Origin of the sequence: Halarcobacter mediterraneus (genome assembly GCF_004116625.1) — a bacterium.
GTDB classification, from domain to species: Bacteria; Campylobacterota; Campylobacteria; order Campylobacterales; family Arcobacteraceae; genus Halarcobacter; species Halarcobacter mediterraneus.
The window spans coordinates 634,385-689,006 of the sequence record NZ_NXIE01000002.1 but is presented as its reverse complement, the minus strand read 5'-3'; the positions used below and the strand labels follow the sequence as shown (position 1 = coordinate 689,006).

The 54,622-nt window shown below is 26.8% G+C and carries 47 protein-coding genes (1 of these 47 only partly in view); 22 read left to right on the top strand and 25 right to left on the bottom strand.

The genetic code is table 11. The features are described from left to right. Positions 1-115 precede the first annotated feature (115 nt). Positions 116-4,207, bottom strand: a complete 4,092-nt coding sequence (locus CP965_RS07470; protein ID WP_129061451.1) for a two-partner secretion domain-containing protein — start codon at positions 4,205-4,207, stop codon at positions 116-118. A gap of 65 nt (positions 4,208-4,272) precedes the next feature. Next, positions 4,273-6,135: a 7TM diverse intracellular signaling domain-containing protein gene (locus CP965_RS07465; RefSeq protein ID WP_164971003.1), complete on the bottom strand. Its 1,863-nt coding sequence runs from the start codon at positions 6,133-6,135 to the stop codon at positions 4,273-4,275. 52 nt (positions 6,136-6,187) lie between these two features. Here CP965_RS07465 and CP965_RS07460 point away from each other — a divergent pair, with 52 nt between their 5' ends. Beyond that, positions 6,188-6,877, top strand: coding sequence for a response regulator (locus CP965_RS07460; protein ID WP_129061449.1), 690 nt, complete (start codon positions 6,188-6,190; stop codon positions 6,875-6,877). Between the two features lie 24 nt (positions 6,878-6,901). On the opposite strand, the gene CP965_RS07455 is transcribed toward CP965_RS07460, so the two are convergent. From CP965_RS07455 to CP965_RS07435, 5 genes are all read right to left on the bottom strand, one after another. Then, positions 6,902-7,591: an AMIN domain-containing protein gene (locus CP965_RS07455; protein WP_129061448.1), complete on the bottom strand. Its 690-nt coding sequence runs from the start codon at positions 7,589-7,591 to the stop codon at positions 6,902-6,904. Further along, the gene (locus CP965_RS07450; protein WP_129061447.1) at positions 7,588-7,830 is read right to left on the bottom strand and encodes a septum formation initiator; all 243 of its coding nucleotides are present in this window, start codon (positions 7,828-7,830) and stop codon (positions 7,588-7,590) included. Before CP965_RS07450 ends, CP965_RS07455 begins: the two co-directional genes overlap by 4 nt. Before the next feature lie 3 nt (positions 7,831-7,833). Further along, the gene (gene eno / locus CP965_RS07445; RefSeq protein ID WP_129061446.1) at positions 7,834-9,108 is read right to left on the bottom strand and encodes a phosphopyruvate hydratase; all 1,275 of its coding nucleotides are present in this window, start codon (positions 9,106-9,108) and stop codon (positions 7,834-7,836) included. Between the two features lie 90 nt (positions 9,109-9,198). Beyond that, positions 9,199-10,230: a recombinase RecA gene (gene recA, locus CP965_RS07440; protein WP_129061445.1), complete on the bottom strand. Its 1,032-nt coding sequence runs from the start codon at positions 10,228-10,230 to the stop codon at positions 9,199-9,201. A gap of 95 nt (positions 10,231-10,325) precedes the next feature. Beyond that, a complete protein-coding gene (locus CP965_RS07435) occupies positions 10,326-10,529 on the bottom strand; it encodes a hypothetical protein (protein ID WP_129061444.1) in 204 nt (67 codons plus the stop codon). A gap of 124 nt (positions 10,530-10,653) precedes the next feature. On the opposite strand from CP965_RS07435, the gene pseB reads away from it, so the two are divergent. The 15 genes from pseB to CP965_RS07360 are packed head-to-tail and all read left to right on the top strand — an operon-like array spanning position 10,654 to position 24,956. Further along, a complete protein-coding gene (pseB, locus tag CP965_RS07430; RefSeq protein ID WP_129061443.1) occupies positions 10,654-11,646 on the top strand; it encodes a UDP-N-acetylglucosamine 4,6-dehydratase (inverting) in 993 nt (330 codons plus the stop codon). Further along, positions 11,646-12,773: a UDP-4-amino-4,6-dideoxy-N-acetyl-beta-L-altrosamine transaminase gene (gene pseC / locus CP965_RS07425; RefSeq protein ID WP_129061442.1), complete on the top strand. Its 1,128-nt coding sequence runs from the start codon at positions 11,646-11,648 to the stop codon at positions 12,771-12,773. Before pseB ends, pseC begins: the two co-directional genes overlap by 1 nt. Beyond that, positions 12,766-13,476 carry a pseudaminic acid cytidylyltransferase gene (gene pseF, locus CP965_RS07420; RefSeq protein ID WP_129061441.1) on the top strand — a complete coding sequence of 237 codons (711 nt, stop codon included), beginning with the start codon at positions 12,766-12,768 and terminating at the stop codon, positions 13,474-13,476. Before pseC ends, pseF begins: the two co-directional genes overlap by 8 nt. Continuing rightward, positions 13,473-14,507 (top strand): pseudaminic acid synthase, encoded by a 1,035-nt coding sequence (pseI, locus tag CP965_RS07415; RefSeq protein WP_129061440.1) that lies wholly within the window; start codon positions 13,473-13,475, stop codon positions 14,505-14,507. Before pseF ends, pseI begins: the two co-directional genes overlap by 4 nt. Further along, entirely contained in the window at positions 14,488-15,387 is a 900-nt protein-coding gene (pseG, locus tag CP965_RS07410; protein WP_228712688.1) for a UDP-2,4-diacetamido-2,4,6-trideoxy-beta-L-altropyranose hydrolase, read from the top strand. The genes pseI and pseG overlap by 20 nt, the downstream gene beginning before the upstream one ends. Continuing rightward, the gene (locus CP965_RS07405) at positions 15,371-15,868 is read left to right on the top strand and encodes a hypothetical protein (RefSeq protein WP_129061438.1); all 498 of its coding nucleotides are present in this window, start codon (positions 15,371-15,373) and stop codon (positions 15,866-15,868) included. Before pseG ends, CP965_RS07405 begins: the two co-directional genes overlap by 17 nt. Next, on the top strand, positions 15,865-16,236 hold the full coding sequence (locus tag CP965_RS07400) for a VOC family protein (RefSeq protein WP_129061437.1): 372 nt from the start codon (positions 15,865-15,867) through the stop codon (positions 16,234-16,236). The genes CP965_RS07405 and CP965_RS07400 overlap by 4 nt, the downstream gene beginning before the upstream one ends. Then, positions 16,226-17,737 carry an HAD-IIIC family phosphatase gene (locus CP965_RS07395; RefSeq protein WP_129061436.1) on the top strand — a complete coding sequence of 504 codons (1,512 nt, stop codon included), beginning with the start codon at positions 16,226-16,228 and terminating at the stop codon, positions 17,735-17,737. Before CP965_RS07400 ends, CP965_RS07395 begins: the two co-directional genes overlap by 11 nt. Then, positions 17,737-17,952 (top strand): acyl carrier protein, encoded by a 216-nt coding sequence (locus CP965_RS07390; protein WP_129061435.1) that lies wholly within the window; start codon positions 17,737-17,739, stop codon positions 17,950-17,952. Before CP965_RS07395 ends, CP965_RS07390 begins: the two co-directional genes overlap by 1 nt. A 34-nt stretch (positions 17,953-17,986) precedes the next feature. Further along, on the top strand, positions 17,987-18,955 hold the full coding sequence (locus CP965_RS07385; protein ID WP_129061434.1) for a glycosyltransferase family 2 protein: 969 nt from the start codon (positions 17,987-17,989) through the stop codon (positions 18,953-18,955). Continuing rightward, positions 18,955-20,097, top strand: a complete 1,143-nt coding sequence (gene glf, locus CP965_RS07380) for a UDP-galactopyranose mutase (protein ID WP_129061433.1) — start codon at positions 18,955-18,957, stop codon at positions 20,095-20,097. Before CP965_RS07385 ends, glf begins: the two co-directional genes overlap by 1 nt. Beyond that, complete coding sequence (gene galE / locus CP965_RS07375; protein WP_129061432.1) at positions 20,094-21,107, top strand: UDP-glucose 4-epimerase GalE; 1,014 nt, start codon at positions 20,094-20,096, stop codon at positions 21,105-21,107. Before glf ends, galE begins: the two co-directional genes overlap by 4 nt. Continuing rightward, positions 21,104-22,456, top strand: a complete 1,353-nt coding sequence (locus CP965_RS07370) for a glycosyltransferase family 2 protein (RefSeq protein ID WP_129061431.1) — start codon at positions 21,104-21,106, stop codon at positions 22,454-22,456. Before galE ends, CP965_RS07370 begins: the two co-directional genes overlap by 4 nt. Beyond that, positions 22,456-23,787 carry a hypothetical protein gene (locus CP965_RS07365; protein WP_129061430.1) on the top strand — a complete coding sequence of 444 codons (1,332 nt, stop codon included), beginning with the start codon at positions 22,456-22,458 and terminating at the stop codon, positions 23,785-23,787. The genes CP965_RS07370 and CP965_RS07365 overlap by 1 nt, the downstream gene beginning before the upstream one ends. Positions 23,788-23,816: 29 nt before the next feature. Next, the gene (locus CP965_RS07360; protein ID WP_129061429.1) at positions 23,817-24,956 is read left to right on the top strand and encodes a class I SAM-dependent methyltransferase; all 1,140 of its coding nucleotides are present in this window, start codon (positions 23,817-23,819) and stop codon (positions 24,954-24,956) included. On the opposite strand, the gene CP965_RS07355 is transcribed toward CP965_RS07360, so the two are convergent. From CP965_RS07355 to trmA, 18 genes are all read right to left on the bottom strand, one after another. Beyond that, positions 24,957-26,141: a glycosyltransferase family protein gene (locus CP965_RS07355; protein WP_206732272.1), complete on the bottom strand. Its 1,185-nt coding sequence runs from the start codon at positions 26,139-26,141 to the stop codon at positions 24,957-24,959. Continuing rightward, a complete protein-coding gene (gene rfbB, locus CP965_RS07350) occupies positions 26,138-27,175 on the bottom strand; it encodes a dTDP-glucose 4,6-dehydratase (protein WP_129061428.1) in 1,038 nt (345 codons plus the stop codon). Before rfbB ends, CP965_RS07355 begins: the two co-directional genes overlap by 4 nt. Then, the gene (gene rfbA / locus CP965_RS07345) at positions 27,176-28,048 is read right to left on the bottom strand and encodes a glucose-1-phosphate thymidylyltransferase RfbA (protein WP_129061427.1); all 873 of its coding nucleotides are present in this window, start codon (positions 28,046-28,048) and stop codon (positions 27,176-27,178) included. It abuts the gene before it with no gap. 10 nt (positions 28,049-28,058) lie between these two features. Further along, complete coding sequence (locus CP965_RS07340; protein ID WP_129061426.1) at positions 28,059-29,072, bottom strand: class I SAM-dependent methyltransferase; 1,014 nt, start codon at positions 29,070-29,072, stop codon at positions 28,059-28,061. A 24-nt stretch (positions 29,073-29,096) separates the two neighbouring features. Then, on the bottom strand, positions 29,097-30,749 hold the full coding sequence (locus tag CP965_RS07335) for an asparagine synthase-related protein (protein ID WP_129061425.1): 1,653 nt from the start codon (positions 30,747-30,749) through the stop codon (positions 29,097-29,099). Between the two features lie 11 nt (positions 30,750-30,760). Continuing rightward, the gene (gene rffA, locus CP965_RS07330) at positions 30,761-31,927 is read right to left on the bottom strand and encodes a dTDP-4-amino-4,6-dideoxygalactose transaminase (protein ID WP_129061424.1); all 1,167 of its coding nucleotides are present in this window, start codon (positions 31,925-31,927) and stop codon (positions 30,761-30,763) included. Continuing rightward, the gene (locus tag CP965_RS07325; protein ID WP_129061423.1) at positions 31,921-32,574 is read right to left on the bottom strand and encodes an RraA family protein; all 654 of its coding nucleotides are present in this window, start codon (positions 32,572-32,574) and stop codon (positions 31,921-31,923) included. Before CP965_RS07325 ends, rffA begins: the two co-directional genes overlap by 7 nt. Then, positions 32,546-33,235, bottom strand: a complete 690-nt coding sequence (locus tag CP965_RS07320; RefSeq protein ID WP_129061422.1) for a class I SAM-dependent methyltransferase — start codon at positions 33,233-33,235, stop codon at positions 32,546-32,548. The genes CP965_RS07325 and CP965_RS07320 overlap by 29 nt, the downstream gene beginning before the upstream one ends. Further along, positions 33,232-34,425, bottom strand: coding sequence for an ATP-grasp domain-containing protein (locus tag CP965_RS07315; protein WP_129061421.1), 1,194 nt, complete (start codon positions 34,423-34,425; stop codon positions 33,232-33,234). Before CP965_RS07315 ends, CP965_RS07320 begins: the two co-directional genes overlap by 4 nt. 1 nt (position 34,426) lies before the next feature. Continuing rightward, positions 34,427-35,701: a sulfotransferase domain-containing protein gene (locus tag CP965_RS07310; RefSeq protein WP_129061420.1), complete on the bottom strand. Its 1,275-nt coding sequence runs from the start codon at positions 35,699-35,701 to the stop codon at positions 34,427-34,429. Beyond that, the gene (locus tag CP965_RS07305) at positions 35,698-36,402 is read right to left on the bottom strand and encodes an acylneuraminate cytidylyltransferase family protein (RefSeq protein ID WP_129061419.1); all 705 of its coding nucleotides are present in this window, start codon (positions 36,400-36,402) and stop codon (positions 35,698-35,700) included. The genes CP965_RS07310 and CP965_RS07305 overlap by 4 nt, the downstream gene beginning before the upstream one ends. Next, a complete protein-coding gene (locus tag CP965_RS07300; RefSeq protein ID WP_129061418.1) occupies positions 36,392-37,072 on the bottom strand; it encodes an FkbM family methyltransferase in 681 nt (226 codons plus the stop codon). The genes CP965_RS07305 and CP965_RS07300 overlap by 11 nt, the downstream gene beginning before the upstream one ends. A gap of 27 nt (positions 37,073-37,099) precedes the next feature. Continuing rightward, positions 37,100-38,134 carry a beta/alpha barrel domain-containing protein gene (locus CP965_RS07295; RefSeq protein ID WP_129061417.1) on the bottom strand — a complete coding sequence of 345 codons (1,035 nt, stop codon included), beginning with the start codon at positions 38,132-38,134 and terminating at the stop codon, positions 37,100-37,102. Between the two features lie 54 nt (positions 38,135-38,188). Next, complete coding sequence (locus CP965_RS07290) at positions 38,189-39,187, bottom strand: TDP-N-acetylfucosamine:lipid II N-acetylfucosaminyltransferase (protein ID WP_129061416.1); 999 nt, start codon at positions 39,185-39,187, stop codon at positions 38,189-38,191. Beyond that, positions 39,188-42,826, bottom strand: a complete 3,639-nt coding sequence (locus CP965_RS07285; RefSeq protein WP_129061415.1) for a motility associated factor glycosyltransferase family protein — start codon at positions 42,824-42,826, stop codon at positions 39,188-39,190. Between the two features lie 216 nt (positions 42,827-43,042). After that, positions 43,043-44,512, bottom strand: a complete 1,470-nt coding sequence (locus CP965_RS14325) for a flagellin N-terminal helical domain-containing protein (protein WP_129061414.1) — start codon at positions 44,510-44,512, stop codon at positions 43,043-43,045. Positions 44,513-44,707: 195 nt separating this feature from the next. Further along, positions 44,708-46,168, bottom strand: a complete 1,461-nt coding sequence (locus CP965_RS14320) for a flagellin N-terminal helical domain-containing protein (protein ID WP_129061413.1) — start codon at positions 46,166-46,168, stop codon at positions 44,708-44,710. A 50-nt stretch (positions 46,169-46,218) separates the two neighbouring features. Beyond that, the gene (trmA, locus tag CP965_RS07270; RefSeq protein WP_129061412.1) at positions 46,219-47,340 is read right to left on the bottom strand and encodes a tRNA (uridine(54)-C5)-methyltransferase TrmA; all 1,122 of its coding nucleotides are present in this window, start codon (positions 47,338-47,340) and stop codon (positions 46,219-46,221) included. Between the two features lie 57 nt (positions 47,341-47,397). Between trmA and CP965_RS07265 the strand changes: the two genes are divergently transcribed. The 6 genes in view from CP965_RS07265 to CP965_RS07240 are tightly spaced (at most 55 nt apart) and all read left to right on the top strand, a layout consistent with a single transcriptional unit that may run on beyond the window. Continuing rightward, positions 47,398-48,924, top strand: a complete 1,527-nt coding sequence (locus CP965_RS07265) for a helicase-related protein (protein ID WP_129061411.1) — start codon at positions 47,398-47,400, stop codon at positions 48,922-48,924. Between the two features lie 55 nt (positions 48,925-48,979). Beyond that, positions 48,980-50,920, top strand: a complete 1,941-nt coding sequence (locus tag CP965_RS07260) for an ankyrin repeat domain-containing protein (protein ID WP_206732271.1) — start codon at positions 48,980-48,982, stop codon at positions 50,918-50,920. 6 nt (positions 50,921-50,926) lie between these two features. Next, positions 50,927-52,222 (top strand): bifunctional UDP-N-acetylglucosamine diphosphorylase/glucosamine-1-phosphate N-acetyltransferase GlmU, encoded by a 1,296-nt coding sequence (gene glmU, locus CP965_RS07255; protein WP_129061410.1) that lies wholly within the window; start codon positions 50,927-50,929, stop codon positions 52,220-52,222. A gap of 3 nt (positions 52,223-52,225) precedes the next feature. Continuing rightward, positions 52,226-53,446, top strand: coding sequence for a bifunctional phosphopantothenoylcysteine decarboxylase/phosphopantothenate--cysteine ligase CoaBC (coaBC, locus tag CP965_RS07250; RefSeq protein ID WP_129061409.1), 1,221 nt, complete (start codon positions 52,226-52,228; stop codon positions 53,444-53,446). 34 nt (positions 53,447-53,480) lie between these two features. Further along, a complete protein-coding gene (locus CP965_RS07245) occupies positions 53,481-54,134 on the top strand; it encodes a di-trans,poly-cis-decaprenylcistransferase (RefSeq protein ID WP_267285281.1) in 654 nt (217 codons plus the stop codon). Further along, a protein-coding gene (locus CP965_RS07240) for a prepilin peptidase (RefSeq protein WP_129061408.1) crosses the window boundary here: on the top strand, positions 54,121-54,622 show its 5' portion. The gene runs 257 nt beyond the window's last position; the window shows 502 of its 759 coding nt (coding positions 1-502); its start codon is at positions 54,121-54,123; the stop codon falls past the right edge of the window. Before CP965_RS07245 ends, CP965_RS07240 begins: the two co-directional genes overlap by 14 nt.

The following is a 54,622-nucleotide window of genomic DNA, read 5'->3' as shown; positions in this document are numbered from 1 at the left end:
GGTGTTACCTCTTTTAATACATCACCTATAGTTGGAATATCTACTCCGTATAAATTAATACATGTAAATAAAGATAGAATTAATAAACTTTTTATTTTTAAACTTATATTTTTCATTATATTTCATCCTCTTTTTTATCTTCTTCTTCCTCTAAAATAAGTTGCCTTTGTGTACCATAAGGCATATTAATCCCACCATCTAATACTTTCATTAGCACTCCTGGAATGATAGAGATTTCATTGATATTGAGCTGTTGTAAAATACTTTGTATATCTACTCTACTTTTTAGTAAAGTTTTTATATCTTGATTTGTCAATACAGATTTATTGACAATAGCTGTGATAATTTTATCTATATTAGTTGGTGTTGGCTCTGGTTCTGGCTCTGGCTCTGGTGTTGGGACAACTACTTTTTTAATGATCTCTACACTATTTTCTTCAGAGTGAGCCAAAAGTGATGGAAGTTCATAGTTACTAGCTAGTCCACCATTTTCTCCATCTTGTAGAGTTATCTCTTTTATAAAGTTATCTGCTATTGGATTGCTCGAATTAGCTTTTGCTCCTGTATAGTCTAGTGTCTCAGCTCCTACAAGATTTCCAAAGCTTACAAAGCCTGTGAGATCATCTGTTCCATCATAATCTTTTGAAGCTTCTAAAGTTAAAGCTCTTTTATTTATATCTAAACTACCATCAACAAAAGTGATGTTGTAGTTTTCATCTGTACCACTTAGGTTTGTATTATAAGTTCCTGCATTTTTACCGCTTACACTATCTCCTGTCACTCCATCAAGTACAGCAATAGTTTCTCCACCTACTAAACCATTTGCAGTAAATCCACTAGTGTTTTGTACAGTTCCATCATAAGTGGTAGTATTTGAGTTTGCAGTTACTGTGATATCTTTTTTGTTGGTAGTTAAAGTTCCTGTATCATAGTTTATAATATACCCTTGTTGTGAAGAGTATAAACCATCTACACCTATAGTAGCAGTTCCTGCATTTTTTAAATCACCACTTGAAGTATAAGCTAGAGTACCATTTACTAAAGAGCTATCATAAGTTGGGCTTGAGTAAGTTACGCCTGCGTTTCCTACTACATAATTAGTACCATCATAAGTTCTTGTAGCATCATTTGCTTTTACAGTAAGGTCTGTCATAAAAGTTCTTAAAAGTGGTCTTGTCTGACCTTCATAGATTATCCAATCATTGGTAAAGTCAAAGCCTGTGTAAGTATCTTTACTAAAAGCATTTGTGCTATCTATTTCTGTTATTTCTGTAGAACTTCCACTACCAAGTGCAGTTGTGACACCAGTAGTATCTTTATCCCAATATAAATTTGACAATGTAACCTCAGATGCTTTTATTCCAATTAATGCTCCACTATGGATATTCCCTTCCACTCTTCCTTTTGCATAAGAGTTTGCTATATTATTAGGCATTGAAGATGAAGAGTCAAAATAAATACCTCCAAATAAACCACCTACATAACTATTTCCTTTTACATATACATCTGTATAAGTGTTTTTTATAGGATAATTATCTCCTAATTTAGTTGCCTGACCAATAAGACCACCTACATAATTATTTCCTTGTATTTTTCCTGTAGCAAAAGAGTTTTCTAAAAAAGTGCTAAATTTAACATCTCCTATAAAAGAACCTACATTATTTTGTCCTATGATATCTACATCAACAAGTCCAAGATTAAAGATACTAGGTGTATAAGAAGTAAAACCATAGTGTGTTATACCAAATAAGCCTACATTGTCTTGCAAGGGTCTATTGATATACAAGTCATTTATAGTATGTCCTACTCCATCAAAAATGCCATTAAACTCTCCTATAGGTATAAACCCCATAGCTTCATCAGCAGTACCTGCATTATTATCATGATCTCCTACATTCCAGTTACTTGTATCACTTGCGTCAATATCATTTGCTAAGTTATACACAGATTTTTGAGTATGTGTATCATAGTTTATATTTTGTAGTTGATTTACATTTGTTATGATATAAGGGCTTGCTTTACTTCCAAAGCCACTTTCAAAAAGAGTTGATGCTATCTCTTTATGCTCCTCTTTTGTGACATTTTTAAGATAAGGTCTATAAAAACCATAACCTTGAACTGAACTATCTACTGTAGGAATTTGCCAAATGCTACTATCCCATGAAGAAAAGTTTGATTGAATTGCAAACTCTTCTGTACTAAGACCTTTTGTGTTTGTTTTTGTACCTGAATAATACATCCCTGATATAGATGTTTGTCCTGTTGTGTCTATATCCCAATAAGAATTTGAAATACTTCCTAAGTGATTATCAGCTCCTATGAGTCCCCCACTTCTGTCAGCAGAAACCTTGGCAAAAGAGTAGGAGTTATTAATTGAAGCATGATTCCTATTAAATCCAACTAATCCACCAGCTCTTCCATAAGTATCAGTTGACGTAACTGTTCCTTGGCTATAGGAGTTTGAAATAGTTCCACCATTAGTTCCAACTAGACCTCCACTATCTCCATATCCTATAACCTTTCCTTGAAAATAAGAGTTTGAGATAGTTCCACCGTTTGCACCTACTAATCCTCCTGACTTATCTTCTCCTGTAATATTACCTTGAACATAAGAGTTTGAGATAGTTCCACTGTTTACACCTACTAATCCTCCTGTAAAATTGCCACTAGAACTTATAGAAGTGTTAATTAAGCCTATATTTTGAATGGTTCCTGTTATATAAGAAAAAGGTGCAATATAAGGGCTAGAACTACTATTTATATATAAACCATCTATATCATGCCCTTTACCATCAAGAATTCCTGTAAAAGGTATACTATCCATAAGACTTCCAATAGGAGCAAATCCAGCTCCAGCGTTCCAATTTCTTGTATCACTTGCGTCGATATTTGAACCTAATGCATATCTACCATTTAAAGCTTGACTTATCCATTGGAGTTGATTGATATTATTTATAATAACTTTTCCTGTTGTTGGGTCAAACTTTATTGCTGCATTTCTATTAACTGCATTAAAGTAAACTCCACCATTAGTAGCATTGGTATTTTCTATTATTGCATTGACATAGATTTCATCACCTGCAGTTAATGTAAGCTTTGTAGCATCACCCCAAGTAATATTTTCATTGACAGTGATATCTTCATCCGCTTGAAGTTCTACATCAGCAGAAGAAAGAGCATTTTGTATAGCAGTAGCACTTACACTAGCACCTGTTATATCACTTCCACCTGTTGATTCTATAGTCATATTTACAGGGTCTAGTAGCCATTTAGAAGCTTCTACTAAAGTTGTAGAAGTTACACTTAGCTCTTTTCCTGAAGTCTCTACAAATCCACCTTTTGCTTTTATATTTCCATCTATATTTGCAGTTCCTCCATGGGCATAAAGTTCCACATGACCTGAAATACCATCTAGTGAATTTGCTTCTATGATTCCAGTATTATTAACAACTCCTCTTAAAAGTTCATTTACTGCATTGGTTGTTAAAAAGATTTCTCCACCATTTGCTAGTATAGTTCCAGAGTTTTCAACTAAGGCATCTAATATACCTTTATCTACAACTAAATCAACTATAGAATTACCATTTAAATTTATAGTATATTCATTAGCTCCTGTTAGTTGTACTCTTCCTTTTACAGCTTCTATAGTTCCACTATTTTTAGCTTCATTTGAAGCAAAGATTACATAAGCATTATTTTTAACTTTTATAGTACCTTGGTTGATAACAGATTCTGTAGAATCTCCACTAAAACTATAGTTTCCATTTTGAAAGTTAGTATCTGAGATATCTTTAGTAGTTGCTAAAATACCACTTGTATTTATACTTGCATCTTTGCCAAACAGTACACCATTTGAATTTAATATCCAAACTTGACCATTTGCATTAAGTGCACCATCTATAATACTTCTTTCATTTCCTATAACTCTGTTTAGAGTTATACTATTTACATTTGGTTGATTGAAGTTTACTGTTTCATGGGAAGCTATATTAAACTTATTCCAGTTTATAATAGCTTTGGAAGTGGATTGGTTTATATTGGTTGTATTTCCACTTTGATTAATCAAGGCAGTTCCTGAAGTTACCACCCCTGAACTTGGTGCTGCAAAGCTTAGAATTGCTGAACCAAGTAAAGCAGATATGATTAAACTTATCTTTCCACCTTTTAAAATTCGGAATCTATTTGAATAGTTGTGATTAGTTTTCATGCTATACCCCTTTTCACATTATTAGGTATATTATAAAAGGGGTGCGTTATGTCTTGCGTTATGTTTTAGTATTTTGATTTTGGAAAAACTATTTCTATTTTTGTACCATTTTCAATATAGGTATTAATTGTACCATTTAATTGTTCCTTTGCAAGTATTTCTATCATCGTTTGTCCAAAACCATTTGAGGAGTTGTTTTGTATACCGATACCACTATCCTTGACTTTTAGATATTTAAACTTCTCATCTTCTGTTAAAGTAATTTCAATGTCACCTTTATTTTTAGGAAAAGCATATTTCATTGCATTTGTTACAAGTTCATTTACTATAAGACCACAGTATATTGCTTCTTCAATTTCAAGTTTTGCATCGATATTAAATGTAAAACTTACATCATATAAATCAAAACTATTTTTTATGGTTTCAATGATTTTTTTTAAATAAACTGTGGCATCAATAGATTTGATATTTTTTTCTTTATATAACATTTGATGAAATTGACTCATTGCAAAAATTTTTCTTTCTATATCACGAAGTTTCTCTTGAATATTTTTTTCATTTGCATTTTCTAGTTTTAAAGAATATAAGGTAGTAATAAATTGCATATTATTTTTTACTCTATGGTTTAATTCTTGAAGTAAAAATCTATTTTTTTCTAATTCATTATTTAAATTTGAAGTTTTCTCTTTTACTTTTTTTTCTAATAGTATATTTTCATTTTCTTTTTGAGTAATTAATTCTTGTGATAAAAGTTCTTTTTCTTTGTTTAATTCTTTTATATATTGAGATATGGCATATGAGAAGAAAAATACCTCAATAGTGATTAGTGTTTCAGTTATATAAAAAAACTCATATTTAACACTCCAAATATTTAAACCATGAAGTAGGGCAAATACCCAAGCAAGTAAACCTAAACTCCATCCAAGGATAAAATAAGGGGCATTTTTGTTTTTCTTATATAAAGCATAAAACCCAATACAGAAATAAAAGATAATAAGTATTAAATATAAAGGTGCAATATCTTGATAACTTAAAAAAGATGGACTTGTTATAAAAGAGTGAAGTACAATAATTATTATAATAAAGTTTAATAACCTGTGTAGTTTAGGATAGCGTTTTGTTTGTAAAAAATGTTGAGTAAATAAAGCCATAGTAAGGACTGTAAAGTTTGTATAATAAACAATTAAACTAATCTCTTTTTCAACTGCAATTGGGTCATGCATAGGAAAAATATGTAGCCATATTAGATAATGAACTTTCCTTGAGGCTAAGATTCCTAATATATATAATGAATAATAAAAGTATAATGAGTTTGTTGTTAAAAGGTATAAAAAGAAATTGTAGATTAAGATAGTTATTAAAATACCAATAAATATTCCCCAGATTAAGTGGTACTTTATATCTTTATATATAAAGTCTTCATATGTTGTAATCAAAGCTTTAAATGCTAAAGCATAGCTAGGAGAGAAGACTTTTAAGTAGAATGTCTTCTTTTCACTAGGAAGAAGTTGTACATTAAAATGTGGCATAAGTATGCCATTAAACTTTTTACGATGAAAGGAACCACTTTTTTGTAAATTGATTACTTTATTGTCTTTTACTGTAAAAAGTTTTATATGCTCAAGTCTTAGTTCATCTATACTTATAGTTTTTTGTATGGTTTTTGAAGAAATATTGTGAAGGGTAAATTTAACCCAAATTGGAGATTTGTTTTTTAGACCATAGTTAATAAACTCTTTTTTAAAAGGATGGAAAAGTTCAGGTTTTTCAATAAGAGTATTGATATTTTCTTCATTTTTTTCATCATAGTAGATTTCACTTTTATTTAATAATATAATCTCTTTACTAGAGTCATCAATTTTGATATCTGCATGTAAAGAATTTATAAAAAGTAATAAAAAAATAGTAATATAAGTAAAAATATTCATCTTCATAATTAATAGTACAATAAATAATATCAGTTAAAAATAAAAGTAGAAAATGATATACTTATCTATTATGAATGATTTTAATATATTAATTATAGAAGATGAATCTCTTATTGCGTATAAAATAAAAAAAATTTTAGAGTGTGAAAATTATAATATTGTTGGCATTGCAAAAGATAGTAGTAAGGCTATTCATTTAATACAAGAAAATGATGTAAATCTTATTATTGCAGATATTACGATTCTTGGTTTTTTAAATGGAATAGAAACAGTAAAATTGATTCAAGAAGGTTTTAGTATACCTGTTATATTTTTAACTGCTCACCAAGAAGAAAAGTTTTTGAAAGAAGCTTCTCAAGTAAATTACTTAGGATATCTTGTTAAGCCATTTATTGAAGAAGATCTTATTAGAGAAGTGAAACTTGCCTATTATCATATAAAAAATAAAAGTGAAAAAAGTATAATTCAACTAAGTGATGACTATAATTATTGTATAGGAACAAGTGTATTAAAAAATAAAAGTGAAGTAATAGTATTAGGAAAAAAAGAAAAATGTTTTTTTAATATTTTAGTTTTAAATAAAAATAACTTAGTTTCAAATGAATTAGTAGATTTATTGTTGTGGAATGATGAAATAATCGATGATGCAACAAGACGACAAGTACTTTTTAGACTAAGAAAAAAAGTACCTGAGTTAGATATTGAAACAATAAAAGGGGAAGGGTATATTTTAAGAGTGTGAATAAAAAACTTCTTTTGAAGTTTTTTATTCATTTGAGTAAAGTTTTATGATACTTACTTTATCATCATCATATGTAACTTCATAATTATCAGGAAGTTGTGATAACTCTACAACAACTCTAAAAAAGTTATCTTTTTTATGATTTCCTGCTGTTATTTTTAAGAAGTTTGTAGATTCTAATTTTTCTCTTACTGTATAAAAATTTTCTCTTGCAGTAAAATCTAAAATGATTTTTTTCTCATTTGGCAAAGTAAGTTTTTTTGAAACTTTATATTTAGAAAAAATATCTATTTTATCATTGTCGTAAGAAACTTTAACAAAAGGTAAAATCTCTTTTTCATATGATACATCAAGTCTTGGTTTTACAAATACAACTTGCTCTATTTCTTTTGGTTTCTCTTCAACTGCTTTTTTTACAATTGCTTTTGTTTTCTTCTCTGTTTCTTTTGTAGCTTTTTCAATTAATTTCTTTACTTTATCTTCTGTTAAAGCAGGCTTTTTAGGCTTTTCTTCTTTTGGATTATTCATTTTTTCATACATGTCATTTACATAGTGTTGTTCTTTTTGAAATTCTATTGCATAATCTTCTTCAACCTCTTGCATTTCAATCATTCTTGCGGCTTCTTCTTCATAAGCTATTGTAGGTTCAAAAGGATTTTCTCTAGCTATTAAGCTAACTTGTAAAATCATTAACAATGTAAATAAAGTTTTCATTCTTCAGGCTCCAAATTTTTAAGTTCAAAATACTCTTTTTGTAAACGAGCATTTTCAAGTTGTAATCTTTTAATTTCACTTTGAAGATACTCTTTTTTATTTTTTAAAGAAGTATAAACTTCTAAAGAGTTATCTCCAAAAAGAATATTTGCAACATGATAAGAAAGAAGCATCGTAATAGCAATAGAACCTATTACTATTAACGAAAACTTCTTTAGTTCATGAAAATTTTCTCTCATAAATTATTTAGAGAAAGGTTGTTTCCCTAAGTATTCAGCATAGCCAATCTCTGCACCAATTTCTAATAATCTATTATATTTAGCGATTCTATCCGATCTAGCTGTAGAACCAGTTTTGATTTGTCCACAATTTAATGCAACAGCAAAATCAGCAATAAATGCATCTTCTGATTCTCCTGATCTATGAGACATTACACAATTATAATTGTTTCTTTGTGCTAATCTAATAGTTAGCATTGTTTCAGAAACACTTCCAATTTGATTTGGTTTGATTAAAATTGAGTTTGCGATACCTTTTTGGATACCTTCTGCTAGAATATTTGCATTTGTAACAAATAGGTCATCTCCAACTAATTGAACTTTATTTCCAATTCTTTCTGTTAAGATTTTCCATCCATCCCAATCATCTTCTGATAAACCATCTTCTATAGAAATAATTGGATATTTATTACATAAGTCTTCGTAGTAAGAAACAAGTTCTTCTGATGATAATTCTCTATTCTCACCTTTAAGAACATATTTTCCTTCATCATTTATAAGTTCTGAAGCTGCAACATCAAGTGCGATAGCAATTTGCTCACCAGCTTTATAACCAGCTTTTTCAACTGCTTCTAAAATAACTTGAATTGGTTCTTCATTTGATTTTAAATTTGGAGCGAATCCACCTTCGTCACCAACGGCAGTTGATTCTCCCATTCCATCAATTACTTTTTTTAAGTTTTGATAGATTTCAGCAACAGCTCTTAGTCCTTCATTGAAGTTTTCAAAACCTACAGGCATTACCATATATTCTTGAAAGTCAACTGAGTTATTTGCATGTTCTCCACCATTGATAATGTTGAACATTGGAACAGGCATAGTCATTGCATTTGCTCCACCTAAATATCTATATAAAGGAATATCAAGTGATGCTGCAGCTGCTCTTGCCACTGCCATAGAAACACCAAGTACAGCATTTGCTCCTAAGTTTGAGTAGTTATCTGTACCATCAATGTCTTTCATTGTTGCATCAACTTCTGCTTGATTATAAGGACTTAATCCCATTAATTCATCAGCAATAACAGTGTTTACATTTTCAACAGCTTTAAGAACACCTTTTCCTAAAAATCTATCATCACCATCTCTTAGTTCTAAAGCTTCTCTTTTTCCAGTGCTTGCTCCACTTGGAACTATTGCACTTTCCTTTGTACCATCACTTAAAACAACTGTTGCTCTAACAGTTGGATTTCCTCTTGAATCTAAAACTTCATCTGCATAAATATTATCAATAAATACCATTTAGGTCTCCTAAATTTATTAAATCAAATTATTATACAAAAAGTTTTATTTTGTGTCGCTTTGATAATTGCTATTGAAATAAAATTGTAATTATTCTTCGTCTGTTTCAGGTTCTCCTTGAATTAATTCATCATTAATTCCCATTGCTGTTAAAATTTTATCTTCGATTTCTTTTGCAATCTCTGGATTATCTTTTAAGAATACTTTTGCGTTTTCTTTCCCTTGCCCAATTTTTGTATTATCATAAGAGAACCAAGCTCCAGCTTTATCTACAATATCAAGTTTTACTCCATAATCAATAAGTTCACCTGTTTTAGAAATACCTTCACCAAACATAATATCAAACTCTGCAAGTTTAAATGGTGCTGCAACTTTGTTTTTTACAACTTTTACTTTAACTCTATTTCCTATTGAGTTTTCAGCTTGTTTTAGTGTAGCAATTCTTCTAATATCAAGTCTTACAGATGAATAGAATTTAAGTGCATTTCCACCTGTCGTTGTTTCTGGGCTTCCATATCCTGTCATACCAATTTTCATTCTAATTTGATTAATAAAAATAACAGTACAATGCATTTTATTTAAAAGACCAGTAACTTTTCTAAGTGCTTTACTCATTAGTCTAGCTTGTACACCCACTTGTTGATCATCCATATCTCCGTCAATTTCTACTTTTGGAGTTAATGCTGCAACTGAATCAATAACTACTAAATCAACGGCTCCACTTCTAATAACAGTTTCTAAAATTTCTAAAGCTTGCTCCCCATAATCTGGTTGTGATACAAGTAAGTTGTCAATATCAACACCAAGGTTTTTTGCATAAACAGTATCTAAAGCATGTTCTGCATCAATAAAAGCACAAACTCCTCCAGCTTTTTGACATTCTGCAATTGCATGAAGTGTAAGTGTTGTTTTCCCTGATGACTCAGGACCATAAATTTCTATAACTCTACCTTGAGGAAGTCCTCCAACTCCTAAAGCTAAATCAAGTCCTAATGAACCTGTAGAAATAGCTTCTGTTGGTACAACTTCTTTATCTCCTAATCTAATTAATGTACCTTTTCCAAAAGTTTTATCGATTTGTTTAATTGCTAAATCAAGTGATTTTTTTTGATTTTCATCCATTTTTATATTTCCTATTTGTGGGTATGTTTTTTATTTATGTTAGAATTTTAACACAATATTTTTTAAGTAATAAGTTTTATTGCAAAATGCAATATTTATTCTCCTTTCTTCGTCTCTTTTGTAAAACTCTCTATTGTTTCAATGGTTTTTATATGAGAAGATACTCTATTCTTCATATTATTACTTTTAATATGTTTTGCAAGAATTTTTGTATATTTTTTGTAGTTTCTACTACCTTTTTCAAAGGAAGCAAGTTTTTTTTGAATTTTTAATATATCTTCAGGAATGCTATTTGCCATTTTTCACCTATGTTTTAATGTACTAATATAAATTATTGCATATATACTCTTAAAAATTAAAGATAAATATTAATTTAGATATTATTTGAGTACAAAATTCTCTTATAAAAATCAAAGGTCTTAAATGTTTAATGACAAAACCATTCTTATTACTGGTGGAACAGGAAGTTTTGGTAAAAAGTACACTGAAATACTATTAGAAAAGTATAAACCAAATAAAATAATAATATATTCAAGAGATGAATTAAAGCAATATGAAATGGCTCAAGAATATAATGATAAATGTATGAGATATTTTATAGGAGATGTAAGAGATTTTCAAAGACTTAAAAAAGCTATGAAAGATGTTGATTATGTAATCCATGCTGCAGCTTTAAAGCATGTTCCTATTGCGGAATATAATCCTATGGAATGTATAAAGACAAATATTGATGGTGCACAAAATGTAATTGATGCAGCAATTGAGAATAAAGTTACTAAAGTAATTGCTCTTTCAACAGATAAAGCAGCAAATCCAGTAAATCTTTATGGGGCTACAAAATTAGCTAGTGATAAACTTTTTGTTGCTGCAAATAACCTTGTAGGAAAACAAGATACATTTTTTTCAGTAGTAAGATATGGAAATGTAATTGGAAGTCGTGGTTCTGTTATTCCTTTTTTTAAAAAACTTATAGATGAAGGTAAACAAAGTTTACCTATAACAGATACTAAAATGACAAGGTTTATGATTACTTTAGAACAAGGTGTAGAGTTTGTTTTAAAAAACTTTGAGAGAATGAAAGGTGGAGAGATTTTTGTTCCAAAAATTCCATCTATGAAAATAACTGAGTTAGCACTTGCTTTGGCTCCTAACCTTTCCCATGAAATTATAGGAATAAGACCTGGGGAAAAATTACATGAAATAATGTGCCCTAGTGATGATTCCCATTTAACATATGAATTTGAAGACCATTTTGTAATAGCCCCTACTATAAAGTTCACTTCAATTAGAGATTATAGTGAGAATAGTATAAGAGAAAAAGGAATAAGAGTAGAGCAAGGTTTTGAATATAATTCTGGGAAAAATGATGTTTGGTTAAGCCATAAAGAATTATTGGATTTAATAAAAGAATATTAATGAATTTTATTCCTTACGGTAAACAAACAATATCTCAAGATGATATAGATTCTGTTTTAGAGGTTTTAAAATCAGACTTTTTAACAATAGGTCCCAAAGTAAAAGAGTTTGAAGAAAAACTTTGTAAAGTATCAGGGGCAAAATATTGTGTTGTAGTATCAAATGGAACAGCTGCTTTACATCTAGCTTCTTTATGTCTTTTAAATAAAAATGATAAAGTTTTAACAACTCCAAACTCTTTTTTAGCAACTTCGAACTCAATTCTTTATGTAGGTGCAAAACCAATTTTTGTAGATATTAAAGAAGATGGAAATATAGATTTAGAAGCTTGTGAAGAGATTTTAAAAGAAGACTCTTCTATAAAAGCAATATATATAGTTCACTTTTCAGGAAAACCTGTAAATCAAGAAAAACTAAAATACCTAAAAGAAAAATATAAGATAGAGATTCTTGAAGATTGTGCACATAGTCTTGGTGCAAAATTTAATGGAATAAAAGCAGGTTCTTGTAAAAATAGTGACTGTTCAATTTTTTCTTTTCATCCTGTAAAACATATAACAACAGGTGAGGGTGGAGCAATTACAACTAACTCAAAAGATATTTATGAAAAGTTATTAATCTTACGAAATCATGGCATGTTAAAAACTTCTTCTATGAAATCTTGGGAATATGAAATGCAGGAATTAGGCTTTAATTATAGAATTACAGATATCTCTTGTGCTTTGGGTTTATCTCAATTAAAAAAGTTAGATAATTTTGTAAATAAAAGAAAAGAACTTGCAAAGTATTATGATAAAGCTTTTTTAAATACAAAAGTTAAACCTTTATACTCTTTTGATGAAAACTCTTCTTATCATTTGTATGTAGTAAGAATAGATTTTGAAAGTTTAAATATATCAAAAGAAGAACTGTTTTATAAAATGAGAGAAAAAAATATTGGATTACAATATCACTATATACCTATAAATAAGCAGCCTTTTTATAGACAATTGGGATATGGAGATGAAATAACACCTATTATGGATAAGTATTATAAAGAAGCTTTTTCTCTTCCTTTATATCCAAATTTGAGTAATGAAGAACAAGAATATGTTATAAAAACTTTATTGGAAATAATTAATGAATAAAGCAATAGCAATAATTCCAGCCCGTGGGGGAAGTAAAAGAATACCTAGAAAAAATATTAAACCTTTTTATGGAAAGCCGTTAATTGCATATAGTATTGAAGTGGCTTTAAAATCAAAACTATTTGATAAAGTAATTATAAGTACTGATGATGAAGAAATAGCAAATATTGCAAAAGAGTATGGAGCGGAAGTTCCATTTATAAGACCAAAAGAGTTAAGTGATGATTTTACTGGTACAGGTGCTGTGGTTTCCCATGCTTTAGATTTTTTAAAATCTCAAAATGAAGAGTATGATTATTGTTGTACTATTTATGCAACAGCTCCTTTACTTCAAGAAAAATATTTGATTGAAGCCTTTAAAAAACTAAAAAATAGTGATGCAAAAATAGCTTTCTCTTGTACTTCAATGCCTTTTCCAATTCAAAGAACTTTTAAAATTACACAAGATAATAGATGTGAAATGTTTTGGCCTGAAAACTTTTCAAAAAGAAGCCAAGATTTAGAAGAAGCTTATCAAGATGCAGGACAATTTTATTTTGATGATTTGAAAAAAACTTCAAGTGAAATAGTTTTTGGGAAAAATAGTATTCCTATTATTTTACCGAGATATTTAGTTCAAGATATTGATACTTTAGAGGATTGGGATAGAGCTCAGTTTTTATATGAAGCTATTAATAACAGTATGAAAAAGGAGACTACTTGAAAATAGGTGATTTTGATTTTTCATTAGGTAATGTATATGTAATTGCAGAATTAAGTGCAAACCATAATGGTTCTTTAGAAATTGCAAAGAAAAGCATAAAAGCAGCCAAAGAGTGTGGAGCAAATGCAATAAAACTTCAAACATATACAGCAGATACAATAACATTAAACTGTAAAAATGATGACTTTATGGTTGATGGTGGAACACTTTGGGATGGAAAAAATCTTTATGAACTTTATGAGTGGGCAAGTACTCCTTGGCAGTGGCATGAAGAACTATTTGCTTATGCAAGAGAAATTGGAATAGATATTTTTTCTTCACCTTTTGATAAGACGGCAGTTGATTTTTTAGAGCAGTTTAATCCTAGTGCTTACAAAATTGCTTCATTTGAAATAACTGATTATGAATTAATAAGATATGTAGCAAGTAAAAGAAAACCTATAATTATAAGTACAGGTATTGCAACTTTAGAAGAAATTGAAGATGTAATTGATATATGTAAAAAAGAAGGGAATGAAGATATTATTCTTTTAAAGTGTACTAGCTCATACCCAGCACCACTTGAAGATGCAAATTTAAATACAATTGCTGATATGAAAAAAAGATTTGGGGTAGAAGTTGGTTTTTCTGATCATACTTTAGGAAGTACAGCTCCTATTATGGCAGTTACATTGGGTGCAAAAGTTATTGAAAAACATTTTATACTTGATAAGAGTATTGGTGGTCCTGATGCAGAGTTTTCTATGGAAAAAGATGATTTAGCTTTTATGATAAAATCAATAAGAGAAGCTCAAAAGCTTCAAGGAACTATTGATTATGAAATGAATGATAAAAGAAAGAAAAATAGAAAGTATTCAAGAAGCCTTTATGTTTGTAAAGATATCAAAGAAGGTGAAGAGTTTACAAATGAGAATATAAAATCAGTAAGACCAGGATTTGGATTGCATCCAAAATATTTAAATGAAATTTTAGGTAAAAAAGCAAAGAAAGATTATAAGTTTGGAGATAGACTTGAAAAAGATTCTTTTTAGAGTAAACTCTTCTTCAAATATAGGTCTTGGACATCTTATGAGAAGTTTGACTCTTGCTAAAAAATACAAAAACTCTAAAATATACTTTGCATGTGAAAACTTAAGTGGTAACTTTAATAAAAAAGTAATTGAAGAAGGCTATACCCTTAAAGTTTTAAAAAGCAATAATAAAAAAGAATTTTTGGAGTTAATAACAAAACTTAAAATAGATTTTATTGTAATAGATAATTATGATATAGATTATAGTTTTGAAAAATATATAAAGCAAAACTCAAAAATAAAACTTCTTTGTTTTGATGATATCTATAAGAAACATTATTGCGATATAGTTTTAAATCATAATATTTATGCAAAAGAGGAAAAATATAAGAAATTAGTTCCTAGTTTTTGTGAACTTAGATGTGGTAAAAAACATACTCTAATAAGAGATGAATTTAAAAAGCAAAAAAAAGTCAAAAAGAAAAATGAGATTTTTGTTGCAATGGGTGGAGTTGACCACTTAGGTTTAAATCCTAAGATTATAGATGTTTTAGTAAAATATTTTAAAAAATATAGAGTTAATATTATTACAAGTTCTTCAAATAAAAATTTGAAAGCTTTAAAGAAAAAGTGTAGTAAATACCAAAATATTAATTTATATATTGACTCAAAAAAAATAGCAAAATTGATGGCAAGAAGTAGCTTTGCAATAGTTACTCCTAGTGTAACTGTTCATGAAGTTATTTATATGAACTTAGACTTTATTGCTATTAAAACTGCAGATAATCAAAAATATATGTATAAATACTTAAAAAAGAAAAAGTATAAAGTACTGGAAACATTTTCAAATAAAAAATTAGTAAAGTTAATAAATGGGATAAAAAGTGAATCTAAAAGATAAGTTTACTCTAGAAACATACACCTTTAAACACTATTGTAGTTTGACATATGATGAAAAGTGTTTAGTTTTAGAATCTAGAAATAAAAATAAAAAGTGGATGCTTCAACAAGATGAAATAACATTAGAAAGTCATTTAAAATGGATTGATAGCTTAAAAAATGACGATACTAAGTTAAATTATTTAGTTTATAAAGATAATATACCATTTATTGCTATTTCATATCATGATATTGATGAAAAAGAAGCCTATTGGGGCTATTTTTTGATTAATGAAAACTATAAGAGTGAAGTGCTAAAAATAGAAAAAATTATAATAGAACTTGCTTTTGAGCACTTATCTTTGGATAGATTATTATGTATAAATGATAGTAAAAACCATGTGATAAAAATACATGAATTTTTTGGCTTTAAAATTTTGAGAAAAGAGATACACAATAATCAAGAATATACAGTAATGTCGTTAGAAAAAGAGAAAAAATGAAATTCCATCATATAGGTATTGCAACAAAAAGTTTAAAAACTTCTTTAGACTTTGTGAACAAAAACTTTGAAGTAATTAATATAAGTGAAGAAATTTTTGACGAAAATCAAGATGCAACACTTCAAATGATAGAAACAAAAGATTTGAATATAGAATTAGTGACTGGAAATGTAGTAGACAAACTGATAAAAGCAAAAACTACCTACTATCATATTTGTTATGAAGTTGAGGATATAAATGAAGCTATAGATAATTTTAAAGGAGCTATAGTTATATCAGAACCAAAGCCTGCTGTTTTATTTGATAATAGAGAAGTGGCTTTTTTAATGACACCTTTAGGACTAGTGGAGCTTCTAAATGCAAATTGAAATAATAAGTAACATAAATATGGATAGTCTAAAGTATTATCTAAAAGAGTTTAAAGTTAAAAATAGTTGTTCTTATGGAAATTATTTTATAGATTTATTAGATAAAAACTCAAAACTATACTCACAGGAAACTGATTGTATTTTATGTTTTTTAGATATAGATACATTAAATGAAAATCTTGATGAGGTCTTAGCCTCTTTAAAAGAATTAAAACAAAGAGGTAAAATAATTATAATTAATACTCTTTGTTTTTATCCATACTATCTTGATACTTATACAAATGAATCCTTGCTAATGGAATTAAAACTTAACCAAAAAGTTTTAAACTATTCTAAAAATAATGATTTTCTTGTTTTAGATTTTAACTCGATAATTAAGAGGCTAGGTATTAAAAGTTCATATGCAGAAAAGTTTTGGTATCTAGGTAAAATAAAATTTACAAAAGATGTTTTTGAAGAATTAGCAAAAGACATAAAAGCTCTTTTAAATGCATATAAATCATCTTGTAAAAAATGTTTAGTGTTAGATTTAGATAATACTCTTTGGGGTGGTGTAATAGGAGAAGGTGAAATAGAATTATCCAATGAGGGTAAAGGTGCTATATATCAAGAATTCCAAAAAAATATAAAGAAATTAAAAGATTTTGGAATAATATTAGCAATTAATTCTAAGAATAATTATGCCGATGCCCTTAAGGGATTAGACCATAACTCTTCAATTTTAAAAAAAGATGACTTTATTATTATAAAAGCAAATTGGAATAATAAGAATGAAAACCTTTTAGAGATAGCACAAGAACTTAATATAGCAGATGATAGCCTAGTTTTTATTGATGATAACCCTGTAGAAAGAGATTTAGTAAAAACAACTACAAAAGTTTGTGTTCCAAATTTTCCTGAAGATATATATGAACTTAATTCCTGGTTTAAAAAAGAAGTGGTATATAAATATTTTTATAAGCTGAAAATAAATGATGAAGACAAACAAAAACAGAAGCAATATAAAGCAAAAATAAAAAGGGATGAAGTATCTAAAACAATGAATTATGAAGAGTTTCTAAAAAGTTTAGAAATAGAATTAACTTTTTATATTGATGATATTAGATACGCACAAAGGTATTCTCAACTTACTCAAAAAACAAATCAATTTAATTTAACTACTAGAAGATATACTCAACAAGATATAGAAAAGTTTATTGAGAGTAATGATTATAGAGTAATTGCAGTTGATTATAAAGATAAATATGCAAATGAAGGGATAATAGGACTTTGTATAATAAAAGTCGAAAAAGATATTTATATTGATACCTTTTTATTAAGTTGTAGAGTTTTAAAAAGAGATGTTGAGAAGTTATTAATAGAAAAAATTACGGAAGTAGTTCCTAATAAAAAAATTATAGCAGAATATATAAAAACAGATAAAAATGAGATTGCAAAAGATATGTATTGTAATTTAGGCTTTAAAAAAATAGATGAAACAAGGTATAAAAAGGATATTTAATGGAAGAAAAAGTTATTCAAATAGCAAGTGATGTTTTCAATTGTCAAATAAAAAGTGATTCTAAAATAGGTAATCCTGAAGAATGGGACTCTTTAGGTCAACTAAACTTGTTTATGGCTATTGAATCTGAGCTAGGAATAAAGTGTTCTGCAGATGAAATAATAGAAAATAATAGTATTAGCAGTATTGTGAAACTACTTGAAAGTAAAAAATAGTTAAAATAATCTAACTTTAAGAAAAGAATAAAAATTGAGAATATGCACAGTAGTAGTAACTTTTAACAGATATCAACTTCTAACAGAATGTTTAGATGCACTATTAGAACAAACATTAAAAACAGACATTTTAGTTGTGGATAATGCATCAACAGATGGAACACCAAATAAAATAGAAGAAGATGGATATTTAAACTCAGAATATATTATATACAAAAGATTAGAGAAAAATCTTGGTGGAGCAGGTGGCTTTCATTATGGAGTAAAGTATGCATTAGAAAATAATTATGATTATGTATGGCTAATGGATGATGATGCAGAGCCAGAGACTAATTGTCTTGAAGTATTGCTAAAAAACACAGATAGTCAATATAGTGGATATGCTCCAAAAACTTTAATTGGAACAAAAGAAAAAAATGAAATTTCTCTTTCAGGCTATGGACATAGAGGTTTCTTTGACTATGAAAACTGTTTACCTTCTTTTTCTAGACCTATGCCTAAAGAAAGTTATGAAAAAGAAACATGCGAAATCGAAATGGCATCTTTTGTAGGGATATTAGTACCAATGTCTTCTGTTAAGAAAATAGGGCTACCTGAAAACAAATTTTTTATTCATCATGATGATATGGAATATAGTCTGAGATTAATGACATTAGGCAAAATATTAATGGTAAATAGTGTAAGTATATATCATAAAGAAAAAAGAGCAGAAGAAAAATGTGAAAAAAGTTTTTTAATCTTTAAGAAAAATAGAATAAGGTTTGATAAGCTTTGGCTAAAGTATTTTGGACTTAGAAATTCTATTTATATAGCTTTTAAATATGGGAAAGGTTTAAAGAAATACTTTTCGGCAGTTAATATATATCTAACATTGATAAAAGATATTATTTTATATGATGATAATAAATGGATTAGAATAAAGTTTGCTTCAAACTCTTTTTTTGATGGAGTAAGAGGACATTTTGATAATGACAAACCAGCAAAGATATTAAAAGGTGAATAATGATTGATTATATAATTGTAGGAGCAGGATTAGCAGGCTGTGTTATTGCAGAGAGAATTGCCAATACTCTTGATAAAAAAGTATTAATAATTGAAAAAAGAAATCATATTGCAGGAAATTGTTTTGATGAAAAAGATGAAAACAACATATTAATTCATAAGTATGGACCACATCTTTTTCATACAAATAATAAAGAAGTCATAGATTATTTATCGAAATTTACAAATTGGGATATATATAATCATGAAGTACTATGTTTTATTGATGGACAAAAAGTTTCAATACCTTTTAATTTTAACACTATATCTGATATTTTTCCTGAATCCAAAGCTAAACTTTTAGAAAAAAAACTTTTAGAAAAATATGAGTTTAACTCTAAAATACCTATTCTTGAACTGAAAAAATCAGAAGATGAAGACTTGTCTTTTTTAGCAGAATATATTTATGAAAAAGTATTTGTAAATTATACTGCAAAACAATGGAATATGAAGCCTGAAGATATGGATGGTGCAGTTACTGCAAGAGTTCCAGTTTTTGTTGGAAGTGATAATAGATATTTTAATGATAAATATCAAATGCTACCAAAATATGGCTACACTAAAATGATTAATAATATGTTAAGTCATAAAAATATAAAAATTATGTTAAATTCAGATTTTAAAGAAGTTTGTTCTATAAAAGAGAAAGATTTTTATTTATTTGGAAAAAAGTTTGATGGACAAGTTATTTATACTGGGCAAATAGATGAACTATTTGATTATAAGTTTGGAGAACTTCCATATAGAAGTGTTGATATGAAATTCGAAACTATTGAAAAAGAGTATTATCAAGAGAAAGCAACTATAAATTATCCAAATAACTATGACTTTACTAGAATAACAGAGTTTAAGCATATTCATCCAGTAAATAGTGAGAAGACAACTATTTTAAAAGAATATCCACAAGAGTATAAGATAGGACAAAATACTCCTTACTATCCAATATTCACTGAAGAAAATCAAGAAAACTATAATAAATATTTAGAGTATTCAAAAGAGTTTAAAAACTTAGTATTAGTTGGAAGATTAGCTGAGTATAAATATTATGATATGGATGATATTGTAAAAAGAGCTTTAGATGTTTTTGGGGATAAAATTAAATGAAAATATTAATAACTGGCGGGGCAGGGTATATAGGAAGCCATGTTGTTAAACAACTTTTAGAATTAAGTAGTTGTGAAGTTACAGTTTTAGATAACCTGTCAACAGGAAATAAAGCTACGATAAATACTTTAGAAAAAATTAGAGATTTTAATTTTTTACAGTTAGATTTAAAAGAGTTTGATAAGATAAATCAATTTTTAACAGAAGAAAAATTTGATGCAATTATTCATTTTGCAGCTTATAGTATTGTTTCAGAATCTATGCAAAACCCCTTAAAGTATTATTTAAATAATACAGTGAATACAACAAATCTAATAGAATGTGCAATTAAATCAGGTGTAAAGAAATTTATTTTTTCAAGTACTGCAGCTGTATATGGTGATGTTCAAGAAAATGTAAATATAAAAGAAACATTTGCAACTAATCCTATAAACCCCTATGGTATGAGTAAATTAATGAGTGAAAAAATACTTCAAGATGCAAGTAAAAATTTTCCTGATTTTAAATATGTAATCTTTAGATATTTTAATGTATCTGGAGCAGATATGTATTTTGATAAAGATAATTTGTGTCCAAGAATAGGTGAAAATCATAACCCTGAAACACATCTAATACCATTAGTAGTAAAAACTGCATTAGGAAAAAGAGATTTACTTAATATATATGGCGATGATTTTAAGACACCTGATGGAAGCTGTATACGAGACTATATTCATGTTGAAGATTTAGCTAATGCACATATAGAAGCAATTAATTATTTAGAAGAAAATAAAAGTGATATATTTAATCTAGGATATTCAAAAGGATATAGTGTTAAACAAATTGTAAATGCTGTCAAAGATGTAATAAAAATTGACTTTAAGACAACTATAGTTGATAGAAGAGCAGGTGACACAGCTTTTTTAGTTGCTGATAATAGTAAAGTAGTAAGTACAATGAAGTGGAAACCTAAATTTGACAATTTAGAGTTAATTTGTAAAAGTGCTTATGAGTGGGAGAAGACTATATGAAAGATATAGGTATTGTAATTTGTAATTTTAATAAAATAGATTATTTGAAAGGCTGTCTTAAAACTTTATTCGAATCAAGTTTTAAGAACTATTCATATGATGTAATAGTTGTAGATAATGCATCAGAAGATGGTAGTCCTGAATTTATAAAAGAAAAGTATCCAGAGATAACTCTTTTAGAAAATGAGATAAATACAGGTGGCTCAGGAGGCTTTGATAGAGGAATTAGATATTGTATTGATAAAAAGTATGAATATGTTTGTTTATTAGATAACGATATTTTATTAGAAAGAAATACTATTATTAATTTAGTTGAGTATATCAAATTAAACCCTAATGTAGGTGTTGTAGGCTCAAAAATATGCACAATGGATAATCCAGAGATATTACAAGAAATGGGTTCATTTATAGATTTTGAAAATAAATTTAATGTAGTAACTCCATTAAAATCTCATCGAGATGATGATAGTTTACCTGATATTGTAGTTTGTGATTATGTACCTGCTTGTTGCTTAGTTACCACTAATGAAGTTTTAAATAAAGTAGGTAGTTTTAATACGGAGCACTTTATTTATTGGGATGATATGGATTGGTGTACAAGAATAAAAAGAGCTGGCTATGAAGTTCATGCAATAAATAACTCTCGAGTTTTTCATAAAATGGGAGCAGCTAATCATTCAAATACTTTTGGTCTCTATTATTTTGAAAGAAATAGAATATTGTTTTTTTTAAAATATCTTAATGATGAAAAACTTAATAAGTTTTCAGATGGAATAAGTGATTGGTTAGTTTCTTTAACCTTCTTTTCTAATTTAAAAGGTAATTATGCTACTCCAAAATCTTTTCTTTGTGCGATAGATGATTTATTATTAGGTAATCTAGGTAGACAAGATAGTAGTATTTTTGTCAAAGAACAAGAAGAAAGTATTTTTAAAAAGTATAATTTAGAAAAAGATAATAAAATAGCTATTTATATGCAAAATGATATGTTTTCAAATAGAAGAGTTTATGAATATATAAAAGAATCTTATCAAGAAATTACAATTTGTTGTGATGAATTAAACTTAGAGTTAATAGAGTCTAATTTTGAAGAGGAAATAATTTTATTTGAGAAATCAGTGGAAATAGATTATGAGAGACTATTTTTTGTTCAAAAACATATTTTAGATGATTATAATGAATTATATATTGATCCTCGTTGTATTTTTATTGACCAATATATAAATACTTCAAGCTTTAAAGATATAGAGAATCTAAAGACGGCTTTTGAAAACTTTAAGGCTATAAGTGAAAACATATACAAACCTGTATTAAAAAGAAAATTAAAATTAATAAAAGAAAATAAATAATGAGAGCTTTAATTGTTCATGACTTTATAGTTTCTAATTACTATTATGGAGAATATAGTTTTTTAGAGTTAATATTAAAGAGACTTTTAAAAAATGTTACCTATGCTAATCCTAATAATTTCAACTTTTCAAGAGCTAAGTTATTTAACTTAATGGGAAAAGTTTCTTCAAAAGAAAAATATATTGAGGTAAATATTGAGGATTTAAATAAAGAGTCCTTAAACTACATAAAGAGTTATATTGAAGGTTTTGATATTCTAATTACTTTTGAATTGTCAAGTACAAGTAAAAAAATATTTGAAAGTTTAAATATTAAATACTTAGATATATGGGTGTCCCCTATCCGCTTTCATAAGGATATTATGTTTAGTTTTTATTCAAATAAAAAATCTATTCAAGAAAAATTAGATAAATTCCAAATATCTGAGAAAAAACTTTTTAAAAGAGCTAATAAATTATCTAATTATATTAAAAACTTTAGTCCATTAGAAATAAATCTCACTGAGAATTCGGCATTAATTATTGGACAATTGAAGTATGATAAGTCAGTTATGAAGAATGGAAAGTTTTTAACGCTATTAGATTTTAAAAATACCTTGAATAAAATATCAAAAAATTATAAAAAATTATATTTCTTAAAGCATCCATTAATGAAGGAAAATGAATATAAAGAGTTATTTAATGAGTTAAAAAGCAATGGAAGTATAGAGTTTTTAAATGATATTAATATTTATAAACTTTTGACTTCAAAAGAAATAAATGAAGTTATTGGTATTTCTTCATCAGTTTTAACTGAAGCCAAGTATTTTAATAAAAAAGTAAGGTTTTTATACAAACCAGTTATTCCTCAAAAATATAAATTGATATATAAGAAAATATATAAAAGTGAATTCTGGAAAACTATTTTAGACTTGAATAGTGAAGAAAAATTTGATTATTTAGTTCATGATAATTATTTAAGGTATTCTTCAAATGTTTATTATGGATATAAGGAATTTTTGAATGATAATCATATATTTAAGACATACCAGGAGTTTATTGATTATATTAAGTTTATTGAGTCTTTAGATAATGGAAATAATTATATTTTATATGGATTTGGAACATTAGGAAAACTTATTCTTTCTCTTTTAGATAAAGTAGTTTATGGAGTTATTGATAAGAATCTAAATGATAATTATATTTTATATAGAAATAATAAAATTCCAAAAGTTAATATTGATGATTTGAAAAGAAATGATAATCTAATAGTTTCACCTTTTTTATATAATAAAGAGATTAAAAATGAATTAAAAGATATAAAATGCAATATCATTTATTATAAAAATTAAAAATAGTTGAAAGATAACAAAGGGAATATATGAAAAAAGAATTAAATGTTTATGTTGGTTGTGGTGAAGATATAAGAGAAGGTTTTATTCATATTGATATAAAAAATTTTGATCATATTGATTATGTTTGTAAGGCTTGGGAAGTTTCTTCTAAGATGATGGAAATAAACCATATTTATTCAGAACATATGTTAGAGTTTCTTACAAATTATGAATCAGATAGGGCTTTGAGAGATTGGTTTAAGGCTTTAAAAACAGATGGAACAATAAAAGTGTTAGTTCCAAATATGGACTTTTATGCAAAACAATGGTTAGAAGCAGAATGGAATGAAGATACCTTAAAAAATAAAACTTCACATGCACAAAATAGTTTTAGGGGCTTTTGGGGGATTCAACAAGAGTGTGATCCTTGGAGTGAAAACTATAATGATAGTTATTTGTCTGTACAAAAATCAGGATATAATAAAAAAAGAATACGACTACTGCTGGAAAGAATAGGTTTTGTAGATGTGGAAACTGAAATAAAAGATGATATTCATTTGATAGCAAAAGCTAGAAAACCAAAATATTCAGGAGAGAGGCAGGTAGGAGAGGATTTAGATAATATTAGACTTGACCATAAAAATAGATATATCTTTGCAAGTCAGGTTATTAATAAGAAATATTCAAAAGTCATTGATGCAGCTTGTGGAGTAGGGTATGGGTCGTTTATCTTATCTCAAAATGAGAATGTAAATTCTATTATAAGTTTAGATATTTCACAAGATGCTTTATCTCATGCAAAAAAGTATTATAATAATGAGAAAATTACTTATCATTTACAAAATTTAGAAAAAGATGAATTTACAACAGATAGTCCAGATTATTTTATTTCTTTTGAGACAATAGAACATTTACCTAATCCCGAAAAGTTTATACAGAAAGTTTCTAATCAATTAAAAAAAGGTTCTGTCTTTATTGGGTCTACACCTAATGAAGATATTATGCCTTTTATTCAACAAAACTTTTTATTTCATACAAGACATTTTACAATGGAGCAGCTTGACTCAATGCTCAAAAAATATGACTTTACAGATATTGAGTATTTTCAGCAAGATAATGATGCCAAATCATTAATTGAAAAGAAAGATGATGGTCAATTCATAATCTTTGTTGCTAAAAAGATTTAGTTAAAGAATATCTAAAGATATAATTCTATCTTTGGGTATTTTATATTGCTTGGTTAAAGTTTCATAGATTTCATAAAATCTTCCAAATGGTGTTATAATAATTTTATGATTTGTGGTTTCTAAAAAAGATAGATTTTTCACTTCAATATTATAAATTTCTTTATTAGAAAGATTATTATCAACTATAAAAGTTATATTTTCTTTTAAAATACCTAATGTTAATAAACATCCTGTTCCTGCACCATAAAGAATATATTTTTCTTTTGTATTTTTTAATTCGTTAAGTTTTTTATATATTAGGTTTAAGCTTTTTGAGAATTGTAAGTTCTTATCATCTTTTTTTATCAAAAATCTTTTGATTCTTTCAAGTGCAAGTTTATTTTCATTAAAGTTCTTAGTCATTCTTATTTCAGAACTATTATTTAGCTTAGATGAATAGTTGTTTCTAAATCCAGTATTTGTCCCTGTACCATCAAATCCTATATTTTTAGTAAATGATTGAGTTGGATTAAGACATAAACCTTTATTATTGAAAATGGTTGCATACCAAAAAATAGCCCATGTATTCATTTCTCTTGAACTATTCTTTAAAACTTGTTCCCAAAAACCTGCATTATTAATATCTAAATCAAATTTATTAATATCTTTCTTTGAGTAGGTGTTAATTAGTTTTTTAGGTTCTTTCTCAAAATATTTCCATCTATCTTCCCAAGTAGCCCAACCCCAACAGTTCATCATTCTCCAAAGAAATGTATCCTCTAAGTATTCGTTTGATATAGGATAGTTCCAACCACTTATATGCCATACCTTTTTTTCTTCTTTATAATCATTTAATGCTTTATTCATAAAAGTTAAGAAATATCTACTTGTTACAATATCATCTTCTACAACAATAGTTGTTCCATGATGATTTATAACTTCTGTAACTCCACTAATAATTGAATTTGCTAGACCTTTATTCTTGTTTTGTTCAATAATGCTGATATCTAGAAAACCTTTAATAGTTTTTAGGTATTTTCTAAGCTCTAATACTTGTGTTTTATCTTCTTCATTTTTATATCCATCAGAATAAATATATAAATGACTTTGTTCCGCTAGTAAATTCTTTTTTAATGCATTAATAGTTTTTTTTGTATGTTCTAATCTATTATAAACAAAAAGGACTATTGGAGATAGATTACTCATGTATTATTTCTCTCCTTGTTTTTAGTTAAATACCATTTTATCGTTAGAGTGATACCTGTCTCAAAACTTTCATCTACATTCCATCCAAGTTCATTTTCTAATTTACTTGTATCAATTGCATATCTTCTATCATGTCCTGCTCTATCTTCTACAAAATTAATAAGTTTCTTATATGAGTGAACTGTTTTAGGAGGTATTTCCTTATCAAGGATAGAACAAATTTTTTCTACCACTTGAAGGTTAGTTCTTTCATTATTCCCTCCAATATTAAAGGTCTCTCCATTTTTAGCTTTATGATAAATTAAATCAATTCCTTTACAATGATCTAATACAAATAACCAATCTCTAACATTCCCCCCATCTCCATAAATTGGTATAGGTTTATTTTCTAGAATCCTTTTTATAATTGTTGGGATTAATTTTTCATTATGTTGTTTTGGTCCATAGTTATTTGAGCAGTTACTTATTACCGTATTTATTCCATATGTTTTATTATATGCTTTTACTATAAAGTCTGAAGAAGCTTTACTGGCTGAATATGGAGAATTAGGAGCATATGGAGTCTTCTCTGTAAATAACTCTTTGGAGTCGTCAGGTAGTGTTCCATAAACTTCATCTGTTGAGATATGATGAAATCTACAATTTCTATAAGTAGTCTTATATTTAAAAGGCTCTTTCATCCAATATCTATATGCAACATCAATTAATGTAAATGTACCATTTACATTTGTCTGTATAAATATTCCTGGATCTTTAATAGAATTATCAACATGTGATTCTGCTGCAAAATGTATAACACCTTTTATATCATATTCTTCAAATATAAACTCAACTAACTCTCTATTACATATATCACCTTTTATAAACTTATATCTAGAATGGTTTTCTATTTCTTTTAAGTTTTCTAAATTTCCAGCATAAGATAATAAATCTAGATTTATTATTTGATATTGGTTATATTTTTTTAGAAAATATGGTATAAAATTACTACCTATAAATCCTGCACCTCCAGTTATTAAAATACTTTTATTCAATTATTCCTCTTCCTTAACTAATTCAATTAAATATCTACCATATGAATTTTTAGATAAAGGTTTTGCAATTTCAAGAACTTTTTCTTTACTTATCCAATTATTATTATAAGCAATTTCTTCTAAACAAGCTATCTTGTAGCCTTGTCTATGCTCAATAGTTTGTACAAACTGAGAAGCCTCAATTAGACTGTCATGTGTTCCTGTATCAAGCCATGCAAAACCACGACCTAGTAGTTCAACTTTTAGATTTCCTTTTTCAAGATATTTTTCATTAATTGAAGTTATCTCTAATTCACCTCTCATACTAGGTTTTACTTTTTTTGCAATTTCAATAACATCATTATCATAGAAGTATAAACCTGTAATTGCATAATTTGATTTAGGAGTCTTAGGCTTCTCTTCAATACTTAATGCATTATAATTTTTATCAAACTCAACTACACCAAATCTACTAGGATTTTTAACTTGATATGCAAAAATAGTGGCTCCTTTTTTACTTTGAGCTACTCTTTGAACAAATCTACTAAGCCCATTACCATAAAATATATTATCACCAAGAATTAAACAAACACTATCTTCCCCTATAAACTTTTCACCTATTATAAATGCTTGTGCTAATCCTTTTGGTTTTGGTTGTATTTTATATTGTAACATTATACCCCAATTTGATCCATCCCCTAATAACTCTTTAAAGTTATCTATATCTTCAGGAGTTGTTATTATTAATATTTCCTGTATTTTGGAAAGCATTAATATTGATAAAGGATAATATATCATAGGTTTATCATAAACTGGTAATAATTGTTTACTAATTGATTTTGTTACAGGGTAAAGTCTAGTTCCTGAGCCACCTGCAAGAATTATTCCTTTCATTTTTTATTCCTTATAATGTTATAATTATTTGATTCGGAACATTATTTTTATGTAGAATTCTTTTAATTGATTCTTCATGACCTAACACACTAATTATAATTTTATCATAATCTATGGAATTGATTTCATCTATAGAGAAAACATCTTGATTATTTATTATATGAGCATTTTGGTCTATAAACCCTACAATATTATTCTCTAATATAGATGCGATGATTTTACCTAATGAACCATTACCATAAATGAGGATCCTGCCCATTTTATTATTTTTGAATTGAGCAATTTTTTTATATATTTTTTCTATGGATCTTGCCATATATAAACTATTGTTATGCTCATAAGAATGTATAGAGTATTTTTTGTCAACTAATGTTTTTTTTGCCATTGCCCATTGATTATTATAAAAAATCTTAAAATCTGAATAATTAGGATGCTGCATTACACATAAGTCAAAAATTTCTTTTATATGGGGTGTTTTTAATTCAGGTACTGATAACGAGTCATGGTTTATTCTATCTGTTGAAATTTGTGTTTTATTAGCTATTTCATATGTCCATGTATAATCATCAAAAATTATATAACCATCTTCTTTTAGAAGTTTATCTACTAAATAAAATGCAGAACTATCAATTGTCCAATTCTTTGCTCCATCAATTATACATAAATCATATTCTTCTTTACATATATTATTTTGTGAATTACTTTTTATTTTGTCATGTAAAAACCAATTGTATCCGGTTTTCATGCGAACTATATCTACATATTTATCAAAATTATATTTTGTTATTTGTTCTTCAGCAGATGGAGTGAAACTAGTACCTGTTAAGTCAACTGCAGTAATAGTCCCTTCCCCTAACTCTTCTAATGCCGCTGCCATATAACAAGTTGCTGTTCCATGAGCTATTCCTAATTCTAAAATATTGTTAATCTTGTTTTCTATAATAAAGTTATATAGGAAATTAGCATTTTCTGTTGATATCCAAGGAATATTTTTTAATTCTTTTTTTATATCTTTAAATTTCATTTGTTGTATCTCTTTTGTATTTTTTTAATAATTTCTTAAATATAACTCAGCAGTTAATGTATTAAATATTTTATCAATATAATTCTGATTTAAATCTTTTAAGTGAGGTTCTAGATAAAGTTTTATCATATTTGTATCTGTAAAATTCTGATATTTTGATTTTTTAAAGTTTAGTGTCTTATAAGTATAGTTTAATATTTTATCTTTTCTTATTTCATTAGCATATGTAAGATAGCCTCTACTAAAAGCTTGTTCAGGGAGAAGATTACTTTTTTTATTATCAAGTGTTCTTCTAGTTTTCTGCCAAGGAATATTTTCAAATAGTTCAGGAAAATATTTTAATAGCATAGCTGAATAGATCTTATTATTTAATCTATATTCATCAGGTAAAGAATATATAAAATCTATTAAATTATTATCAAGAAAAGGCAAAATTTGTTTAATTTGATGATTACTATGTGCTAAAGCACCATGAATAAACCTTCTTCCTCTATTTAAAATCATATATGGTTCTGTGTTATCTATATTAAAGTACTTTTTATCTACAAGTGAATCTTTCCAATATATACCATAAATTGTTTTTGCTATTTCATCATTTATCTTTGTATTATAAAAATTTTTATATCTTTGTATATAACTTGCTCCTAAAATTACATCCCCTAAAAAACCATTGAAGTTTACATCTATATTTGTGCTTATATCTTTCCTAAACTCTGTTCCATGCATATGCATAATACTATACATACCATCAGACTTTGAAACTTCAGGAATTCTTTTCTCTAGCCAATTTATATTAGAAAAAAGATAAGTCTTATGATTAATATTAAATCTTTTTACTATTTCTTTGGCAATTATCATATCATCACAATTATGTGTTCCAAAAGTAAATGCAGTAATAGTTTGTTTCTTTGATATTAGTTTTTGAAGTGATGCTAGAATAAGTCTACTATCTAATCCTCCACTCAAAGACAATCCAATTCTTTTATGTCCTTTTAATCTCATTTCCATTGAATTCATAAAAAGATTGTATAGTCTATTTATTGCATTATCAAATGAAATATTTTGCTTTTGAACATTTGACCAGTTCCAGTAATAAGATTTTTTACTTTTATTATTAGATAAATTATATTCAAAAATAGTAGAAGGAGAAATCATCTTTATATATTTATGCCAAGTTGTATCTCCTACAAAATGTCCTAAATCAATAAAACAATTAAATGCTTTTTTAGTTATTTTTTTATTGACAAAAGATAATGATAAGATTGCTTTTGTTTCTGCTGCAAATGCAAAGTCATTATTGTAGTGATATATAAACAATGGCTTTAATCCATATTTATCACTTATTAGAAAAAGTTTATTAATATTCTCATCATATATTAAACAATTAAAATAACCGTTTAGGTTTTTTAGGAAATAGGGTAAAGTCTTTGATATATATGCTTTATATAAATCTTTTTTGTCATAATTACTATAAATATCTCCAAATAAAAAGGTATGTATTTTATTTTTAGAGTATGAAATTAAATTATCATTTTTTAAATAGCTACTTGAAACTTTAATATTTTTGTCAGAAAGCAAGTTTTTTATTGATAAACTTTCTGTATGTTTCATTGTTTTATTCATCTTCTGAATAAAGTTTTTATCATGTTTGTTTACATATCCAAATAATCCTGGCATTTGATTTCCTTTTAGGTGTTTACAAAAATTTTATTTTCATCGTAAGTTTTGAAAAAAGTTTTTATTCTTTCTATGATATACATTGTATCCCTTTCCGATAATTCAAAATATAGAGGAAGTCTAAGTATCTTTTTACTTTCTTTTGTTGTATGTATATCTTCTCCCACAAATTTACTATATTTTTTACCTGCAGTAGAAGTATGTAAAGGTATATAGTGGAAGCAAGATTCAATACCATTTTTTCTCAAGAATTTTATAAGATTAAATCTTGTTTTTTCATCTTTTAATTTTATATAAAACATATGTGCATTATGAATACATTCTTTTGGTATAAAAGGTAGTTTCAAGTATCCTTGTTTCTCTAAAATTTTTAAATTTTTATAATAAATACTCCATGTATTAAGTCTATTTTTTGTAATAAGTTTAGCATTTTGAATTTGTCCCCAAAGAAAAGCAGCACTTATATCATTTAATAAATAGCTACTGCCTATGTCAACCCAGGTATATTTATCTATTTCTCCTCTAAAAAATTGACTTCTATTCGTTCCTTTTTCTCTAATAATCTCTGCTCTTTTCTTAAATCTATTATCATTTATAATTAAAAGTCCACCTTCTCCTGCACTTGTAAGATTTTTAGTTTCATGAAAACTGTAGGTTCCTATGTGACCAATTGTACCTAAATATGTATCTTTGTATTTTGACATAATAGCTTGTGCTGAATCTTCTACTACAAAAATGTTGTATTTATTCGCAATTTCCATAATTGTATCCATCTCGCAAGAAACTCCTGCATAATGTACTACAACAATTGCTTTTGTTTTTTGTGTTATAGCATCTTCTATTCTAGATTCATCAATGTTCATAGTGTCAGCATTTATATCTATAAATATAATTTTTGCTCCTCTTAAAGCAAATGCATTCGCAGTACTTACAAAAGTATAAGATGGCATTATTATTTCATCTCCTTTTTTTATGTCTAGTAAAAGTGCTGCCATTTCTAATGAATGAGTACATGAAGGTGTAAGTAATGTTAATTTTGCATTTAGTTTTTTATTAAACCAGTTTTGACATAATTTAGTAAAATATCCATCTCCAGATATTTTATTTTTTTGCATTGAGGTTAAAATATATTTCTGCTCAGTCCCAATAATAGTTGGTTTATTGAAGTTGATTAGCATTTATTTATACCTTTTTCATATTTCTTTAGACATACAGTTTCAAAGGTTGAATATTTTTTTCTATCAATACAATCAAACCAAATATCTTCTTGTTCTTCAATTGATTTTATTTTTTTTAGGAATTTTTTATTGTGATATTTAGATGGAATTATCACTACCCCTGTGTCATCACAAACAGCAATAGAGTTTTTGTATAGTTTCTGCTTTTCTTTTATTAATTCTCTTATTTCTTTTTTAATTTTAACTGGTTCATTTATATATCCTACTGGATTAAAACCATGACACCAGATTGGCCAGTTTTCTTTTAGTATTCTTGGTGCATCCCTTAATAGACCATTTGTAACTATAGCATTTGCTTGTTTGTACAGAATTAGATATTTAGAAACTAAATCTCCAAAAATTGCTTTATCTTCATTATCCAATGCTTCAATAAAAACAATATCATTATCAGATACTTTTTCTATTTGTTTATGAACATTCCAGTTTGTTCCTCCTGTAGCATAGACCCAAAATAAATTACCTACTTTAAAGTGACCTTTATTTATTGCTGATACATTATAGATTGCACCACTTTTCCCCATACAATCTGCTAGTTCAGTTGTTGATACACGATTTCTTTTAATGAAATCTATAATAACTTTTTTCATTTTTGAACCTTTTAAATATTGTGTCTTTTTTTTCAAAGCTTTCATCTTTAAAAATAGTTATGGCAAACTCAAAAGGCATATAATTGTTTTTTAAAGATACATTTTTGCTAAATTGATATGCCATATCTAATATTTTTGAAGGAGAACTATGAAAGGTATTTTTATATTGAAAATCTACTTTGTCTGATAAAAAGTCAAAAGAAATACCTTCTTTTGAAAGATTATAAGCTTTTTTCATAAAGGAATTTATAAAATCATAATTATCTTCGTTTGTTAGTTTAAAATTAAATATACCAGATGCTATAACAATATCAAATTTTTTATTTAAATTAAGATTTAAAAAATCTCCTAAAATAAAGTCAATATGAGAATCATCTTTATATATTTCTGTTGCTGTTTCAATAAGTTCTTTTACAATATCTACTCCTAAGTATGTATAATTTTCAACTTTCTTCTTTAAGAGTATATTAGCATCTGCAAAACCACATCCAATATCTAAAATACTTTTATTTTCTAAATTATAATCTTCTAGTAAAATATGATACCTAAGGTCCTGCTTCCCTTTATCCCATCCTAATGTTTTAGGAGAGTATCCATATTTTACAAATCTTGTTGAATATCTATTTTGTATAATTTCTATATCTTCTTTTGACATTTTCATAATAATCCTTTGTAGGAGATTAGAATATTTTTTTGTATCTCTTTAGATATTTTTTTTAACTCTTCTATGTCATTTGCTTTAATAATATAATACCCACTTCTACTTCTATCATCAGTAGGGGATTTAATATAACTTCCAATTTCAAATTCTAATGAATAATCTAAAATATTTTCATTGTTTTTTAGGATATCAATTCCTGTTATTTCTTTAACTACTCCTTCTTTGAAATTAAAAAAATTAAGAGAAATAGTATTTTCTGTTTTAACTGTTTTTTCCAATAAAATATTTTCTCCAAGTGCTTCTTTAATTAAAAAAGAGTTAGTGTCATAACCACTCATTAATGGAGTTATTAAAGAAGAAACCTTTGTTCCTCCTCCTCTAATTGCTGCTTCAACTAAATAAAACTTTCCTTTGTAGAGTTTATATTCAGTATGAGTTATTCCAAAGTTTATATTTTTAAATATCTGATTATTTATCTCTTTTAATATATTTATATTAAATTCATCAAACTTTTGTTGATATTGCAGTGAAGAGGCAACTCCTATAGTATTTTTAAAATGAGTTTTTTTTGAAACAGCATAACTTTCATGTTTAGCTAATCTACTTTTGTAACCTTCTACAGTTAATTCAATGCCTCCAATAAATTCTTCAGCTAAGAATTGTTTATTATGGCAATACATTAAAGTTGTTTTTACTTTATCTTTTATATTTAAAAGTGAATCAACAAATTCTAAACCTCTACTTGACTGATTGTCTAAAGGTTTAAGAATTATTGGTACTTGTATTTTTTCAAAAAAATTTATTACATCTTGAACATTTTTACATAGTTTAAATTTGGGATGATGTATGTTAGGTATATTTATTTCATTTCTCATTCTTAATTTATTAGTAAAAAGTTCTGCTATATCCTCTTTATTACCATTTAAACTAAGTTTTTTATTTATGTATGCAACAGTTTTTACAGCAATATCTGTTTGGTCTGATATTACAGCATGAACTTTGTGTTTTTTTGCTATTTCAAGGTTTTTATTTTTATTTAGGATATCAATTATATAAGAATGGTCTGAAAACTTAAAAGCAGGAGAATTTTCGTAAAGATTTGTACAAATAACAGTATGTCCAAGTTCTTTTATTTTTTTTATAATTGGTATTTGCCATTGTCCTCCTCCAATTACTAATATTCTTTTCATCTTAATCCTCTATATTAAATGAAATAATCTTATTTTTTTCTACTTGATACAGAGTTATTAAATCATTAATAATTTCTAATTCTCTACCAAGTACAGTAATTAAAATAACATCAAAATTTAGATTTCTTAATTTTAAAGGATTTATCACTTTCTTATTTTCTGAGTCAAGAGCTTCCTTTTGATCAACTATACATAATAATTTATCAGCTAATAAAGTAGATATAAGTTTACAGATATTTCCATTCCCATAGAGAATTATTTTATTATGAGATTCTTTTATATGATTTATTTGAGAAATTATTTTATTTATATCTTTAGATAATTTATAATTATAATCACTCTTAAGGTTTAGATTAGTATTTGGGTTGCATGACTTGATTCTTTCATTAATAATATCAACTTCATTTTCAGTTAGTAATTTTTCATAGGTATCATTTTCTTGTCCTATAAAACTAATTCCATTTTTTTGAAGGTATCGTCCATCCCTAGTAGGTTTTGTTAAAACTTCTTCAAATTTAATTTCCAAGAAGTTTGATATTTTTTTCATAGTATTTTTTGTATTTTTAACTAAATCATCAAATTCTACAATAAAAAACTTATTTGGGTATCTTTTAGATAAAAAATCTAAAGTCTTGAAATAGTCAACTATTTTTTCTATTTCTCTTGACTTTATTATTATTTCAAATTCTGATGCAAAGGCATTATGTTCTTTGACATCAATCGGCCTTACTTTCCTATTGATTCTAGAAGCAATAATATTTTTTATATCTCTTTTTACAATAATTGACTTCATATTTGGAAAAATTTTTGGTATATTTTTATAGTTTTTATAATAATATGCATTACCCATTGAAGCATAATATTTTTTAGTTTGATGACTCTTTATGAATGTTTTATATAGAGTTTCATATAAAGTTTCAATAAGAATTTCTGGCGTCCATTTCTCTAGTTTTTCTATTGTATTAATATAATTCCTGTCTAGGGTATAAAAGTCAATATTGTAAGGTAACTTTATAGTTTCTTCTGAAGAAAGACTAATATCAAGAGTACCATATTTTAGAATTTGTTCAAATTTGTAGTAAGAAGTTTCTCCTAAAAGTATTTTTCTTAAAAAAAGTAAATTTTTAGATTTTATCCATGGTGTACAATCTTCTTTTAGTAGTCTAGAGAATGTATAATCATGTAGAGGAGATACATAAATATCTTTATGTCCATCTAGTAATGACCATAATACACTTTTCCCCCCTGCAAACCATCCATCGATTTGGATAATCATTGTTTTTTACTTTCATACAAAAGTTTATAAACTTTTTGAGCAAAAGTAAAATCATCTTCCCAATCAATGTCTATTCTTTCTGTTCCAACGCATTCATAATAGAAAGGATTTTTACCAACTCGATCACCTGTTTGGAATAATTTTTTTGAGGCTAAATAAAATGCATGATTCATCTCATATAAAACATCTAAGTCTTGTGTATTTGGCCACTTGTTTTCAGATATTTTATTATTAATTAAGTTTCCTTTTTTATCTAAAATAAAGTTTTGAATCTTATTAACAGATATCATACTATCAATATTATTGTTATCAATAAGCTTATTATACTTAGTTATAGCATCGTCAAAATGATAGTTATTAATAAAAGGAGATGTTACATGGGTATATAGAATATGGTCATAAGATACTAGTTTACACATATGTGTAAGCATCTGTTTGACAGTAGTTTTCCCATTTGCAAGTTCATCACTTCTTTTTATTAACTTAATTCTCGAATCTTTTAATAAAAAATCTTGAGCTTGGTTTAAGCATATATTACAATTAGTGGAAACTATTATTTCATCAATAGTAGAAGTTTTAATTAACTGTTGCAGTTTTATTTGTAATAGTGAACTATCATTGGAAAAAAGTTTAGTATTTTTATTAATTACTCTTGTGCTTCCTGACCTTACTGGTAAAAAAACACTAATTTTATGATTCATTTTTTCTTCCCTTTTTTATAAAAAGCATATCTCCTACCACAACTTTACCATTAAGCTTTGCAAATCTAAGAACTTCTGATAATATAAATCCTTGTTTATCTAAAAATGATAATAAGTCGAGTAATGTATAACCGTTTTCAAACCTATCATATACAGAAACTTCGCAAATAAGGTAGTCTATATGTTCTAATATTTCAGTTGCTCCTTTAACTATTTCTAGTTCATACCCTTCTGTGTCAATTTTTAATAAAGTAGTATTTGAAGTTACTTCTTCCTTATATTCTTCATTTAAAAGAGAATCAAGTCTCCTTTTATTTACTTTTATTTCCTTTAATTCATGTCCTCTTTCATTATGTTTAGATAATGGTAAAATAGAGCTAAGTGCTGGTTGTTCAGTATCCATATTAATTGTTAAAATACCACCATCTTCAGATGATAAGGCAACTTCATGAAATTTATAATCCATTTTTGATAAATAAATATTAAGTTCATCAACAACATTTAATGGATCAATTAAAACATAATTTGCATTTGGAAATGACTCATATAACCAAGGTGTCCCTGCAGAAACACCCACATCAATAATAAATGTAGGAACATCTTTTATACAAGACAAGTCTAAATCATCCCCTCCTACATTTATATTTCTATGTTCAGTAGTTAATGGCATTATTAATCCTTTTTATTATTTTTATATTCATTTATTATTCTTTTCATATAACTTTCTTGTTTTTTCTAGTCTACAATGAGTTCTATATTCTTCTGGCATATTTTTTATAAAATTTACAAAACTTGATAATGATATATTTGGATCAACAACTCTTAAGAATTTAGCATAATTTGGGTGAACATTTAATAAAGCTGTAGCTTTTGTAAAAGGGTCCGAACCCCAATTATGATTATGTTTAAGAGGTAAAATTGTTGTATTTATACAATCTAAAAAAGCATATATATCATACTTTTCATAATTATGTAATTCATTCATATGATAAGCTAAAATTTCTGTCTTTAAATTTCCTGCTCCTCTACCAATGCCAGATAAGCTGGAATCAATTATTAATTTTCTTTTACAGTTTATTAAATAAGCATATTCTATAAAATTATTTAATAGTAATATTGCATTTTCTAGATTATCATGTAAATGTAATCCAATACCGATTGAATTGTCTAGAGTATTATCTAAAAGCTTAATATATCTAATTAGTTCATTTTTTGTTATATTACCAAAAGAGTCAACAATTGAAATCATACTTACTCTTGAATCAATTCTTCTTAATAAATCAATATACTCATTTTCACTATAATCAATTGTAACCATAGGTTGTGCTAATACCTTAAATCCTTTATCTAAAATAGATTTTATTAAGGGTAAAGCAATATTTATTTGATGTTTATAAAATACAACTCTTAATGTATCAATTATCTGTCCAGAGTAATTAGGAATATCATCTATTTCAACTTTAGCGACATCAACCATTGCAAAAAAATTACTTTCTTTCCCCTTTATATCGATATTGGGATCCTTTTTAAGAAAATTTAAATCATTAAATAATGCTCCATAGATATTTTCTTTTTTATCTTTTATAAAGTAACCACATTCTATGTTTTCTACTCTTGCATTAGTTAATGTATTTATCACTTTCTCTATAAATCCACTACTAAATCTCCAATCATTAACATATCCCCCATCTCTTAATGTGCAATCTAGTATTTCTAGATTTAAGTTTGTCATTTTCTTCTCCCCTCTTATTTAAAAAGCTATAAAATAAATCTTAATAGATACTTTTTAATTAAAGATTTCTTTTAATTGTTGAATAAAGCTTTCTTTGGAAAATAAAAATTTAGTATTCTTTATATTATTGTTTTTTTGATTATTATTTATTAATTCTAAGTCTATATTATCAATATTAAAAACCTTAATGCTATTTTCCAAAAACATTTTGTATGTAGATACTTTTGGATTCATATATACTTTTTTGCCCATTCCTAAAAGTGTTATAATGTTTCCCATTCCCTGTTGTCTATTATGATTAAAAATAGCAATATTTATAGTAGATAGAAACTCATAATAGTTCTTTTCATTCATAAAGTCAATCATAGGATTAAATTTATCTTTAAATAATTCATATCCTTTCTTCATAACTTTCATTCCATAACTAGGATTACCATAAGAAAGGGGAACATATATTTGAATATTTTTATGCTTATATTTTTTTAGTTTTTCAAAGACTTGAAAGTGTTGATTTGTTTCAGTAGATGAGTTTCCAACTAATATTCTTATTGTGTCTGTGTTAATAGAATTGAGTTTTATATCTTTAAATAAATTACTAGTATAAACAAAAGCTTTAATATGTTTTCCTTTTGCATTGTAGTGTTTTCTTACATATTCAATTTCACCTGTAGTTCCAGTAACTAAGTAAGGGATATTTTTTATAATTTTTTTCCTATTATCACTATGTTTTTTTGGAAAATAAAAATCTCCTCCCCACATAATCCAATACGATTTAGATAATAAATGGGGATTTTTAATTAATAGTAAATCAACTTTATCTCTCCATAAACCATGAAGTATTATTTTCTCTGAGTTTTTCATGTACTCTAATAAAGTGTGAAAAATCTCTTCATTCGTATGTAAAAACTCTACTTCATGCTTTTTATTTAAGCCATAATTATACTTTTCACTAGTAATAAATACATATTTGTGATTTTCTCTTCCAAAGTGTTTATCTGTAAAATTGATAAACGAAGGAAGGAATTTATCCATTATCATTATATGTAGGATCATTTATAGTTCTTTAATTTTATTAGATATATTTTTCATTGTAGTAATAAAGTTTTTATAGTTAAGGGCAAACTCTAATTGTTTGAATGAAAAAAAATCAAAATAGTTTTCTTCATTTGTTATTGTATAATTTATTTGTAACTCTTCTAATTTTCTATTATATAAATCTATAAAAAAAGATGGGTCATTATTTAAAATATTAAATTTTTTTGAATTATTATAAAATTTTTGAAATGATTTTTTATATTTTTGTTCATATTCTTTAATTGTTAATTTTTTATCACCAAAATTTGTAAATAGAGCATATCTTGTATATTTTCTTATTTCTAAGGATGTAAAATTACTTGATGATAACCAAACTAAACAATTTTTATTTATTTGATAGATATCTATAATTTTAATAATTTCTATATTTTCAATGTTGTTAAATAATAATTTAGCATTCCTTTCATCTTCTTTATCGAATATAAAACCTTTTACTTTCTTCTTAGGAAAATGCTTCACAATTTGTTTTATATAGTTTAAAAACTCTAGGTCTTTTAAACTATCCTCTGTTGCTAAAAAACCAATTGAATTTAAAGTATAATTTCCTTCAATTCTTTTTTCATCAATTTTATGATTCAAACTCTTTATAAATTTAGCTTCATCATATCTTTCAATAATATACTCTAAATATTCACTACTATTTATATCATTTTTAATTTTAAATTTATTATCTATAATAATATTAAAGATATTAATGGTTTTTTCTATAAGTAGAGGTATCTTTGTATAAGTCATGCTTTGATTCTTGATCTCAGCTTGAACCCAAACCTCAGTATTAGTTGCTATATCATAAATATCATTAGGTATGATAAAATCAAATCTATTTAAAAGGTTTGAGAATACTTTTTCAAATCTTTTTCTCTGTTTTTCAGTAAAGTAAAAACAAGAAAATTTAAGATTTGGAAATCTATTAGCTATTTCATGTATATTTTCTACAAAGTATTTAGTTAAGTTTTCTTCAAATGCAAAAAAGCCTATATGCTCTTTTTTATATAGTTCACGAAGTTTTTCTTCATCTACATTATTTAAACTTTGAACGAAGTTATAGTATCTACTATTTGGTAGCTTGTTTAGTGAAAGCTTTCCTTTTAATGAAGTGTTTTCATTTTCTACTTTAACTAAAGTTTTATTCTCTATATAAATATTCTGGGTAAACTCAATACAAAGTATGTTTAAATATTTATTTACTAAGATTTCATTTAAATTTTCTAAACTTAAATTTTTACTTCCATCTATATAGACTTCAATTTCACTAGCTAAAGATTCAAGACTATTAGGTATTATAAACTCTATCTTTTCTTTTATATTTTTAAATATCTGTCGGGCTTTATTTTTTTGATATTCGAAAAAGTAAAATATTTTTAATTTACAATTATATGTATTTACAATATTTGAAATATATTCTATTAGATTTTTATTTTCTAGGTTTTCATTTACTGCAAATATTCCAATTGCATTTTCCCAAAAACTTATTGATTCCCTTAGCGGTGCAGTTTCACTTAATTCTTTTAAATGTGGTTCACAATATCTAGTATGCTCTATTTTATACTCTTTTACTAGCTTATTTAATTTTTTATTTAATTGGTGTTTTTCATCTTTTGTATATAAAATAGAAACTAAGTAAGTATCAATAACTTTATTAAGTTGTATTGATAATATCTTATTAAGTTTTGGAATAAATGATAAATTTTTCTTTTCTTCATTTGTATTAAATAAATGAAAAATAAAAGGAATATTATGTTGGCAATAGTTTATAAGTATAGACTTTAGATCATTAGATTTATTTTCAAAAAGTAATACTTGAAGTGTATAGATTAAATTATTTTCATAATCTTTAAATTTTTTATAGTTTTTAATCTTAAAAAATGATTCTAAAGATTTTTTCATTTTTTTTGAATTGCTAATTTTAAGATTTATATCTTCCAAGTCTTCATTTGAATAGTTACACTTAGAAATTTTTTCTAAATCTTTTTTTATAATATCTAGTATATTTTCTTGTTTAGTCTCTAATTTATTAGAGTTCATATCTTCTATTTTAAGAGGGATTGTATCTGCAAGATATGCTCCATTAGAAAGGTTATATACTTTTGTATCTTTTTGCTTATCATCTTGAGTAAAAAAAGTAAAACAATCTATATTTGTTTTAAATACAGGGGTCGTTTTTATACTCTCTTTTAAATTTCCTCTTACTCTAATAGTATTTTTTCTATAAGAATAATTATGATCAGAAGAGTCCTCTTCTTCTTTTAAATTGTTATAAGCATTTGCTCCACTATGCCCTTCTATATGAGTTTTTCCTGTTTCTTCATCTAGTGCTAAATCTAAACCTAAAAGATAAATTTCTTTTGCACCTAGTTTTAAAAGTAATCCATAAGTAAGTTCACCAATACTCGGGCTTGTAAGTATTCCAAAATCTTTTTTAAGTTCAAACATTGCTTGAAAAATATAAATATTTTCTTTTTTGAAACTATTAATAAGTTTTGCATTAATATGAGATGCAAAGATAAAGATTGTATTGTCAAAAAAGTTTATATTTCTTATTTTTTCTAAAGTATTTAAAACAGCAGCATCTTGCTCATCATATTGTGTCACAATATCAGGTTTGATATTGTGTTGTTCAAGAAGAGGAAGTGTTGCATAAATAGCTACTATTGTAAACTTGTCTTGAAATTCCTTTACAAAATCAATATTCTTTTGTAAAGATGGTCCTGCTGCTAAATATAAAATAGGTTTTTTAGTAAAATCTAAATTATTAACTTTTGAAATATTTAAAGTTTTAAATCCTTCCATAATATAATTATTGGTTCTGAATAAACTTAAAAAAGTCCGGTGATATGGGTATAAATAAAACTTTTGTGAAACTAATCTATTTTGAATAATTCTTGTATAAAAAGGAAAACTATCACTTAATTTAAAGAATTTAAAATAGTGATTAAAAATAAAGCTATCATTATAAAAAGATTCAAAAGAGTTTTTAAAATTTTCTTCATCTTGAGCAATAGCTAAAATTAGTTTAGCTTCTTTTGCTAATTTAGCATAGTTTGTTACAAATAATGATAACCTAAAAATTTCCAAACTAGGTTCAACGATTAAATAAAGTTTAGATTTTAGTTTTTCATGAATTATAGGAATATGAAGACCTAATCCTACTCCAAATATTATAAATTTATAAATATTATTTAAAGTTTGTTTTTGTGGTAAATTATTATTCACAAAATTAATAATAGGAGCATTTCCTTCTGTATATTCAGAAAGTAAGCCTTTCTTAAGGGAGTCTTCTGCCTGTTCTTTATTTGCAGATTGTTCATAAAAGGCTTTAAAAGAACTAGTTGAAATATCTGTATTAACAATAGATGTAAAAGCCTTACTCACTTCAAAAGAGTCTTGACCATAGAGTAATTGATTATTTGAAAGATTAATAATATCAAAATATCCATCAATAAAATGCAAATCAAATTGGGCTTTTAACTCTCCTATTTCAAGAGCAGTATTGAATAAAGACAACTTTTGAAACAATTCAGGGTGTTCTTTTTCTAAGTACTGAGTATTATCATTAAAAGTTACAATGGCATAATTCTGGGCTTCTTCTTCAGTCATTAATAACTATCCCTTTATTTGTTTTTTTCTAGGCAAGATATTATCATAATATTTAATAAGATTTTATTATAAAGGCTTATTAAATATTAAAAAAGTCATACCAAAAAAAGGTATGACTTTTAAGGTTTGTAAGAAGACTAATACTATTGTAAAAGTCTCAATACATTTTCACAGAAACATTCTGCATAGCTTACGCTATTAATTCTAGATTACTTCTTATTGAAGTAATCTAAGAACGTTTTGCTGAGTTGCATTTGCTTGAGAAATAGCATAAGAACCAGCTTGAGAAATAATATTTTGTTTGTTGAAGTTTGCAGATTCTTTTGCATAATCAACATCTCTAATAATAGACTCGGCAGCCTGAACATTTGTTGACTGAGTCATTAAGTTTCTAACGGCAGATTCAACTTGGTTTTGAGTCGAACCAATATCAGCTCTGTATGAGTTTAGAGATGAAATAGCACTATCAACTACACCTTGGAATTGTGCAGCTTTTTCAGCAGTTAATTCTCCAGTTGAAAGATTACCTAAAGAAGCTAAAGCTTGACCACCAATTAATGCACCACTAGCCGCAGCATCTGTAGTAGTAACTTTTAATTGATTATTTGTAGTTGCTGTTGAAGAAGCATCTCCATTTAATTTAATATCTTCTGTATTATGAATAGCTAAATTTCTAACTTCACCTGTGATATTTAATTCTTCTGCTGTTCCCGCATCAACTTGCATAGAACCAATTTTACCAAGATCTTTCATAGAGAAAGCACCACCATCTATAATAGTGAAAGTATTTTTATCTTTATCATAAGTAATATCTGCAGATTCAAAACCTCCACCAGATTCAGCTTCATTAATTTTATCTCTAATTAATTGAGTAGTTTTATCATCAAATTGAACTTCTAAATCACTACCATCACCAGCTGCTATTTTATCAATTTGGTCAGCAGAAATATTTACAACTCCAATACCTGTATTTGTAGGAGTTGTTCCTGTTGTCTGACCTGTAATAGTAATATCTGCAATATCTGAAGAGTCAATTTTACCATCACCATCAGTTCCCCCTGCCCAATCAGCACCTTTATTAGTACTAATAATCATTGCAGAACCATCAGCAATAATATTATTTTGATTTGAAGCACCAGAAGTTTGAACAACTTTTTCACTTCCTCCACCTAAACCAATTGTATTTGATTTAATAGATTCTGAAGAAATAATATCTTGATATCCTTCCCCAATTTGGAAGTTTAAAGATTCTGAACCATTTGTACTATCATTTGATTGTAGTAAAGTATTACCATTATAGTTTGTTTGTTCAGCAATATTATCTAATTGTTCTAATAATTTACCAATATCTTTTCTAATTGCTTCTCTACCATCATAAGAAGTAGTTGAAGTATTAGCTTGGATAAGTTTAGCTTTAATTGTATCTAGAATATTAGATTGCTCAGCCATAGATTTATCTGCGATTTGTAATAAAGAAACCGCTGAGTTACCATTATCAATACCTTGATTGATAGAAGTAGCTTGAGTTCTTAATTTATCAGCAATTGCTAAACCAGAAGCATCATCACTAGCTTTGTTAATTTTTAAACCAGAAGATAATTTCTCTAACGAACTTTTAATGTTATTGTTAGTATTTGTTGCTGATTCTTGAGCAGAAATAGATGAAATATTTGTATTAATTCTCATAATAAATCCTTTTTGTATTATGACACAAAGTAAACAAGTGTTTACAGCCTTTGAACCTTCTTGTTTTACCAAGCATAGGATTGAGTCCTTTGGAATCCATTGATCCCTATATAACTTATACTGAAATTATTACACACCAATTCTTAAAACTAGATTAAATTTAAAAACGATAAATAAAAAAGTCTAGATTACTTCCTATTGAAGTAATCTAAGAACATTTTGTTGTACATTATTTGCTTGAGAAATAGCATAAGAACCAGCTTGAGAGATGATATTTTGTTTGTTGAAGTTTGCAGATTCTTTTGCATAATCAACATCTCTAATAATAGACTCGGCAGCTTTTACATTTGTTGCTTGAGTCATTAAGTTACGTACAGCTGATTCAACTTGGTTTTGAGTCGAACCAATATCAGCTCTATATGAGTTAAGTGTAGAAATAGCACTATCAATAACACCTTGGAATTGTGCAGCTTTCTCAGTAGTTAATTCTCCAGTTGAAAGATTACCTAAAGAAGCTAAAGCTTGACCACCAATTAATGCACCACTAGCCGCAGCATCTGTAGTAGTAACTTTTAATTGATTATTTGTAGTTGCTGTTGAAGAAGCATCACCGTTTAATTTAATATCTTCTGTATTATGTATAACTAAGTTTTTAACTTCACCTGTGATATTTAATTCTTCTGCTGTTCCTGCATCAACTTGCATAGAACCAATTTTACCAAGGTCTTTCATAGAGAAAGCACCACCTTCTATAATAGTGAAAGTATTTTTATCTTTATCATAAGTGATATCAGTGGCTGCGAAACCACTTTCACCTGCATTGATTCTATCTCTAATTAAAATTGAAGTTTTATCATCAAATTGAACTTCTAAATCATTAGCACCATCTGATATTTTATCAATTTGTTCTGCACTAATATTTATAACTCCAATACCTGTGTTTGTAGGAGTTGCACCAGTTGTTTGCCCTGTAATAGTAATATCTGCAATATCTGCTGAATCTATTTTACCATCACCATCAGTTCCTCCTGCCCAATCAGCACCTTTGTTTGTGTTAATGATTAATGCAGAATTGTCAGCAATAATATTATTTTGATTTGAAGCTCCAGAAGTTTGGATAAGCTTCTCACTTCCTCCACCTAAACCAATTGTATTTGATTTAATAGACTCTGATGAGATTACATCTTTATAACCCTCTCCAATTTGAAAAGTTAATGCTTCCGAAGAGTTTGTACTATTTGTCGATTGTAGTAAAGTATTACCATTATAGTTTGTTTGCTTTGCAATACTATCTAATTGTTCTAATAATTTACCAATATCTTTTCTAATTGCTTCTCTACCATCATAAGATGTAGTTGAAGTATTAGCTTGGATAAGTTTAGCTTTAATTGTATCTAGAATATTAGATTGCTCAGCCATAGATTTATCTGCAATCTGAAGAAGTGCAACTGCAGAGTTACCATTATCAATACCTTGATTGATAGAAGTAGCTTGAGTTCTTAATTTATCAGCAATTGCTAAACCAGAAGCATCATCACTAGCTTTATTAATTTTTAAACCAGAAGATAATTTTTCTAACGAACCTTTAATGTTATTGTTAGTATTTACTGCTGACTCTTGTGCTGTTAGAGATGAAATATTTGTATTTATTCTCATAATGTAACCTTTACAGTTTGTATATTGTTTAAATAATATCTAAGCTAAAGTTAAACTTTGTTTAAGAAAACCCCTGATTCTATATGATTTGTATATGAAAATTGATCAAAGAGTGCAAAATTTATTATTTTATGTGTTTTTGTTAATTCTTTTAAATCTCTATGTAAAGTTTCTGGATTACAAGATATGTAGATTATTTTATCAAATTGTTTTGATAGGTTTCTTGTTGTATCATCAAGTCCCGCTCTTGGAGGATCTACAAAAATAGTATCAAAATCATATGTTCTTAAATCAATATCCTTTAGTCTTCTAAACTCTCTTTTTGCTTTTAAGGCTTCAACAAATTCTTCTGCACTCATTCTTATAAAGTCTATATTTGATATATTATTTAAAGAACAGTTTGTTAATGCAGATTTAATAGAGGTTTTAGAAATTTCAGTTGCAAGTACTTTATTGAATTTTTGGCTTAAAGGAATTGTAAAGTTGCCTCCTCCACAATAAAGTTCACAGAGGTCTTTACCTGTTTTTTCTATTTGGGATAAAACCCATTCAATCATTTTTATATTTACTTTTGTATTTGGTTGAGTGAAACCACCTTCTTTGTATTGAAAATAAAACTCTTTATTTTCAATATTTAATGTTTCTTTTATAAAATCTTCACTTAGAATCTCTTTTTGTTTTCTACTTCTTCCTATAATTTTTATATTAAATTCTTTTTCAAGTTTTTTTGCTTCTTCTATCCAAGAGTCTTCAAGTTTTCTATGATAAATAAGTGTTACAAGCATATCCTTTGTAGTTGAGCCTAAAAATTCACAGGCAAAAAGTTTAAACTTTAATTCTTCACTTTTTTTAATTTTTTCCAAAAGCTTCGGCATCAGTTCTGAAATGTCTTTTGAAACAATTTGACAACTTTGTATTTCAAGTGCATTTTTTTCAAAACTATTCATTGCATATGAAATTGTTGGTTCCTCGTTTTTATCAAAATTTTTCCAAATTCTAAATTCTGCTCTTGTTCGAAAGTTTTGTTTTTCACTTGTAATAATATCTATATTAGGAATATCAAATTCATTAAAACGTTCTTTTTCCCTTTGTATTTTAAAATTTAATTGCTCTTCATAGTTCATTTCATATAAAGTACAGCTTCCACATTTTCCAAAATATTCACAATTCATAGTAAACCTTAATCTAAAATCAAGTAGATATTATATTCAATCTACTATAATACCCTTATGAAAGAAACCTTCCACGAACAATTACAAAGCTTTTTAAATTGCAGTTTAAAAGAGTTATTCCCTTTAGCAAGAAGTATGAACAGAAAATTAAAATTTTTTGTAGGACCCACTAACTCCGGTAAAACTTATAATGCAATGGAAGAACTAAAAAAAGCAAATTCAGGATTATACTTAGCTCCTTTGAGACTTCTAGCTTTAGAAGGTCATGAAGAATTAAAAGAAGCAAATATAAAAAGCTCTTTAATTACAGGAGAAGAACAACTTATAAATGAAGATGCATCGCATATATGTTCAACTATTGAAATGATGGATTTTAATTTAGATGTGGATGTTGCAATTATAGATGAAGTTCAAATGTTAGATGATGATGAAAGAGGTTGGGCTTGGGTTAATGCAATTATTGGCTGTCCTTCAAAAACAGTTATTATGACAGGAAGTGTAAATGCTTTGGAGTCTGTAAAAAAAATAGCTGCATATTTAGGTGAAGAACTTGAAGTTGTTAAACATAAAAGAAAAACCCCTTTAAAAGTGATGGAAAAACACGTTGCTTTAGATAATTTAGAACCAGCAACTGCTCTTATAGCTTTCTCAAGAATGGATGTCTTAAAATTAAAACAAAAACTACAAAAAAAATATAGAGTCTCAGTAATTTATGGAAATTTATCTCCAGAGGTTAGAAGAGATGAAGCAAAAAGATTTAGGGAAGGTAAAAGTGATATTTTAATCGCAACTGATGCAATTTCTATGGGATTAAACTTACCTATAAAAAATATACTTTTTACTACTGATACAAAGTTTGATGGAGTAAGTAGAAGAAAAATAACAGTAAATGAAATAGTTCAAATTGCAGGAAGAGCAGGTAGATATAAAATATTTGATGCAGGTTTTTTAGGAGCAACAAGAAGAGATGTATTAAATTATATAAAAGAAGAGTTTGAACAAGCTATCAAAACTATAAAACCCCCATATAAAGTTAAAATTTCAACAGAACAATTGTTAGAACTAAGTAATCATATTAAAACAAAATCTTTAGTGAAGATTTTAAAATATTTTAAAGTAAATATGAAGTTTGATGGTCCTTTTATTGCTTCAAATATTTCATCTTTGATTGAAGCTGCAAATATAGTTGATAAAAGAGAGAAGTTAGATTTAGAAAAAAAATATCTTCTAGCACAAGCTCCTATTACTACAAAGTCAAAAATTATTTTACAAGCTTATGAAGCATATATTGCAGCTGTTATTAAAAATAAAGTATGTAGGTATAAACCATCTATAACTCTTCCTCGAAAAGCGGTTACTCAAAAGGATTTATTACTTGTAGAAGACGAAGTAAAAAAAATATCTTTATATTTATGGCTTTCTTATAAATTTCCCGATATATTTATTGATTATGAAAAAGCAATAATTTTAAGAAATTCATTTAATTCATTTATTGAAAAAACTTTAAAAAGCAGTTTAAAAGTAAGAGAAAATAATTTTGACAAAAAGAATTGGAAGAGTAAAAGTAGATTTAGACGAAGATAATTTATAATATTTTTGATAAAATGGAATGATTTAGGTAAAACTTGAGGACACATATATGTTAGGTATGTTTAAAGGTGATAATGCAGAGGCATTACATAAAGAACTTTTAAAAAACTATGTTGATGAAAAAAAAATACAAACATTTATTGATAGTGGTGTAAATATTAATAGAAGAGATGCAAAGGGACGAACTTTACTCTTTGAGTTAGCTGCTAAAAGAAGAATTGAATCAATTAAAATACTTATAAGAAATGGTATTGATATCAATGCTGAAGATAATTATGGTAAAACAGTATTAAGTGAAGCAGCTGATAAAATGGATGGAATGATGATTCGTTTTCTTCTTGATAATGGAGCTAGTGTAAATCATATTAACTCTTCAGGAAGAACAGTCTTGCAAGATGCTGCTTTAGAAGAAAATGATAAAGTTTTTAAAATTCTTATGGCTCATAATCCTGACTTATCAATTACTGACCACTATGGAAAGACTGTTCTTTTTGATGCAGTTGAAGGTGGTAATCTTGATATTATCAAAGAAGTAGTAAATAATATTGAAGATATAAATATTGTTGATAATAATGGGCAAACGGTACTTTTTCATTCAGTTTTAAAGAATCAACCTGCAATAACTAAATATTTAATCTCTTGTGGAATGGATGTAAATATTTTAGATAAGAAAAGACAAAATGTTCTTTTTAATGCTATTATTTTAGGTGCAAAAAATATTCCTATAATTGAACTACTTTTAGAAAATGGTATTAAAATTAATATTAAAGATTATGCAGATAAAACTCTACTAGATGAGATTCTTAGAATTTTGGCAATCTCAAAACAAACAGATATAAAAATAGAAGGAAAATACAGATTTGTAAATGAAAATAGAAATTACTTAAGACTAACAGGCTTTTTAATAGATAATGGCTTAGCTATTAATAGAACAGATTCTCAAGGAAAAACAGTACTTTACAAAGAGGTTGAAAGAGAAAATTATGATACTATTGATTTTTTAATTTCTTCAGGAGCTGATATTAACGCAGAAGATAATGAAGGAAGAACCGTACTTTTTGATGCAGTTTTAAAAGGTCCTAATAATATGAAAATGATCGACCATCTTATTGAAAAAGGTGCAGATATGGATCATAAGGATTATACAGATAGAACAATAATTGATGATCTTTGTGAAGCTATTTTAATAACTAGAAATAATAAAAAACCAACTTTGAGAAGATTTTTAGATATTAAAGAAGATGCTGATTATATGGTTCTTTTAAAGAAAATGCTTTTATTTAAACCTAAAATAAATCTACCAAGGGCTAAGGGTAGAACACTTATTTTTGACTTAGTAAATGAACCTAATTTAGATTTAATTAAACTTGTCGTTAATGCAGGAGTAGATTTAAATATAGAAGATACAGAAGGAAATACACCTTTATCTTATATGATTGACCATGGCTTAAAAATAACAAAACAAAGAGAGAAAGAACAGTTTTTAGAGAGACTTGTATTTCTTTTAAAATTTAGAGTAGATGTTAATACAATAGATAAAGAAGGAAGAACTATTTTTCATAAAGCTGTTATGGCAGATGATATAGAAATTGTAGAAAAACTATTAACTAAAAAAACAAATTTAGATATTAAAGATAAACAAGGAAGAACGGCTTTACATCATACTCAGTGGAAAGGTAATTATAAAATAGCAAGACTATTAATTGCAGCAGGAGCTGATATTAATGCCGCTGATTATGCAGGATTTACTATTTTAAATTATGCCGCAATTTTAGGACATACTAAATTAGTAGTTGTTTTAATTGTTTCTGGTGTTCTTATGTACAATCATAATAAAAAAAGTAAATCTGTTGCAAAGTTTTTTAAAGAAAGAGAACCAAATTTAGAAAAGTTAGTTAATGCAAATATTACAGATGGAAAAATGATAAGAGCTTTACAGGAAGTTGCAGATAACTTGAAAAAAGAAATAAATGAAGCTTTAAAAGGTTAATAAAATATGACAAAAAAATCTATTATTATTTTGGCTGCTGGTGCAGGAACAAGAATGAAATCAACTACACCAAAGGTTTTACATAAAATCTCTGGTAAACCAATGTTATATTATTCTATAAAAGAGGCTTTAAAAATTAGTGATGATGTAACCGTTGTTCTTTATCACCAAGCACAAAGAGTGCAAGAAGAAATGGAAAAATATTTTGCAAATATTAATTATGTAATTCAAGACCATGAAAATTATCCAGGTACTGGTGGGGCAGTTATGAATGTAACTCCTAAGTACGAAAAAACATTAGTTTTAAATGCAGATATGCCATTAATTCAAGCTGTAGAATTAGAAAAATTTGATATTAATGCTACTATTGTAATGTCAGTACTTCAATTAGATGATGCTTCTGGGTATGGAAGAGTAGTAATAGAAAATGGAAATGTTCAAAAAATAGTTGAACAAAAAGATGCGAGTGAAGATGAACTTAAAATCACAACTGCAAATGCAGGAAGCTATCAATTTGATACAAAATTTTTACTAGAAAATCTATCAAAACTTTCAAATGATAACGCCCAAAAAGAGTACTATATAACTGATTTAATAGAAATGGCAATCTTGCAAAAAAAGGTTTTGAAACCAATTATAGTTAGCGAAGAAAACTTTAAAGGTGTAAACTCAAAAGTAGAATTAGCAGATGCAGAAGTAATACACCAAAATAGAATCAAAAAAGCCTTCATGAGTGAGGGTGTAATTATGAGATTACCAGATACTATTTATATAGAAGAGGGTGTTCAAATAGAAGGTGAATCTATTTTAGAAAATGGTGTTACTCTTTTAGGAAATACTAAAATAGTAAATTCTCATATTAAAACAAATACAGTAATAGAAGATTCCATTTTAATCAATTCTGATGCAGGACCAATGGCAAGAATTAGACCAGGAAGTGAACTTGATAAAACTCATATTGGAAATTTTGTTGAAACAAAAAAAGCCAAACTAAATGGTGTAAAAGCAGGGCACTTAACATACCTTGGTGATTGTGAAATTGATGAAGGTACAAACATTGGTTGTGGAACAATAACTTGTAATTATGATGGAATCAATAAATATAAAACTATTATAGGTAAAAATGTATTTGTAGGAAGTGATACTCAATTTGTAGCTCCAATAACTGTAGAAGATGATGTTCTTATTGGTGCAGGAAGTACTGTAACAAATGATTTAAAAAAAGGACAACTTTATACAACAAGAGCTAAGAAAAGAGTTGTAGAAGGTTATTTTTATAAACATTTTGAAAGTAAGAAATAGAATATGCTTTTAAAAAACAAAAATATTTTACTTTGTATTACGGGTTCTATTGCAGTCTATAAAGCTTTAGAGTTAACAAGACTTTATGTGAAAAGTGGTGCAAATGTAAAAGTTCTTATGACTGAAGCTTCACAAAGATTTGTAACAAAACTGTCTTTTGAGGCAATTTCTCAAAATAAAGTTTTAGATGAGTCTTCAGAATCTTGGGAAAAAAATCAAGATTATAATCATATTGATATTGGAAAATGGGCTGATATTTTAGTAATTGCTCCATGTAGTGCAAATACAATAAATAAATTAGCAAATGGTATTGCTGATAATTTATTAACTCAAACAGTTTTAGCTTTTAAAGGCAAAAAAATAATAGCACCAGCAGCTAATACAAATATGATTGAAAACCAAATTACAATAAAAAGTTTAGAAAATTTAAAAACTCTTGGTTTTGAACTTATAAATTCTCAAGTAAAAGAGTTAGCTTGTAAAGATGTAGGAAATGGAGCATTAGCAGAACCTGAAACTATTTTTTACAAAACAGCTAGAGAACTTTTAAAAGAAGAATATTGGGAAGAAAGAAGTGTTATTTTAACTGGTGGAGGAACAGTTGAAAAGATTGATGATGTGAGGTATATTTCAAATTATTCATCAGGTAAAATGGCTTCTTCTTTGGCTCTTGCTTTATATTTAAAAGGTGCTAATGTTACATTAATTAGTACACGAGGTCATGAAAATCTTATTGATGAAATTAAAAAAGTAAATGTACAAAGTACATTTGCCATGTATGAAGACTTAAATATTTTAATAAAAAAAGTAAAAAAAGAAAAGAAAAAACCTTATCTATTTATGGTTGCAGCTGTTAGTGATTATGTTCCAGAAGAAGATTTTTCAGGAAAAATGAAAAAAGATATTATAGGTCAAACTTGGAATTTAAAATTAAAACAGAATATTGATATATTAAGTTCTATTAATAAAGAAGGTTTGATCTCAATTGGTTTTAAAGCTGAAATGGATGAGACTGTAGCAACAAGTAATGCAAATAATATGCTTGAGAAAAAAGATTTAGATGCCGTTTGTTTAAATGTACTAAAAGATAAATCTTCTTTTGGAACAAACAATAATACAATAGAGCTTATTTTTAAAGAAGAAAGTTTCTCTTTCAGTGGAGAAAAAAATAAGATTTCTTTTGAAATAATAGAAAAATTAGCAAAAAAGTTTGTTTGTGAGTAGTGAAATAAAAAAACAAATACCAACTCATATTGCTATGATTATGGATGGTAATGGACGATGGGCAAAAGAGAAAGGATTAAAAAGAACTGCTGGGCATGAAGAAGGAGCAAAAACAGTTAGAAGAATAACCAAACATTGTTCTGAACTTGGAATAAAATATTTAACTCTTTATGCTTTTTCTACAGAAAATTGGGATAGACCTAAACTTGAAATAGAATTTTTAATGAAGCTTTTAGAAAAATATTTAAAAAGTGAATTAGAAGTTTATTTAGAAAATTCAATTCGCTTTAAAGCTATTGGAGACTTATCAAAGTTTTCAAACTCTTTACAAAAAATAATTCATAAAACAGAAGAAGAAACAGTAAATGGAAAAAATCTTACTCAAGTGTTAGCCTTAAATTATGGTTCTCAAGATGAAATTTTAAGGGCAATAAAAAAATTAGATGAAAAAAAAATGGAAATAACAAAAGAAAATTTTGAATCTTGTCTTGATACCGCAGGTATTCCTGATGTAGATATGCTTATTAGAACTAGTGGTGAAATAAGATTATCAAATTATCTTCTTTGGCAAAATGCTTATGCTGAATTATTTTTTACAAAAACTTATTGGCCTGAGTTTACAACAAATGAGCTAGATGATATGATTAGTGATTTTATAAATAGAGAACGAAGATTTGGAGCTATTTAGTTTTATATTTGGAGCTGTTTTTGGCTCTTTTTTAAATGTATTGATAATAAGATTACCTAAAGGTGAGTCACTTTTTACAAGAAGCCATTGTGTATATTGCAATGAAAAAGTTGCATGGTATCATAATATCCCAATTTTTTCTTTTCTTATATTAAAAGGAAAAGCTTCATGTTGTAAAGAAAAGATTTCTTTACAATATCCTATTGTAGAAATACTCTCTGCATTTTTAACTTTATTTTTATTTCTTAAGTTAGGTTTATCTTCTTCCTTTTTCTTATCAGTAGTTTTTTTTTATGTTTTAATAGTATTATCTTTTATTGATTTTCATTATAAAGCTGTTCCTGATTATTTACTTTTACTATTATTAATATTATCTTTTTTTGTTAGCGAATATGATTTTATAACAAATATAAAAAATGCGTGTCTTCTATCAGGAGCTTTTATTTTATTAAATTTTTTAGTTACCTTTTATATTCAAAATATAAAAG

Coding starts and splice junctions, on each gene's coding strand:
- CP965_RS07285 (WP_129061415.1), bottom strand. CDS start 42,826: ATGACTGAAGAAGAAGCCCAGAATTATGCCATTGTAACTTTTAATGAT.
- CP965_RS07400 (WP_129061437.1), top strand. CDS start 15,865: ATGAAATTCCATCATATAGGTATTGCAACAAAAAGTTTAAAAACTTCT.
- CP965_RS07360 (WP_129061429.1), top strand. CDS start 23,817: ATGAAAAAAGAATTAAATGTTTATGTTGGTTGTGGTGAAGATATAAGA.
- recA (WP_129061445.1), bottom strand. CDS start 10,230: ATGGATGAAAATCAAAAAAAATCACTTGATTTAGCAATTAAACAAATC.
- CP965_RS07260 (WP_206732271.1), top strand. CDS start 48,980: ATGTTAGGTATGTTTAAAGGTGATAATGCAGAGGCATTACATAAAGAA.
- galE (WP_129061432.1), top strand. CDS start 20,094: ATGAAAATATTAATAACTGGCGGGGCAGGGTATATAGGAAGCCATGTT.
- CP965_RS07340 (WP_129061426.1), bottom strand. CDS start 29,072: ATGAAATTTAAAGATATAAAAAAAGAATTAAAAAATATTCCTTGGATA.
- CP965_RS07335 (WP_129061425.1), bottom strand. CDS start 30,749: ATGCCAGGATTATTTGGATATGTAAACAAACATGATAAAAACTTTATT.
- CP965_RS07370 (WP_129061431.1), top strand. CDS start 21,104: ATGAAAGATATAGGTATTGTAATTTGTAATTTTAATAAAATAGATTAT.
- CP965_RS07310 (WP_129061420.1), bottom strand. CDS start 35,701: ATGATTATCCAAATCGATGGATGGTTTGCAGGGGGGAAAAGTGTATTA.
- CP965_RS07305 (WP_129061419.1), bottom strand. CDS start 36,402: ATGAATCATAAAATTAGTGTTTTTTTACCAGTAAGGTCAGGAAGCACA.
- trmA (WP_129061412.1), bottom strand. CDS start 47,340: ATGAATTGTGAATATTTTGGAAAATGTGGAAGCTGTACTTTATATGAA.
- CP965_RS07365 (WP_129061430.1), top strand. CDS start 22,456: ATGAGAGCTTTAATTGTTCATGACTTTATAGTTTCTAATTACTATTAT.
- CP965_RS07355 (WP_206732272.1), bottom strand. CDS start 26,141: ATGAGTAATCTATCTCCAATAGTCCTTTTTGTTTATAATAGATTAGAA.
- CP965_RS07245 (WP_267285281.1), top strand. CDS start 53,481: ATGATTATGGATGGTAATGGACGATGGGCAAAAGAGAAAGGATTAAAA.
- rffA (WP_129061424.1), bottom strand. CDS start 31,927: ATGCTAATCAACTTCAATAAACCAACTATTATTGGGACTGAGCAGAAA.
- CP965_RS07395 (WP_129061436.1), top strand. CDS start 16,226: ATGCAAATTGAAATAATAAGTAACATAAATATGGATAGTCTAAAGTAT.
- eno (WP_129061446.1), bottom strand. CDS start 9,108: ATGGTATTTATTGATAATATTTATGCAGATGAAGTTTTAGATTCAAGA.
- CP965_RS07290 (WP_129061416.1), bottom strand. CDS start 39,187: ATGATCCTACATATAATGATAATGGATAAATTCCTTCCTTCGTTTATC.
- CP965_RS14325 (WP_129061414.1), bottom strand. CDS start 44,512: ATGAGAATTAATACAAATATTTCATCTATTTCTGCTCAAGAATCAGCA.
- CP965_RS07450 (WP_129061447.1), bottom strand. CDS start 7,830: ATGAGAGAAAATTTTCATGAACTAAAGAAGTTTTCGTTAATAGTAATA.
- CP965_RS07465 (WP_164971003.1), bottom strand. CDS start 6,135: ATGAATATTTTTACTTATATTACTATTTTTTTATTACTTTTTATAAAT.
- CP965_RS07265 (WP_129061411.1), top strand. CDS start 47,398: ATGAAAGAAACCTTCCACGAACAATTACAAAGCTTTTTAAATTGCAGT.
- pseB (WP_129061443.1), top strand. CDS start 10,654: ATGTTTAATGACAAAACCATTCTTATTACTGGTGGAACAGGAAGTTTT.
- CP965_RS14320 (WP_129061413.1), bottom strand. CDS start 46,168: ATGAGAATAAATACAAATATTTCATCTCTAACAGCACAAGAGTCAGCA.
- CP965_RS07320 (WP_129061422.1), bottom strand. CDS start 33,235: ATGAAAATGTCAAAAGAAGATATAGAAATTATACAAAATAGATATTCA.
- glf (WP_129061433.1), top strand. CDS start 18,955: ATGATTGATTATATAATTGTAGGAGCAGGATTAGCAGGCTGTGTTATT.
- CP965_RS07325 (WP_129061423.1), bottom strand. CDS start 32,574: ATGAAAAAAGTTATTATAGATTTCATTAAAAGAAATCGTGTATCAACA.
- CP965_RS07455 (WP_129061448.1), bottom strand. CDS start 7,591: ATGAAAACTTTATTTACATTGTTAATGATTTTACAAGTTAGCTTAATA.
- pseC (WP_129061442.1), top strand. CDS start 11,646: ATGAATTTTATTCCTTACGGTAAACAAACAATATCTCAAGATGATATA.
- coaBC (WP_129061409.1), top strand. CDS start 52,226: ATGCTTTTAAAAAACAAAAATATTTTACTTTGTATTACGGGTTCTATT.
- CP965_RS07470 (WP_129061451.1), bottom strand. CDS start 4,207: ATGAAAACTAATCACAACTATTCAAATAGATTCCGAATTTTAAAAGGT.
- pseF (WP_129061441.1), top strand. CDS start 12,766: ATGAATAAAGCAATAGCAATAATTCCAGCCCGTGGGGGAAGTAAAAGA.
- CP965_RS07300 (WP_129061418.1), bottom strand. CDS start 37,072: ATGCCATTAACTACTGAACATAGAAATATAAATGTAGGAGGGGATGAT.
- rfbA (WP_129061427.1), bottom strand. CDS start 28,048: ATGAAAGGAATAATTCTTGCAGGTGGCTCAGGAACTAGACTTTACCCT.
- CP965_RS07295 (WP_129061417.1), bottom strand. CDS start 38,134: ATGACAAACTTAAATCTAGAAATACTAGATTGCACATTAAGAGATGGG.
- glmU (WP_129061410.1), top strand. CDS start 50,927: ATGACAAAAAAATCTATTATTATTTTGGCTGCTGGTGCAGGAACAAGA.
- CP965_RS07315 (WP_129061421.1), bottom strand. CDS start 34,425: ATGAAAAGAATATTAGTAATTGGAGGAGGACAATGGCAAATACCAATT.
- CP965_RS07460 (WP_129061449.1), top strand. CDS start 6,188: ATGATATACTTATCTATTATGAATGATTTTAATATATTAATTATAGAA.
- CP965_RS07390 (WP_129061435.1), top strand. CDS start 17,737: ATGGAAGAAAAAGTTATTCAAATAGCAAGTGATGTTTTCAATTGTCAA.
- CP965_RS07435 (WP_129061444.1), bottom strand. CDS start 10,529: ATGGCAAATAGCATTCCTGAAGATATATTAAAAATTCAAAAAAAACTT.